This window comes from Arsenophonus nasoniae DSM 15247, from assembly GCF_000429565.1.
Classification (GTDB): Bacteria; Pseudomonadota; Gammaproteobacteria; order Enterobacterales; family Enterobacteriaceae; genus Arsenophonus; species Arsenophonus nasoniae.
Genome location: NZ_AUCC01000006.1, coordinates 1 through 57,671, shown reverse-complemented (window position 1 = coordinate 57,671; position 57,671 = coordinate 1). Strand labels below are relative to the sequence as shown.

Here is a 57,671-nt window from a genome sequence, read left to right as displayed (position 1 = left end):
GGCAGCCTCCACTTATCAAAATCAATATTGAGATTATTATTGCTATGTATTCTTGGCGCTCGACTAACCATTTCATAGCTTTGTGTGGTGCTATCTGGCACTACTTTATATGCAGGCGTTGGCAGTTTGTCATAAATATCCTTTATATTAGCCGAAAGATCAAAGTTATCCGGTAATTGGTAAACCTGAATATTACCTTTATCAAAACGAGTAAATAAATTCTGATGGGACAGTGCAAATAAATTATCTTGTTCTTTATTAACCAAGTAGATTATTGTTCTTATATCAATATGATCAGTACTCATAATAATTTTTTTATTTCCATGATCAATATTTGATTTTTCTTCTATCGAAAATGTGACGATATTATTATGTTGATTCAACTGCAAAAATTTTATTTCTACATCCTCATTAGTTTGAATAATATCACCGTGAGTGATCATTTTATTAATAACCATCGAGCTAATTTGATATTTTGGTGGCGTCAAATCAATTAATTTATCACTAAAATCGCTAGCTTTAGCAAAAAAACCTATATGTATTTCTGGATTATCAATTTTTTCTAAATTCCATTGATATTTTTCGCTAGTATATTTACTAAATTCAATAATAAAATTCTTTGCCTCAGCAAGATCATTAAAAAGATATAACCCTTTATTAGAATCAAAGAATGTTATATTTTTCTCATTATTACTCGGATTTACGGTAACCGTTAATACCACAACATGATTACCAGTATAAATTTCATAAAATGCATTCTGATGTTTGTTTGTCATATGTGAAAATAAATTATCAATATCTATATAATAATTATTATTGATATCAGATACACTTTTTTTTAGATAAAGAACACCTCGATTTTTCAGATAATTAATTTCATCATCTACATAAATCTTATAAATTTTAATCTTAGCGGCTTCAATTGCTGATTGTATTTCCATAATAGATTTTTTATCGAAGGCTGTAAAATTTTTTTCTGCTATTAAGAAAATATCAACAAACCATCTCTCTTTAACTAAATCATGATTTTTAATGAATTCATTTCTATAAATCCGCTTAATTATTTTATGTGCATTGACAGCAGTAGGATCCTCTTTAGTACGTAAGTAGCTTTTTACTTGTGGAATACGATAACTCTGCAATAAATTTATGCTATTTGCATAAGTATGTTCATTAAGTATATCAAAAAGCACTTTATCTAAAATAGTATTTGCATATCGCCTTTCCGCTTCTATTTGATAACGTTCAATAATGCTGGCATTAATAGGAATTTCTCTATTCGCCAATCCAATTAAACGTTTAAATTTAATAAAAAACACCGCTGAATTTTGTTGTCCATTTTGAGCGATATGTGTCATATAGTAACGTGTTAATCCCCAACATAGACCACCGTATATCATTTTTTTCCTTTCATCACTACTGCGAATAAAGAATTTATTACTATTATAATCTAACCATTTTTCCGCAAATTTAAAAATTATTCCTTTTTGGTTGAAATCAATATCCATACGTTTTATTTCATTTACCCGCATAATAAACAACCTGTTATCAATAATTATTTTTAATATAGATTCACACTTGATATTAATAATATATAAATCATATTTTAATTTTTTTAGTAAAAAAAGCTTTATTATTTACAACAATTAATTTATCTTAAATTATATAAAATATTAAAGGGTTCTTTATCTGTATTCAATAAAATTTAAATAATAATTATAAATATTACCCAATTATTTTAATATCAGCGAATATTCATTTTATTAATTAATAGATAAATAAAACTCCATGCCATAACAAACGTATAAATTAAGGGATGGTAAATAAATAAAAGGATAAAAAAGAGTTATATAAATAAATATAAATTATATTATTATTAGCATATTAATGATATAAAAATATAATTACATTAATCTTATACACTACTATATTTGTAATATTTACTTATAATTCTTTAATAATATTATTAATATTTAATCAACACATAATAACTGATTTAGCTTTTGGTTCACATATTGTTTTATAACAATCAGAAAAAAGTATAATCAATATCGATAATGAAACTAATTTCATTAGCAAATAATTTTAAGATCAGAAATATAAGCACTAATTCCTGCTCCTCAATTTTTACAATCCATTTCTCTGCTAGTCGATATCCCTGTCTGCTTGCCATAAAAAATTTAATCCTTATGACAATAAGCTCAGTGTGGCACTCTGAGATGATGAACTCATTATAGTCTGGGTAAATAAAATACGACTATCTTTATCATTCATATTTCAATCGAATGACTGACGCCCTAGTAAAAACCGGACGCCAGATATTAAGACAAGAAAATAATAATGTAGAAAACAAAAATTAACGTTTCAACTCAAAAACAACGTCAATTTGATCGGTAAAATCAATACTCTGTTGTACATAAGTTTGATTGCTATCACTGGCAGCGGCAGCTACCATTTGCGTCATCGCCTTCATTCTTGGCATTGGGTAAGGGGTTGCATCAGGTGCTCGATAATTAACACTATAAACTTTACCTAATTTAACATTAAATCCTGCCGCTAGCGCCTCTGCTTGCGCTTTAGCATTATCAATTGCTCTATTGCGTGCTTCATCACGATAATGTTTAGGATCCTTAACGCCAAATTGCACCGCATTGATTTCATTTAAACCTGCCGCTAACGCACCATCCAATAACGTATTTAGCTGATCCAGTTTATATACTTTAACTTCTACTGAACGTTCTGCGGTATAACCAATTATTTTAGATTTCTCTGCTGCTTTATCATATTCATATTTTGGCTGAGTGGTGATATTTGCTGCATTAATATCGCTACTCGCTATCCCTTTATTATTGAGAAAATCAAAATATTCTTTAACACGTTTATCAACTGCCGCTTTAGCTGATGCAGCATTTTTTTCAGTCACAGCAACATTAATTAATAAAGTTACCATGTCTGGTGTGGCTTTAATGGTTGCATTGCCTGATGTCACAATATGTGGCCCATTAGGTAAGGAGTTAGCTTGAGCAAGTAAAGGGAATGAACTCACTGACATCATCGCTAAAAATATAATCGAACTAAGCTTCACGAGACCTCCTGCACATAATTAATCAACTCTAGATAGACTATTTTCTAGCCAATAATTGTTTATTCTTAACATGATAGAATATTAAAAAACATAATAGGAAAGATTAATCATAATGAATAATTTTAATTAACGCTAACTAATGCAAGTCAATAAATTGAGAAATAGTTTACTAACCAATAAAAATATTGGTGTGAAGCCTAATCCACACCAATGTGATTGGTTAGCCATTTTGGGTTTGATATAAATGAACATCCATTTGTGGGAAAGGTATGCCAATATTATGTGCATCTAGCTGTTTTTTAAAATTTTCCATTAAGTCCCAATAAACATTCCATGCATCAGCGTTAGTCGTCCAAACACGTACGACAAAATTAAGAGAAGAAGGCGCCATTTCATGTAAACGGATAGTAACCCCTTTATCCTGCTGAATACGTTCATCTGCCGCAATAACATCGCCTAACACTTTTTTAACACTGTCAATATCCGCATTATAAGCTACACCAACCATAATTTGCGTACGCCTATTAGGTTCACGAGAGGTGTTAATAATATTGTCATTGATGACTTTACTATTGGGGATGACAACGATGCGATCATCGGCAGTGCGTAATGAGGTTGAGAAAATCTGGACATGCTCAACTGTTCCTTCTACCGAGCCTAAAATAACATATTCCCCTGACCGTAATGGTCTAAAAATAACCAATAACACGCCAGCAGCAAAATTAGATAAAGATCCCTGTAAGGCTAAACCAATCGCCAAACCGGCAGCACCTAAAACGGCGATGACAGAGGCCGTTTGCACGCCTAACTTACTTAATACTGCAATTAAGGTAAATGCAATAATGCCATAACGCACAATTGCCGATAAAAAATCTCTGACCGTCTTGTCAATACCGCGTAATGACATTAATCGATTAGTGATATGACTGATCCATCTGGCAACGATCAAACCAGCAAATAAAATAACTAATGCAGAAACGATATTTACTGCATACTGAATTAATAGATCTTGATGATTAATAAACCAACTCTTTGCCTGATCAATTGTTTCAACTACACCATTTTCATCCATCTCAATCCCTCCTTTAGGAATTAATCAATAACTAATCATAAATCAAAAACTGTCTAATCTTAGATATGAAATTGACAAAATAAAATAGCCATTTTGTCACCCTTTACTTGATGCTATTTGATAAAAAAAGTTACGATAGTTTTCCAGCATGTTAATAAAATCATCTAAACCACAAAATGCAATACTCTCACTATCGTAATAACACATCCCTTCTTCTAAATCTTCCGTCTGAAAATGTAACTGGTTAGCTCGGATCATGATTTCCTCATCATCCATGAACAATGTGTATTCACGCCCAATTTTTTTCCATTGACGACCACTACCTTTAATAGAATGATAACCTGCCTGTATCTGTTCTAACTGACATAAATCTCCTTTAATTTCCTCGTTTAACCAGTAACCAATTGCTTCATGATCCATTGAAAATCGAGCAATGACATGGCCAGTGACATCCTGCTGAAATTCATAATCCATATCGCATCCTCATCCTTTTACTCTTGTGCAACTTTTATTCGTCATTTAACAGCTCAAGATATTAATAATTAAAATAAAATACTTTATTTTTGCAATAATATAAATGCGAAGTTATTTATAGAAGTATTCACTGAAAAGTGAAGATTAGTAAGCAATGACCTGTTACCAATAACTGGGCCCAGCTTAGCTTATTCTATACCACAGTGCCATATTTAAGAGAATTTATAACCATGTTTTGTTGTAGCTATACTTCTTAATGTGTAAGCTTTAATTAAGTGTGTGAAAAACTATTTTTTCGTGAAATGGCTAAATGACTATTATTTACTATATGGAATATATCATTTTATAAAAGGATCTAAATTATGGATACAAAAGAAATTAATAATAGATTATATAAAGTTATAAATGAAGTATATATAAACGAAGCCTATAAGGATGGTAAAATTAATAATGAAGAGATTCAGAATATTCGTGACATAGCCGATCTTATTTTTGAAAAACTCGTCATTGAAGCGGCTAACACTGGTAAAAATAACGCTATAACAGCATTCCAAAAATCATGTGATGTAACAGTTCAATTAATGCAAGATTCTTTTTTTAAATTGAAAAAAGAAAATCTTAATAGCTGTCAAAAAGATCTGGTTAAAACTGCATTTAATGCACAACTTACTTATATAAAAGCAAATTTTGATCGCTTTTTTAATTCACTTTAAGCTATCTAACCTGACATTGCCTGGAAAATTAGCAACTACATAAGTAATAAGTAATAGATATAACTGTTAAAGCGGGCATAAAACTTTAGATAGCAAAATAGAATAATCTAAATCTTATACCTTATTTCTGATTACTTATAGTAAGAAATAGGGTATAAGAAAAGTCATTGTTTTAAACTGCAGACTGAAAAATTATTGTATCTGCTTTATCGGTATATTGAGGTAGTAAGTCAAAATTTAAGTATTGATAAATATTTTGGCTATTATTACCCATGCCATTTATAAATTGCAAATACTCCTCCACTGTTGGTAAATAGCCCAATAATGAAGCTACCGCTGCAAGCTCTGCTGATGCAAGAAAAACTTTGGCGCCTGTTCCTAATCGATTAGGAAAATTACGGGTAGAGGTCGAAACCACGGTTGCGCCATCCATCACACGTGCCTGATTACCCATACAGAGTGAACAACCAGGAATTTCAATTCGTGCACCACTTTTACCAAAAATATTATAATAACCTTCTTCGATTAACTTGGTCGCATCCATTTTCGTCGGCGGAGCAATCCATAAGCGAGTGGGAATTTGCCCTTTATATTGCTCTAAAAGCTCACCTGCTGCACGGAAATGGCCAATATTTGTCATACAAGAGCCAATGAAAACTTCATCAATTTTTTCATGTGCCACTGAAGATAATAAACGCGCATCATCAGGATCATTCGGCGCACATAAAATGGGTTCGATTATTTCATTTAAATTAATTTCAATGATAGCTGCATAATCTGCATCGGTATCTGCCGTTAATAATTGCGGATCAGCCAACCATTTATTCATTGAATTAATGCGACGTTCGAGAGTACGGCGATCACCATATCCCTCAGCAATCATCCATTTCAATAATACAATATTAGATTGTAAATATTCGATAATCGGTTGTTTATCTAACTTGATAGTACAGCCCGCTGCTGATCGTTCCGCCGAGGCATCTGCTAATTCAAACGCTTGTTCAACTTTTAATTGTGGTAAACCTTCAATTTCCAATATTCGACCGGAAAAAATATTTTTTTTACCTTGCTTTTCGACTGTTAATAATCCCTGCTCAATAGCATAGTATGGGATCGCATGAACTAAATCGCGTAATGTGATACCCGGCTGCATCTGACCTTTAAAGCGGACTAATACCGATTCAGGCATATCTAAAGGCATAACTCCCGTCGCCGCAGCAAAAGCAACTAAACCGGAGCCTGCCGGGAATGAAATACCGATAGGAAAACGCGTGTGTGAATCCCCTCCCGTTCCTACTGTATCTGGCAGCAACATGCGATTTAACCAAGAATGAATAATGCCATCACCGGGACGCAAAGAAACTCCGCCTCGATCCATAACAAAATCAGGTAAAGTATCATGAGTTGTCACATCGATAGGCTTTGGATAAGCAGCGGTATGACAAAATGACTGCATAACCAAATCGGCTGAAAAACCTAAACAAGCTAAATCTTTAAGTTCATCTCGTGTCATTGGCCCAGTAGTATCCTGCGAGCCAACCGATGTCATCTTAGGTTCACAATATTCGCCAGGGCGAATTCCAAGCTTATTACAAGCACGACCAACCATTTTTTGTGCTAGGGTAAAACCTCGATCACTTTGTATAACTGATTTTGCCTGACGAAATACTTCGCTGTTAGGCAAGCCCAAAGACTCTCGCGCTTTTGCTGTCAGTCCGCGACCGATAATCAACGCAATCCGCCCGCCTGCTCGAACTTCATCAAGTAAAACTTCAGTTTTTAACGCAAAGGTTGCTAATAAAGCATTAGTGGCATGACTGCGGATTTCTCCTTTATAGGGATAAATATCAATTACATCTCCCATATTAAGTGAAGTCACATCAACTTCAATCGGCAGGGCGCCCGCATCTTGCATGGTATTAAAAAATATTGGCGCAATTTTTCCGCCCAACACAACGCCACCATTACGTTTATTAGGTACAAAAGGAATGTCTTTGCCCATAAACCATATTACTGAATTGGCTGCTGATTTTCGTGAAGAGCCTGTACCGACAACATCACCCACATAAGCTAAGGGAAAACTTTTTTTATTCAATGTTTCAATCTGCTTGATGGGCCCAATAACACCAAGCTCATCGGGTATAATGCCATCACGGGCATTTTTAAGCATTGCTTGTGCATGTAGCGGAATATCGGGTCGTGACCAAGCATCGGGTGCTGGTGATAAATCATCAGTATTCGTTTCCCCTGTTACCTTAAAGACAGTTATAGTTAGTTTTTCTGCTAATGCAGGTCGCTCAAGAAACCATTCGGCATTTGCCCATGAGCATAACACTTGACGCGCATATGGGTTGCCCATGTTTGCTTTTTGTTCTACATCATAGAAGTTATCAAACATTAATAAAGTATGGGATAAGGCTTTGGCTGCTATTGGTGCCAATTGTTCATCATCCAACACATCAATTAATGGATAGATATTATAACCACCCTGCATAGTACCTAATAACTCTATCGCTTTTGTTGGGGTAAGTAAGGGGGAATATGTTTTTCCTTTTGCGATAGCAGCCAAGAAGTCAGCTTTTACATAAGCGGCTTCATCAACACCAGGAGGAATACGATTACTTAACAGATCCAATAGAAAATTTTCTTCAGTTTCAGGCGGGTTTTTTATTAATTCAACTAACTTAGCAACTTGGGTAGCATTCAGTGGCTTAGGTATTATTCCTTGTGCCGCACGTTCAGCTACGTGCTCACGGTACTCTTTTAGCACGACGTTCTCCTCAATTGATTTTAATTTATATACCTGGCTATCAATATCTCAAATAGAAAATAAAGTGCCTGGTCAGAGGAATTGGCTTAACATAATTTTACATTTATCAATTATGCCCAGTATGGAACATCCAGAATAACAGAATTTAATTATACTGTTAATTTATTTACATACCTCCAACATTCATCAAGATCAATATATATTGATACATTCTTTATCCTATCTTATTCCTATTTTACGTAAAAAAATTTATCTATTAATAGCAAAAATAGTTTGTTTTTTATAATAATTTGTAATAACTAGTTAATTTTATTAAATCACAAACTTTTCAATTGAATAAACGATTAATCTTACTTTTCAATCAAAAAAATAGCTCCCTTATTTAAATCAAATAAAGGAGCTAGTAAAAAATCAAATAATCTTCACAACAAATTTATTTTATTGAAATAAAAATAAATTATTTTTTCTTCGCCTTAGGATTAGGTAAATCAGTAATACTTCCTTCAAATACTTCAGCAGCCATACCAATTGACTCGTATAATGTAGGGTGAGCATGAATGGTCAATGCAATATCTTCTGCATCACAGCCCATTTCAATCGCTAAACCAATTTCACCGAGTAATTCACCACCATTAACACCAACGACCGCTCCACCAATAACACGATGAGTTTCTTTATCAAAAATAAGCTTAGTCATACCCTCTGAACAATCAGATGCGATAGCACGACCAGAAGCAGCCCATGGGAAAGTGGCCACTTCATAACTAATACCTTTTTCTTTAGCTTCTTTTTCCGTCAAACCAACCCAGGCAACCTCAGGCTCAGTATAAGCAATTGAAGGGATAACTTTTGGATCAAAATAGTGTTTCAAACCAGAAATCACTTCAGCTGCCACATGACCTTCATGGACACCTTTATGGGCCAACATGGGTTGACCAACAATGTCACCAATCGCATAAATATGGGGCACATTGGTACGCATTTGTTTGTCTGTGTGGATAAAACCGCGCTCATCCACTTCTACTCCCGCTCTACCCGCATCAATCAATTTACCATTGGGTACACGACCAATTGCCACTAAAACTGCATCATAGCGCTGTGGTTTTGCCGGCGCCTTTTTGCCTTCCATTGTGACATAGATGCCATCTTTTTTAGCTTCAACCGCAGTCACTTTAGTCTCAAGCATTAAATTAAACTTCTTACTTATCTGTTTAGTAAAAAGTTTAACAATATCCTTATCGGCTGCCGGGATAACCTGGTCGAACATTTCCACAACATCAATTTCCGATCCTAATGCATGATAAACCGTACCCATTTCTAAACCGATGATACCTCCGCCCATAACTAACATACGTTTGGGAACTTTTTTTAGTTGTAGAGCATCAGTAGAATCCCACACACGCGGATCATCATGTGGAATAAATGGAAGTTGGATCGGACGTGAACCTGCTGCAATAATGGCATTGTCAAAGTTTATCGTCGTTACTTCTTTTTCTCCTTCAACGACCAGTGTATTAGCGCCGGTAAATTTACCTAAGCCATTAACAACTTTAACTTTACGGGCTTTTGCCATTCCTGCTAGACCCGTTGTCAATTGACCAATCACTTTTTCTTTCCACAACCTTACTTTATCGATATCGGTTTTCGGTTCACCAAATACGATCCCATGTGCCGCCAAGGCCTTGGCTTCCTCAATAACTTTTGCAACATGTAATAATGCTTTGGAAGGAATACAACCAACATTGAGACAAACACCGCCTAATGTTGCATAACGCTCGACTAAAACTGTTTCTAAACCCAGATCTGCACAGCGAAAAGCTGCTGAATAACCCGCAGGGCCCGCACCTAGAACCACTACTTGGGTTTTAATTTCAGTACTCATCATGACCTCTTACTTTTGTTGTCCGGCGGGTCAGACGAAAAAATTTATAACCACCGAGACGTGTGTACTACAGGCAGTTTACAGAATTGTTAACATTCTTGAAAGCACTCGAACGTGATAGAACTCTCAACCTATAGGATGAAATAGAAAAAATTCTGTAACTACTAATAATAAAATAGACCGACATTCTGCCGGTCTATAAATCACATAACCAAACGGCGAATATCACTCATTAACTGTGCAATACGAGTGACGAAACGCGCTCCATCTGCTCCATCAATAACACGATGATCAAAGGAAAGTGACATAGGTAACATCAGACGAGAAATAAATTCACTACCATTCCATACTGGTTTTATTGATGAGCGAGATAGCCCCATAATAGCCACTTCTGGCGCATTAATAATGGGTGTAAAACTCGTTGTACCAATACCACCTAAGCTAGAAATGGTAAAGCTGCCACCTTGCATATCAGACGCAGTCAACTTGCCGGCACGCGCTTTTTTCGATACTTCCATCAATTCTTTTGAAAGCTCGATAATGCCTTTCTTATTAACATCACGAATAACAGGCACCACTAAACCATTTGGTGTATCAACGGCGATACCAATATGAACATATTTTTTTAATGTTAAACGCTGAGCATCCTCAGAAATCGAACTATTGAAACGAGGCATTTCCTCTAATGCTCGAGCCACCGCTTTCATGACAAAAACTAACGGTGTAATTTTTATCCCCGTTTGCAACTTTTCCATCTCTTTATTTTGCTGCTTACGGAAAGCTTCTACTTCGGTAATATCAGCATCTTCCATTACGGTCACATGCGGGATCATTACCCAGTTACGACTCAAATTAGCACTAGATATCTTTTGAATGCGACCGAGTTCAACTTCTTCAACTTCACCAAATTTACTAAAATCAACTTTTGGCCATGGTAGCATGCCTGGCAAGCCACCCGCTGTTGCCGCTCCAGCTTCAGAACGTTTTATCGCTTCTTTCACATAAGCCTGAACGTCTTCACGCAGAATGCGACCTTTACGCCCAGTTCCGTTTACCTTAGCCAAATTGATACCAAATTCACGCGCTAAACGGCGAATAAGCGGTGTTGCATGCACATACGCATCATTTTCGATAAATTCATTCTTAGTCTCAGAAATACCACTTACCCTTGCAGTAGATGAGACTTGAGGCGCTTCAGTAGATAGGGTTGCAGATTTCGTTGCTGTTTCAGCACTGCTAACTTCTGCACTGGCAGTTGGCGAAGCTACGGTGGCATCAACTGCAAAAATCATAATAAGAGAACCAGTTTTAACTTTATCACCTTTTGCAATTTTGATCTCTTTGACTTCACCAGCGAACGGTGCAGGCACTTCCATCGATGCCTTTTCGCCTTCTACAGTAATTAGTGATTGCTCAAAGGAAATTTTATCACCAACGTTAACCATTACATCAGTAACTTCAACTTCATCATTACCAATATCCGGTACAATAACTTCCTTTAATTCACTTTTTGTTCGAGCTGCATCTTTGCTATCTGCTTTCTCTGAGTTTGTATCGGAGGCTGTTTTAGCACTAGCTTCCGGTGCTTTTTCCGCTGTATCAAAAACCATGATTAACTTGCCGGTTGCCACTTTATCACCAACAGCGACTTTAATTTCTTTCACAACCCCAGCCTGTGGTGACGGAACTTCCATTGACGCCTTTTCACCTTCTACGGTAATTAACGATTGCTCAACATCAACTTTATCGCCCACTTTTACCATAATTTCGGTAACTTCAACTTCATCTGCACCAATATCAGGAACGTTAATTTCAATAGACATTGATTTTACCTCTTATGCCAGACGCGGGTTAATTTTTTCTGGGTTGATGTTGTATTTTTTGATAGCTTCATCCACCAATTTTACATCCATTTCACCACGTTTTACTAATTCACCCAACGCCGCTACTACTACATAGGAAGTATCAACCTCAAAATGATGACGGAGGTTTTCACGGCTATCTGAACGACCAAAACCATCAGTACCCAAAACACGATAATCACTTGCAGGAATATAGGAGCGGATTTGTTCTGCAAATAATTTCATATAATCTGTTGATGCAACCGCAGGCGCATCATTCATGATTTTAGCAACATAAGGTACACGAGGTGTATCAGATGGATGTAACATATTCCAACGCTCACAATCTTGTCCTTCACGAGCTAATTCGGTAAATGACGTTACACTATAAACATCAGAACCAATACCGTACTCACTAGACAAAATTTTTGCCGCTTCGCGGACGTGACGCATCATTGAACCTGATCCTAATAATTGAACTTTGCCTTTTTTGCCTTTTAGTGATTCAAGTTTATAGATACCTTTACGAATACCTTCCTCGACACCAGCAGGCATCGCTGGCATATGATAATTTTCGTTCAAGGTAGTAATATAATAGTAAACATTTTCTTGTTTCTCACCATACATACGAACTAAACCATCGTGCATAATAACAGCAACTTCATAAGCATAAGCTGGATCATAAGAGATACAGTTAGGTATGGTTAGTGACTGGATATGGCTATGCCCATCCTCATGCTGCAAACCTTCACCATTCAATGTGGTGCGCCCTGAAGTCCCGCCAATCAGGAAGCCACGCGCTTGCTGGTCTCCCGCCGCCCATAGCAGATCACCAATACGCTGAAAGCCAAACATGGAATAATAAATATAAAATGGGATCATTGGCAGGTTATTCGTACTATATGATGTAGCGGCAGCTAACCAAGAGGCACCCGCTCCCAATTCATTGATACCTTCTTGAAGAATTTGACCTTTTTCATCTTCTTTGTAGTAGGCAACTTGTTCCCGATCCTGAGGAGTGTACTGCTGTCCATTTGGACTATAGATCCCAATCTGACGGAATAAACCTTCCATACCAAAAGTACGTGCTTCATCAGCAATAATTGGCACTAGACGATCTTTAATTGAGTTATTTTTTAACATTACGTTCAAAGCACGTACAAATGCGATCGTAGTAGAGATCTCTTTATTTTGCTCAGCTAATAATTGACTAAAATCTTCTAGGCTAGGAATATCTAATTTTTCATCAAAGGTAGGATTTCGTGCCGGTAAATATCCGCCTAATGCCTGACGACGTTCATGCAAATATTTATATTCATCTGAATCTTCTTTAAAAGTAACAAAAGGCAATTTTTCTACTTGATCATCCGCTACCGGCACATTAAAGCGATCACGGAAATAACGAACCCCTTCCAGATTCATTTTTTTCACCTGATGGGCAATATTTTTACCTTCAGCAGTATCGCCCATGCCATAGCCTTTAACAGTTTGCGCTAAAATGACTGTTGGCTTACCTTTGGTGTCTTGCGCTAGCTTAAAAGCGGCATAAACTTTTTTCGGATCATGGCCACCACGGTTTAACGACCAAATTTCATCATCGGTCATATCCTTGACGAGTGAACTTGTCTCAGGATAACGATTGAAGAAGTGTTCACGAACATAAGCGCCATCTTTAGATTTAAATGTTTGATAGTCACCGTCTAAAGTTTCATTCATCAACTGAATGAGTTTACCTGATGTATCCTTGCGCAATAATTCATCCCAGCGGCCACCCCACAGAACTTTAATAACCTGCCATCCTGCACCGCTAAAGATACCTTCTAATTCATTAACAATCTTACCATTACCAGTAACTGGCCCATCAAGGCGTTGTAAGTTACAGTTGATCACAAAAACAAGGTTATCTAACTTTTCACGAGTCGCAATGGTGATGGCACCTTTCGATTCAGGCTCATCCATTTCACCGTCACCAAGGAAAGCATAAACTGTCTGATCTGCGGTATCCTTTAAACCTCGGTGTTGCAAGTATTTTAAGAATTTTGCTTGATAAATAGCACCAATTGGACCTAATCCCATCGACACGGTAGGAAATTGCCAAAACTCAGGCATCAATTTAGGATGAGGGTAAGAGGAAAGACCTTTGCCACCAATTTCTTGCCGGAAATTGTCCATTTGCTCTTCAGTGAGACGGCCTTCCAAAAACGCACGTGCATAGATACCAGGTGAAATATGCCCTTGGAAATAAACTAAATCTCCACCATTTTTATTGTTTTTTGCCCGGAAGAAGTAATTAAAACAGACTTCATATAAAGTCGCAGAAGACTGGAAGGAAGCCATATGACCACCTAACTCCAAATCTTTTTTAGAAGCTCGTAAAACTGCCATTACAGCATTCCAACGAATCGCAGAGCGAATACGACGCTCTAAATCCATGTTGCCTGGATAATCAGGCTCATCCTCTACGGAAATAGTGTTGATATAATCACAGTTTCCAGAACCTGCTGCGATATTAACGCCGCCCTTACGTGCTTGTTGTAATACTTGATCAATAAGATACTGAGCACGATCAACACCTTCTTCACGGATGACCGATTCGATCGCCTGTAACCAGTCGCGAGTTTCGATCGGATCCACGTCATTCTTCGACATATCTGACATGGTCTATTCCTTATCTATTATCTGTTTCTAATATAGTTACTGAGCCATCTTTTGAACATATTTACTAAAACCAGAAAAAAGAACAAAAGATAGTTCCTATTGCCGCAACTTTGTCTCTAATAAATCAGAGTGATAATGCAGACGCAGCAACAAAAATCTGCACTATTAAATTAAATTTTGGTATTGTTGTATTCGACGTAAAGAACGCTCACGACGTGTATGCTCACGGCTGATGTCCAGCAAAATCTCCTCAATAAATGCTAAATGACGATGTGAAGCTTCCTGTGCTTTTTCAGGTTCACGTGCGATAATCGCTTCAAAAATTTGAGTTCTATGTTTACTTACTGCGGTATGCATTTCTTTACGTGTATATAAACACTCAAAATTTTGTCTAATATTCTGCTCTAACATTGGAACCATACAACGAAGTATATGAAGTAATACGATATTATGCGCCGCTTCAGTAACAACCAGCTGATATTGCAAAACAGCCTCAACTTCAGCATTAACATCTCCACGCTTTTGGATATCCTGAATTTGTAGATGACTTATCTTAATTCGAGCCAGATCCTCATCAGTACCTCTTAAAGCAGCATAATAAGCAGCAATACCTTCAAGTGCGTGACGTGTTTCCAAAAGATCAAATTGTGATTCCATATGGCCAGATAATAACTGGGTAAGCGGATCACTAAAGCTTTGCCATAAATTTGTTTGGACAAATGTACCTCCTCCCTGTCGGCGAAGAAGAAAACCTTTTGCTTCTAGCTTCTGAATCGCCTCACGCAAAGAAGGACGAGAAACATCAAATTGCTTAGCCAACTCGCGTTCAGGTAGCAATTTTTCTCCTGGGCGCAATATTCCTTCAAGAATTAAATGCTCAAGGCGCTGTTCAATGACATCAGATAATTTAGGTTGGCGAATTTTGCTATAAACCATATTTACAATTGGCCACTCATATTTTGCGTAAATATTTATTTAACACTACCAAAGTCAATTGGTAATACCAATTTATCCTAGATGTACATAAAGTAACAAAGTATTCACCAGCTGTCCATAAAAGCTTAAATTTAACCTTAAAAAACTTGTACTTTTTGATAAGGATTTTTAAAAATTCAAAAAAATGATAGTTTCAGTTTATTTTTAAGCAGCAATGTTAATTTTTTATATATATAATTAATCAACTGAAACATTAATATTTGCATTTAATCAAAAAAATTAATCAATATTAATGAATGAATATTTAATGTAGCAATTAAAAACACAACAAGTTTTTATAAATTATATTAATGTTTTTCAGTAAAAATGATTGATAGAATTGATGTTAAAAAATACTTAATTCAAAAAATAGATACAGTAATTAAGAAAGTTTAATTAATGTCAGTATATCATCTTGATATTTATATAAGTTAACTTACTAAATACTTAACTACATAATGTTGAATTAAGGTAAATTAATTGCTATCTCATTATTATGCTTGAATAAATAGCTAAGATATTTTAGCAATACCATCCAGCGTCTGATTAAATCTCATAGAAAGATCTATTGCGGTAATATTTTTAGTTAATGCACCAACAGAAATATAATCTACCCCCGTCTTAGCATACTCTTTTAATGTTTTTAGCGTGATATTACCAGATACTTCGAGAGCTACCCTTCCCTTAGCAATCACTACCGCTTCTTTCATCATAGGAATAGTAAAATTATCCAACATAACAATATCTGCTTTTGCTTCTACTGCTTCAATTAATTCATTTATATTTTCAACTTCAACTTCGATAGGAACATTTGTATGCGCTAAACGCGCTTTTTTAATTGCTGAAGTAATATCACCTGCTGCAATAATATGGTTTTCTTTAATTAAATAAGCATCAAATAAGCCTAACCTGTGATTAAAACCACCACCACAAAGCACTGCATATTTGAGCGCGGTTCTTAAACAAGGTATAGTCTTACGCGTATCTAACAACTTTACTTCTGTGCCTTGCAATATATCAACATAACAAGCTGTTTTGGTAGCAACACCAGATAAAGTTTGGAGGAAATTAAGCGTAGTCCTTTCAGCGATTAACAGTACATGGGCATCGCCCTCAATCGTACAAAGCATCTGACCAGATTTTATTTTATCGCCATCCCTAACCTGCCATCTAAGCTGAACAGATTGATCAAGTTGGTTAAATATCTCCTCGACCCAACGCATTCCACAAAAAATACCATCTTCACGGGTAATTATTTTAGCAAAAGCCAACTGATTTTTTGCTAACAATTGCCCACTAATATCACTCTCTATATTTATACTTCCACCTAAATCCTCTTGTAATGCGAAAGTAACATTAGCAGGTATATCTTGGTGTAAACGTTCTAATAATTGTTCCTTACGTCGCTTCACATCATGATTGATAAGTACCATTACAACTCCTCAATATTTATAGTAATAATTTATTACTAAAATTTACCCCACAGTATTGTATAAATATTTCTAGTAAATTTTTTTATTAATTTACGTCAACCTAATACGTTACTACAACATATAAAATCTAAATAGAGATTTTTTCTGCACAATTAATATAAATACTTTGCTAATAAAAACGCTTTATCTTAAAAGTAAATAAATAATACATTTTACAAAATATATGACAAATATATATTCCAGATGAGCTATCATAAATTTTTATTTATTTCTGCCATAAGCAAACTTACAAATGATGGCTAATATTAGGAAATTTATTTCAATAAAAAATAGCCAAACTAATTATTTGTGAGATTGCTCGAATTTATTTTTTTTATTTTCAACATATAAAAATAATATTTAGAACAATATTCTAATATTTTATTTTCTCATTGTTATTTTTTCTTACCCTTGTACATCATCACGTTATCTTCAATCGATAATGGAAAATATGATGAAACAACAAGGATTTTCACTAATGGAAATAATGGTAGCAATTGCAATTATTGCAGTTCTTAGCGCAATTAGTATTCCGAGCTACAAAAGTTATATGCAAAAAGCTTCTCTAACTGACATGTTGCAGTTCATTGTGCCTTATAAAATGCATACCGAACTGTGTGGATTTGAAAATGGGCATTTTACAGGTTGTCACAATGGCGTATCTTCAATTCCAACAAGTAAGACCGGAAAATATGTCAGTGATATTGAAATGAAAGACGGAATAATTAAAGTTGTTGGTACAAAATCACTAAAAGATTTAACTATAACGTTAGAGCCAACGTTATCTACAACCGAAAATCAAGTGAGCTGGAAAGTTTCTTGTGAAAGTATAGATTCCGGATTAAAAAAACATTGTGCAGACACTTTTAGATTCTAAAAAATAGGGCTCAATTATGACTTTTATAACAGCTATTCCTAAGAATTTTAATCTTATCGAAGATGAATTAAAAAAACTTTGTTATCGTCACGATATTGTAATGATAGAATTCAATTCAAAAAAACTTTCCATTGCAAGTTATAAAAAACCTAATGACAAACTGTTAACAGCACTGCGTTTTATTTCTAGTGTGCCTGTTTGTTATGATATCTGGCCAAAAGAAAAAATTGAGCATTATTTTAATCGCTGTAATCATGAAGTTGAAATACAAGAAGAACCTATACGTTATGATCCATCAATCAATAATGAAGACAAACCTAATTCACCAGCAGTAAACTATGTTGATTATCTTATTGCATCTGCCATTGAAAAACGTGCATCAGATATTCATATAGAGCCCTTTAAGAGCGCTACCAAAATCCGTATTAGAGTTGATGGTAAATTATTTTATGTTCCTTCTCCGCCAGTTGAAAATTGTGCAGAAATATTTGCTCGATTAAAAATATTAGCAAAATTGAATATTGCAGAAAAACGCTTGCCTCAAGATGGGCAACTTGAATGGATAAGCTATGATATCCACTATGCTATTCGCATTTCAACATTGCCAACACTCTATGGTGAAAAAATAGTTTTAAGAATATTAAATACTAAAAACCATTATTCTTTAGAACAATTAGGTATAAAAAATAATTTACTCTCAATTTTGAAACAAAAACTTTCTTTGCCGCAAGGAATGATTCTTATTACCGGGCCAACAGGAAGTGGTAAAACCGTAACGCTTTATAGCTGTCTTGAATATCTTAATCAAAGTGAATTAAATATTTCAACAATTGAGGATCCTGTCGAAATCCCGATAAAAGGAGTTAATCAAATACCTGTAAACGAAAAAATAGGTTTAAATTTTTCAACTATTTTAAGAGCATTACTTCGCCAAGATCCTGATATTATTATGGTAGGTGAAATACGCGATCAAAAAACAGCTGAAATTGCTATAAAAGCCGCCCAAACCGGCCATTTAGTATTATCAACACTTCATACAAATTCAACGAAAAACACATTAGAACGACTAGAAAATTTAAATGTATCTCCACATTTAATAAATTCTTGTGTGAAGTTGATTATTGCTCAGAGACTTGTTAGAAAATTATGCCCTAGCTGTAAACGTCATGAAGAAAAGCCTATTACAATTCAAAATGATAACATTGAAACTGAAATTACGTCCTGGCAGGCTATTGGATGTGATCATTGTTTTGGTGGATATTTAGGTCGAACCGCAATTTATGAATTTTTAGAGCTTAAAGAAGAAACTGTAGCTACACAATTTTATCAGCTACCAGTAAAAACAGAGAAAATACCTTTTGTTAGTTTATTTGCTTCTGGATTACTTCTAGTCAAAGCCGGCATAACAACACTAAAAGAAGTATATGAAGTAACCGGACAGGAGATAATTTAGTGAATTTTATCTATAAATATCTAGCAATTAACACGCGGGGAATATTAATAGAAAATTATAAAATATCTCATTCTAAACAGGAGGTTTTTGAATATATTCTCAAAAACAATTTAATACCTATTTCAATTAAAATCAGAGAAATTGCGCTATATACCACAAAAATTCTTAGCTATCGATTGCATTTTATGTATCAACTTAGTGTATTACTTAAATCCAATATTTCTTTAATTCAAAGTCTAAATATTATTCAAAAAGAATGTCATATGTCGGTCTGGAAATGTATATTAGCAGAAATCATTAAACGTATTAATCAAGGGGAAGCATTCTCTGCGACATTAAAATGTTATCCTAAACTTTTTCCAGAAATAATTTATCGCCTAATAGAAATAGGTGAACATACCAATAGCCTCGAAAAAAATTGCCAACTTATTTACCAACAACTTCAACAACAACAAATATTAAAACAAAAAATAACTAAAGCGTTACAGTATCCTTGCATTATTTTAATTATTGCTTCAATCGTGGTTTCACTAATGCTATTTTTCGTTTTACCTGAATTTAAAGCAATATATCAAACGTTTAATGCCCAACTTCCAATAGCAACTAGATTACTTATCATCATTTCTGATAAAATTGCTGATAATGCTTTGTATATTGTTGTTACCTTAGTTTGTATTTTTTGGGGGTATTTTATACATAGGAAATATTCGCCAAATTTAATTAAACGAGAACAAAAATTCATCTTACATTTACCATTACTTAATAAACTCATTTGTTGGCAACAACTTTACTATTTTTTTCAAACTCTCCATATTACACAAAAATCAGGATTAACATTATTAGAAGGATTCGAGTATGTATTAAAAACACTAAAACATCCCGTTTATCATGATGCTATTCATTCTATATATCAAAAAATTCAGCGAGGTATTTCTTTTAGCGAAAGTATAAAAAGAGAAAAACTATTCCCATATTTATGCTTGCAATTTATTACTGCCGGAGAATTATCAGGCAATTTAACATTATTTTTAGAAAAATTGGCTAACTGGTATCAAGAAAATCTGCTTAACTATGTAAATAAAAAGATAAAATTAATTGAACCTATGCTAATACTAATACTCGCAGTTGTAATCACTGGATTATTATTCACTATGTATTTGCCGATTTTTAATTTAGGTAATATTATTTCTTAAGTAATCAATGTAACAATAAAATAAAAAATATTATGATGTTCAAACCCGTTATGATAAACATAAAAAATTAACGGCCTTTGTTTGGAGTCTTTAATTTATATTTATTGAAAGAGAGGATGCATGAGCTATATTGTTGCTCTGACAGGCGGGATCGGAAGTGGAAAAAGCACCGTTTCAGATAAATTTGCATCCTTAGGAGTACCAATTATTGATGCAGATATTATTTCAAGACAAATTGTTATGCCTAATACTTATGCCCTTAATATGATAAAACAACATTTCGGTTCGACTATTCTCAATAACGATGGCTCTTTAAATCGTGCTAAATTAAGAAAAAAAATATTTAGTGATCCAGTAGAAAAAAATTGGTTAAATGATTTGCTTCATCCATTAATACATCAAGAAACACAACGCCAGCTAACTTTACTTGACTCCCCTTATGTAATTTGGGTTGTCCCGTTATTAATTGAAAATAATCTAGCACACCTTGCCAATCGCGTGCTAGTCATTGACGTAACACCTGAAGAACAAATTGCTCGAATAATTAAACGTGACGGTATTAGTCAGCAAGAAGCAAAAAATATTTTATCTAACCAAGTTAGCCGAACAAGGCGCTTACAAAAAGCTGATGATATAATTATCAATTACGATAACAACTTAACACTTGATGAAACTATAGCGAAATTACATCAGAAATATTTGCAATTAGCTATGAATGCTTGTCAGGAAACACATAATGAGTAATACTATTTCTACTATTATTTATGAACATCCATTAAATGAGAAAATGCGCTCTTGGCTACGCATGGAGTGTTTACTTCAGCAACTTATTGACTTAAAGAACATCAACTCATTAGCTACTGGGTTAGCTTTTTTTCGTGCAGTTTCTGAATTAATCGAAGTATTAGATCGCAGCGATATACGTGCAGACATTATCAAAGAATTAGATAAACAAAAAAATAAACTTAATCAATGGTGCAGTGATCCCCACGCAGATAAAACATTGATTAAAAATCTTCTAAAAGAACTCCAAGAAAATCTCACACTATTAAGAGAAGCACCACGCATTGGTCAGCACTTACGGCAAGATAAAGTTATTAGTATTGCTCGCCAGCGTTTAAGTATACCTGGAGGTTGTTGTAGCTTTGATTTACCGGCCTTACATTTATGGTTAAATACTCATAAAAAAGAAATTGAGACTAGAATTAACTTTTGGATTGATGGCATCCTTCCATTACGTTCTGCTTTAAATATGCTATTAAATTTGATCCGCAAGTCTAATACATTTACTAATCAAAAAAGCTATAATGGTTTCTATCAAGGCAGCGTAGAAAATGCGGATCTTATCCGAATAAAATTACCGATAAATCTATCCTTATATCCTCAGATTTCTGGGCATAAAACACGTTTTGCTATCCGCTTCTTACATGAAGACAGCGAAAATGGTATTGTACCTGATGAATTACCATTTAAATTAGCCTGTTGTTAGGAGTCATTATGCCAGATAAGTTCACGGTAAAATGTCCAACTTGCCATAAAATTGTTATTTGGCAAGAGAGTAGCCTTTATCGCCCCTTTTGCAGTAAACGTTGTCGATTAATCGATCTTGGTGAATGGGCTGGTGAAGAAAAAAGGATTTCAAGCCAACAAAATATTTCTGAAATAGATGATTGGAATGAAACCTCCGATGATCCTAACATTAAAAAATAAATTTAAAATCAAAAACACTATGATCTTATCTACATCATTACATAACTCTTAAATACAATAATATAACAAACTTATTTATTTTAACTTATTTGTCGGATAGCAACTCAAATCACATTATTGATTAACATATCAACAATTACTCGGTTCGCAGGTGGAAATTCTTCAGCTACCAGTGATTTTTGTAAAAGCCAACGTGAAGATTGGCCTTCTTTTCCATACGGCTGGCAATCCCATTGTTCCACAAGAAAAAAATGCAACGTTATTCTACGATCTGGCAATTCATGTTCAACAACCTGCAACAATTGACTGTTAATAACATCTATCCCAATTTCTTCTTTAAGCTCACGAAACAATGCTTCTACCGGTGTTTCGCCAACTTCTAATTTACCACCAGGAAATTCCCAAAAACCCCCCATATGGGAATTAGCTGCCCGTTGGGTAATAAAAATTTCTTGTTGTGCATTTCTAATAATACCAACAGCAATGTGTAATTGTTTTTTTTTCATAAAATAATTTAATTATTTTTTAGTTGTACAGTAAAAAAGCGGATATATTCTCCGCTCTTATTTTTAATTGTTTTAGCCAATTCGCTTTAACCTAAGCTACCATGGCAATGCTTATATTTTTTACCTGAGCCACATGGACAAGGTTCATTTCGACCAATTTTATGGCCTTGGGCCGCCATTTGAGCTTCCGTTTTTGACATCAATGATTCATTTTCAATTTCATGGCTAAGCCGCTGCTTTTTCATAAGACGTTCTGCCTCTTCTCGTCTTTGCTGATCAAGTACAGTGACTTCCTCTGGTAATCGAACTTCCACTTTGCTTAATGTACTAATTACTTCATATTTCAAAGTTTCTAACATATTTGCAAACATACCAAAAGATTCGCGCTTATATTCCTGTTTTGGATCTCTTTGGGCGTAGCCTCGTAAATGAATACCCTGGCGCAAATAATCCATTGCAGCCAAATGCTCTTTCCATAATGTATCAAGAGTTTGTAGCATGATGCCCTTCTCAAAATTACGCATCATCTCGCTGCCAACAATGTCTTCTTTTTCTCTATAAGCTGCAATCGTTTTTTCTAGAATACGTTCACGCAAAGTTTCTTCATGTAATTCGGGTTCTTTATCCAACCACTCCTGAATAGGTAATTCTAAACTAAAATCGTTACTTAACCGCTTTTGTAAACCATCAATATCCCACATTTCTTCCAAAGATTGGGGAGGGATATAAGCATCAATAGTTGCGGTTATAACGTCTTCACGAATACTGTCAATTGTTTCACTAACATCACCACCATCTAATAGATCATTGCGCTGTGAATAGATAGCTCGGCGTTGATCGTTAGCGACATCATCATATTCTAAAAGTTGTTTTCGAATATCAAAGTTACGGCTTTCAACCTTACGCTGTGCATTCGCAATAGCTTTTGTTACCCAAGGATGTTCAATTGCTTCACCAGGTTTCATACCCAATTTACGCATCATACCTGCCACTCGATCAGAGGCAAAAATACGCATCAAAGAATCTTCCATTGAAAGATAAAAACGGGATGAACCGGGATCACCCTGGCGTCCAGAACGTCCGCGTAATTGGTTATCAATACGACGAGATTCATGGCGTTCTGTACCAATGATATGCAAACCACCAGCAGCAATTACCGCCTCATGACGCTCTTGCCACGCTGTCTTGATTTTATCAATTTGCTCCTGACTAGCGTCCTCTAGTTTATTGATTTCTGCCTGCCAACTACCTCCTAATACAATATCTGTACCTCGCCCGGCCATATTAGTGGCAATAGTCACTGAACTTGCCTGCCCTGCTTCAGCAATAATATCGGCTTCCATCGCATGGAACTTAGCATTTAAAACATTATGCGCAATTTTAGCTTTAGTAAGTTCCCGAGAAATTAGCTCTGATTTTTCGATTGAAATAGTACCTACTAATACCGGTTGGCCTCTGCTAGTACATTCACGAATATCATCGATAATGGCAGCAAATTTGTCCGCCTCAGTCATATAAACTAAATCAGGTAAATCATTACGGATCATCGGACGATTAGTTGGAATAACAATGGTATCCAATTTATAGATAGATCTAAATTCGAAAGCTTCTGTATCAGCGGTACCGGTCATACCCGCGAGTTTTTCGTATAGCCGAAAATAATTCTGGAAGGTAATTGATGCTAATGTCTGATTCTCATTTTGAATTTCAACCCCTTCTTTTGCCTCAACGGCTTGATGCAATCCATCTGACCAACGACGTCCTTCCATTGTACGTCCGGTATGTTCATCAACAATAATAATCTGACCGTCTTTAACAATATAATCCACGTCTCGACTGAAAAGTGCATGCGCGCGTAGGGCAGCCATAACGTGGTGCATAAGCATAATATTAGCCGGAGAATAAAGTGATTCGCCCTCTTCCATTAAATTGGCTTTTGCTAATAATTGTTCAATTAATTCCAAACCACGTTCTGTCAAGGTAACTTGACGCGATTTTTCATCAACAGAAAAATGTCCTTCACCTTGAAAAGTATCTGAATCTTCTTTCTCTTGCTGCTTAAGATGAGGAATTAATTTATCCACTTTTTTATATAGATCTGAACTATCTTCCGCTGGTCCTGAAATAATCAATGGAGTACGAGCTTCATCAATTAAAATAGAATCAACCTCATCGACTAATGCATAGTGGAGTTTACGCTGCACACGCTCTTCTGGACTAAAAGCCATATTGTCACGCAGATAATCAAAACCATATTCATTGTTAGTCCCATAGGTAATATCCGCAGCATAGGCTTCGCGCTTCATTGTCGCAGGCATACCGGGTAAATTAATACCGACTGTCATACCAAGAAATTCGAACAGTAATCGATTATTTTCTGCGTCACGCTTAGCCAAATAGTCATTTACGGTAACAATATGGACACCCTTACCCGTTAAAGCATTTAAATAAGCAGGTAATGTTGACGTTAATGTTTTGCCCTCACCAGTACGCATCTCTGCAATACAGCGCTCATTAAGTACCATACCACCTAGCAACTGAACATCAAAATGCCGCATATTAAATACACGTTTACTGGCTTCGCGAACGGTTGCAAATGCCTCAGGGATCAAATCATCTAATGTTGCTCCTGATTTTAGGCGCTGCCGAAATTCATCAGTTTTGGCTTTAAGCTCTTGGTCGGAAAATTTTTCAAATTCAGGCTCTAACTTATTAATAATATGAACAAATTTATCTAAACGACGTAAAGTACGATCATTACGACTACCAAAAATTTTTGTTAGTAACTTAGTTAACATAAATATTTTTTCTCAATTCAGGCGGTGCTGTTATTAAAATCCGCCTATATTATCTGGTTTCAACCAATATAATTAATATATTTAGTTGAACAATGGTTGCTATAAGAATCAACGAAAAGTCTATGAAATTTTTGTTACGGTCCGGCTCGAATACCCTGACCCCAAGCAACCCATAGCGCAGTTTGGTAGGCAATGTGATAAGAAGATTGTGTTAATGAATTGGTAAAATTTTGCTCATTAGGATAAAAAACACTCAAATTAACCATAGAGTAAAGAGTGTCAAGCATATTATAAAGCGAAATTGATTTTTTACGCACGCTTAAATTGGCCGCCAATTGCTTTTGTGTCTCATAAGCTGAGAAAACAAAAGTCAGTTGGCGGATCATATTTCGTAAAGCATGCTGATGCCAATAATTTGCGCCACAATTATAAAAAATACGATATTTACTGACTGCTTGTAGATGATCTAATGCTAAATTTTGCTGATAATTTGGTAATAATTGGCTAGTATGTGACATATTTTCAGTCACTTTTGCCAAAGTTGTAGGTATACCAATACTGGCCGTTACAATACCTAATAACAAGTGCGGCCAAAAATATCGTTTACCAAAATGTCGCCAAAGATCTAATATATTCATTGAATATCATATAATATAAGAATTGGAGTAAAAAAATGCGCGATAGTTATCCCCAATCTTTAAATATTTTGTTAAAAGAAAACAACCATGATTCAAATACCTTACAAACCATTCAACAGCGCGCGCAGGCATTAATTAAACTCAATAATACTGTTATCAGCCTACTTCCTATCGAATTAAAGGCTTGGTGTCGAGTCGCTAATTATCGTCAACATATTCTTATTCTAGAAGTTACCAATGCTAGCCGAAAAGCACGATTAAGCTATGAACTTCCTACGCTACTTTCAACATTACGTAACACTATTTTACCATCTTTATCTTCAATCAACATAATGATTAATCCATCATTATCATCTAAAAATTTAAAAAATTGCTTATCAATTCATCAAATAGCTATAAAACCATCAAAACAGATAATAAGCAAACTAAGCAAAGAGAGTGCAAAGACAATACGTAACCTGGCAAAAAGAAGTCCAAAAAAGCTAAAGGAAAAATTAGAGCGACTAGCTGCATTGGCCGGAGAGAGTACCAAAGCAACTAGCAATAAAGATTAATTTTGAGTAAAAAACATCAACGAAAGTAATGTAAGAGCGAGAATAATCCACTGATGTACCATAGATAGAATATCCTGCTTAAAATAATATATCTCAGATTATTATTGTCGAAGGTGTTTTAAATGCGACAGGCATTTCAGATTCATCTTCGAACGTCACCATATCCCAAGCAGATTCAGCTGCTAAAACAGCTTGCAATAATTTATTATTCAATGCATGGCCTGATTTATACGCGGTGAAAGCACCAACAATATTATGTCCACACATAAATAAATCACCAATAGCATCTAGCGTTTTATGACGCACAAATTCATCCTCAAAACGCAAACCATCTTCATTTAGTACGCGATAATCATCAACAACAATCGCACAATCAAAGCTGCCGCCTAAACATAAGCCTTTAGATTGTAAGTATTCAATATCACGCATGAAGCCAAAGGTACGCGCACGGCTAATATCTCTAACAAAAGATTTGGCCGAAAAATCTAGTTTATAACGTTGAGTACTACTATTAATAGCAGGATGATTGAAATCGATAGTGAAATCTAAGCTAAATCCGTTATAAGGCGCTAACTCAGCCCATTTATCACCATCTGTAACTCGGACATTTTCTTTAATACGAAGAAATTTCTTGGCGCTGTTTAACTCTTCAATGCCTGCATCTAACAATAAAAATACAAAAGGTGCAGCACTTCCATCCATTATTGGGATTTCAGGTGCATCTACCTCAATGATAATATTGTCAATTCCTAGCCCTGCTAATGCAGCATTCAGATGTTCTACCGTTGAAATACGTACATCATCTTCATTGACCAAGCAGGTGCATAGCATGGTATCACGTACCGATTTTGCCTCAGCCGGGAAATCAACCGGTGGATTTAAATCTGTACGGCGGTAGATGACCCCGGTATTTGCCGGTGCTGGACGCAATGATAAAGTGACTTTCTTGCCGGTATGTAAACCGACGCCCGTCGCTTGAACAATACGTTTTAGTGTCCTTTGTTTGATCATCGTTTTTTCTCACATCGTTAACTGTCTTGCTAACCCTCATTCCGTTAACTGTCTTGCTAACCCTCATTCCAGGATTAGCAAGATATTTTAGCACAAAAAGCAGAGAAACCAATCAATTGTTAACTAATCAGCCTGTTTTCTTAAAAAAGCTGGAATATCAAGATAGTCCGGCTCCTTATTTGACGGCATATTTTGTTCATTCACCACTTTAGCAGCCGTTTTTTCTTCCGTTAACGGAGTCATGCCAGGCATTGAGCCTTGCATCTGCTGATAACGCTGCTCTAGCGATGATTTTTGGGCTGTTTTGTTAGTAACCAACGTGATTTCTGGCCGCTTATCCATACCAATCCCTGTGGCAACCACGGTCACACGTAACTCATCATTCATTTCAGGATCTAGTGAAGTACCGATAACAACCGTTGCATTATCCGATGCAAATGCACGAATGGTATTACCCACTGTTTCAAATTCATCCAGTCGTAAATCAAAACCTGCGGTAATATTAACCAATACACCACGAGCGCCCGATAAATCAATGTCTTCCAATAAGGGGCTAGAAATTGCCATTTCTGCCGCTTCTTCAGCGCGATCTTCACCTCGTGCCACGCCAGATCCCATCATGGCATAACCCATTTCAGACATGACGGTACGAACATCAGCAAAATCCACATTCATTAAACCTGGACGAGTGATAAGCTCAGCGATGCCTTGAACCGCACCTTTTAGCACATCATTGGCAGCACCGAATGCATCGAGCAAAGAAATACCTCGCCCTAGCACTTTTAATAATTTATCATTCGGAATAGTAATCAACGAATCGACATGCTTAGACAGCTCTGAGATCCCTGTTTCAGCAAATGCCATGCGTTTTTTACCTTCAAAGTTGAAAGGTTTGGTCACAACTGCTACCGTCAGGATACCAAGCTCTTTAGCAACTTCGGCCACAACTGGGGCTGCGCCGGTGCCCGTACCACCACCCATACCAGCAGCAATAAAGACCATGTCTGCCCCATCAAGCGCATTGCGCAAGGCTTCACGATCTTCTTCAGCGGCATTACGACCAACTTCAGGATTTGCTCCTGCTCCCAAGCCTTTTGTAATACCATTGCCGATCTGAATAGTTTGTCCTACTGCTGTTTTACGTAATGCCTGAGCATCCGTATTAACAGCAAAGAATTCAACACCTTCGATGCGTTCACGCACCATGTGTTCAACGGCATTGCCACCGCCACCGCCAACGCCGATGACTTTAATCACCGCGTCATTGGTTAATTCCATTGGTTCAAACATAATCTCTCTCCGTTTTGTGCCTTATATAGAAGCGAAGATTTGCTTCTTACAAAATTAAAATTCTTTTCTCAGCCAACTAGTGATTTTATGAAACCAACTACTCACTGATGTACGCTTATCCATTTCGGCTTCATTCCCAAAATGAGTCTGTTTGCCGTAATGCAGGAGCCCAACAGCTGTGGAGTAATAAGGCTCCTGTGCATTGTCCGTTAAACCAGTTATATTTAATGGCTTACCGATGCGTACCTGAGTATGAAATACTCTTTGGGCACATTCGACTAGACCATCAATCTGAGCACCGCCTCCTGTTAAGACAATACCCGCCGCCAGATGATGTTTAACACCTTGCTGGCGTAATTGTTCTTGCAATTTTAAAATCTCTTCATTTACTAAGTTTAGCAACTCTGTGTAACGTGGCTCGATTACTTCAGCTAATGTTTGACGTTGTAAACTTCTTGGCGGCCGACCACCTACACTGGGTACCTCAACATTTTCGTCTTTACTAACAATAGTACCTAATGCGCAACCATGGCGAACTTTTATTGTTTCCGCATCGCTGGGAGGGGTACCAAATGCATAGGCAATATCACTGGTCACGACATTCCCTGCATAGGGTATAACCTTGGTATGACGCAGTGCACCGCCAGTATAAACCGCTATATCCATGGTTCCACCGCCAATATCGACAACACATACCCCCAATTCACGCTCATCTTCCGTTAAAACGGAATAACTTGACGCTAAACCGGCAAAAATCAATTGATCTACTTTTAAACCACAGCGTTCAACTGCTTTGACAATATTTTTGGCCATATCATTATGGCAAGTAATTAGATGTACCTTAGTTTGCATACGTACACCTGAAAGTCCGACCGGATTTTTAATTCCTTCTTGATAATCAATAGCATACTCTTGTGGAATAACGTGTAAAATTCTATGTTCATCACGAACTCGGACAGATTTAGCTGTATGAACAACGCTATCTACGTCATCTTGAGTAACTTCATCTTCAGAAATAGGTACCATACCTATTTCATTCTGGCAGCTAACATGCTTGCCAGAAAGCGCCAGATAAACCGATGATATTTGGCAATCCGCCATCAATTCAGCTTGATCAATAGCTCGCTGCACACATTTAACGACAGATTCCAAATCATTCACGCCGCCTTTATCCATCCCTCGAGATGGACAATTGCCGACACCAATAATATTTACCATACCATCAGGCAAAATTTCACCAACCAGCGCAGAAACCTTGGAAGTTCCAATTTCAAGACCAACTACTAATTTTCTGTCCGTCGTTTTAATCATCGTTAATTTGCCTGTATCTGATCAATCAGCAGTTCCAAACTCTTTCAACTCAGTGTGTAGTAGATTCGGCTAAAAGTGGTAACCAACCTACCGCTGCACCGCTACCATATCGCAAATCTATATATCCAATACGTTTATCTGTAACTTGTTTTAATAGTGGATAAAGCTCAACAAAACGGTTCAATCGCTCTTTAATATCCTGTTTACCAATATTTAATCGAATATCATTGGCTAAAACTAATTGCCACGCGCGGCGTGCAGTCATCGATACTGATTTAATGCTAAAATTATGTGGCGCCAGTTGCTGTTGCATAACACGATACATTTCTAAAACTTCTTGCTGACTGCCTTGTGGACCATATAACATCAGGAAATTACCTTTAACATTTAGTAACACTGGTAAACTAAAAACTGTTCCTTCAGCATTAATAAAAAAAGTATCATTCCATTTGGCATAAGGTTTATATTCTACTAGATGAATTTTTAGTTCATCAGGCCATTGCTTACGGACCGTAACTTGTCTTATCCACGGCATGGTTTTTATTTGATTCTGGATCGCATTCACATCAATTGTCATAAATGTACCCGGCATACCCAGTGCCAATATTGCTTTTCTAACATTATCGTCACGGGTGTAATGGCGTTCGCCAGTGATCACCAGCTTGGAAATCGGCAATCTATTGGCATCTTTCATCCAATTTAACACCATCCACCCACTCCCTATAATAGTACCCAATACTATTAAGAAGAAAATAATGCCTGCCAAATAAGAACCATTACTTCGGCCACCATCGTTCCGACGCTCTTTAGGCTCTTTATTACGAACGTTCAGTGATGCCTGCGGCATATTAGTCCGCCAATTCCAAAATCTTTTTAACTAACTGTGAAAAAGTCATTCCTGCTTGTTTCGCAGCCATGGGTACCAAACTATGGCCAGTCATTCCCGGTGAGGTATTAATTTCTAATAAATAAAAAACACCATCGTTATCTCTCATGACATCAACACGCCCCCAACCAGCACAACCAACCGCCTTATAAGCCGCTAGCGCTAATTTATTCAATTGCTCTTCTTCTTCAGCTTTCAACCCACTAGGACAGAAATATTGTGTCTCATTAGAGAGATATTTTGCATCATAATCATAAAAAACGCCTACCGGTTGAATACGAATCGAAGGCAATACCTGTTCCCCTACAATTGCCACGGTATATTCCGGCCCATTTAGCCATTTCTCAATCAGCACATCTTTGTCATAACGAAAAGCGAACTCTAGCGCTATTCTTAATTCAGACAAAGTGGTTACTTTGCTCATACCAACGCTTGAACCTTCAAGACTTGGTTTTACAATAAGCGGTAAACCCAAATGACAAACAGACTCAAAAAGCATTTCATCTGACATCATGGCTAACTGTTGCTTGTCCAGTGCTATATAGGGTGCAATCGGCAAACCTATACCCGCCCATAACTGTTTAGTACGTAACTTATCCATTGAAAGTGATGAAGCTAAAACCCCACTCCCGGTATAGGGTAAGCCTAAAAATTCTAAAACCCCTTGTACTGTCCCATCTTCACCACCGCGTCCATGTAAGGCAATAAAAACTTTATTATAACCAGCCTCTTTTAATTTGATGACAGCAAAATCTTTAATATCAACTGGATATGCAGCTATGCCAGCGTCACGTAAGCCATTTACTACCGCATCGCCAGATTGCAGCGACACTTCTCTTTCGGCTGAATTTCCGCCTAAAAGCACGGCAACTTTATCAGCCATGATACTTTTCCTTACTCGTTAGCATTGGCCGTAAATCTGTGTCAGCCAAATTACGTGCTATTTTGCCAATATTTCCAGCTCCCTGTATAAGTATCAGGTCGTTATCTTCTATAATTTTTGCTAAGGTTTCGCCAATTTGGTCATGCTCAGCGATAAAAATAGGATCTAATTTGCCTCGATTGCGAATTGTCCGACATAATGATCGACTATCTGCACCAGGGATAGGTTCCTCTCCTGCCGGATAGACATCTAGCATCAACAACACATCGACCTGCTCTAAAATATTGGCAAAATCATCATACAAATCACGCGTGCGAGTATATCTGTGAGGTTGAAAAACCATCACGATACGTTTATTTGGCCATCCTTCTTTTGCTGCTTTAATAGTAGCATCAACTTCTGTTGGATGGTGACCATAATCATCCACCAGCATAACGCTACCTTTTTTGCCATTAACATCCGCTAAAGGGAAATTACCTAACAAATCAAAACGTCTCCCAGTCCCTTGAAATTTTTTTAACGCCGTCAAGATAGCGCTATCATCAATACCTTCTTCGGTTGCTACCGCAATGGCCGCAGTCGCATTTAATGCATTATGACGCCCTGGTGCATTCAAGATGAAAGCTAAATCGGCTCTGTTTTCGCGCGCTACAGTAAAGAAACCTTGATTACCTCGTTGCTTGTAAGATGTAATCCGGACATCTGCGTCATCGCTAAAGCCATAAGTGGTAATATAACGACCTATTTGCGGTAACAACGAACGCACCACCGGATCATCAATACATAATACCACCCGACCGTAAAATGGTAGATTATGTAAGAAACTGATGAAGGTCTGTTTTAATTTCTCAAAATCACCATCATAAGTTTCCATGTGATCTGCTTCGATATTTGTTATAACAGCAACTAACGGTTGTAAATGTAAGAAAGAAGCATCACTCTCATCAGCTTCGGCAATCAAATAGCGGCTAGTACCTAAACGTGCATGAACACCTGCCGCTTTCACCAGTCCACCATTGATAAACGTCGGGTCTAACCCTGCCTGTGCATAAATACTGGCAATCATCGCAGTGGTAGTCGTTTTGCCATGAGTTCCTGCGATAGCAATCCCATGACGAAAACGCATCAATTCTGCCAACATTTCAGCGCGTCGAATGACTGGAATACGTGCTTCACGTGCTGCAATAATTTCTGGATTATCCGCCGCAATTGCCGTAGAGACGACGACGACACAAGCATTTGCGACATTCTCTGGTCGGTGATTAAAATAAATTTTTGCCCCAAGCTCTATTAATTGCTCAGTAACCGTATTAGGTAACAAATCAGACCCACTAATTTCATAACCTTCGTTAGCCAATACTTCAGCAATACCGCCCATGCCAGCACCGCCAATGCCAACAAAATGGATATGCTTAACCCGACGCATTTCGGGCACTGTTGCTCTTAATTTGGCTAATTGTTGTGTATTCACTATATTCTCTTCACTATTTTTATCGCTGATTTCAACATTATTCAATGCAAAATCGATTTCATTTAGCAACTTCAATTAAGGCTGCCGCCACACGTTTAGTTGCATCAGTAACTGATGCCGCTCTAGCTTTTTTCGCCATGTCTAATAACTGCGGGCGCGACCATTGATTTAAAAGTTTTACCAACACATCGGTTGAAAATTGCCGCTGCTCAACAATTTTCGCTGCGCCTGCCTTTTCTAACGGTAATGCATTCCAATACTGCTGCCGATCTTTATGCTGGAAAGGAATAAAAATTGCCGGTAAGCCGGCAACAGCGACCTCACTAACCGTTAAAGCACCAGCGCGGCAAATGATGATATCAGCCCAGGCATAAGCCTCCGCCATATCATCAATAAATTCAGTTACTTTATAATTATCTGATTTACCGCATAACTTTTTATATAAAGTTTCCGTCATTTGTTGAGCACCTTTACCTGCTTGATGCCAAATGGTCACTTTTCCATCTAATTGAGCAGCGACTTCGGGTAATATTTGGTTTAAAACTCTTGCTCCTTGACTACCACCTATCACTAATATTCGAATAGCGCCATCACGATCAATTAAACGTTCTTCAGGCTCAGGTAATGCTAATACTGCTTCACGAACTGGGTTTCCGACTACCGTAGCATTAGGAAACGCACTTGGAAATGCCTGTAAAACACGCTTGGCAATTTTTGCTAACCAACGATTGGTTAAGCCTGCTACCCCATTTTGCTCATGCAGTACAATTGGAATATTACATAACCATGCAGCCACGCCGCCTGGGCCAGAAACATATCCCCCCATACCTAATACCACATCAGGTTGATAACGCTGCATAATCACTTTTGCCTGCTTTATTGCTTTAATAATTTTAAACGGCGCGATCAGCAATGCTTTAATACCCTTACCACGTAAACCTGAAATGTTTATAAATTCAATTTCAATGCCGTGCTTTGGAACTAAATCTGCCTCCATCCGGTCAGCAGTTCCTAACCAACGTACATCCCAGCCTTGTTGCTTTAGATAATCAGCCACCGCCAGTCCCGGAAAAACATGTCCTCCGGTACCACCTGCCATCACCATGAGGCGTTTTGGTTGGCTCATTTCGTTCTCCTTACAAATGCTTGCGCTCTCTTAAGGCGTGTTTCAAAATCGATACGTAACAAGATAGCAATGGCAATAAACATAATTAATAGGCTAGAGCCACCATAGCTAATTAACGGTAATGTCAATCCTTTAGTTGGTAACATGCCTGCTGCTGCGCCAACATTAACCAATGCTTGGAAAGTGAACCAGATACCAATTGAACAAGCTAAATAACCCGAAAAATGTTGCGTTGCATCTAACGCCCGTTTGCCAATCATCATGCTGCGAAAAGCAACGAAAAATAACATTAAAAGTACTAACACAACACCGATATAACCGAGTTCTTCGGCTAAAACCGAGAAAATAAAATCAGTATGTGCTTCAGGCAAATATTCTAATTTTTGAATAGAATTACCTAAACCTTGGCCCCATAATTCACCACGCCCAAAAGCCATCAAAGATTGTGTTAATTGATAGCCGCTGCCAAAAGGATCTGCCCATGGATTGAGAAAAGAGGTTATTCGACGTAAACGATAAGGTTCAAAATAAATCAAGCCAATAACACCTACCGCACAAATAACAATACCAATAATAAACGGCGCTAATCTAGCGCCCGCAAGGAATAGCAATGCTAAAGTGGTCACAACCAATACAATTACTGTACCTAAATCAGGTTGCAATAGCAGCAAAATAGCCATCAATATTAGAATGCACATCGGCTTAATAAAGCCCAAAAATCGTGTTCGTACTTCATCAGTTTTTCTAACTAAATAACTGGAGACATAGCAAAACAGGGCTAATTTTGCGACCTCAGCCGGCTGTATACGAACAATCCCGGTATTAATCCAACGAGAAGCACCATTAACTGAGCTTCCGGCAACCAGTACCACTAATAACAGTATTAAGGCGGTGATTAATAATAAAAAGTTATATTTTTCCCACCATATCATTGGCATATTTAAGACTAATAAAGCTAAAGCAAATGATAAAATAAGATAGATAACATCTCGTTTTGCAAAGAAAAAAGGATCTTGAGTTAAACGCTGCCCAACCGGCATCGAAGCTGATGTCACCATAATAAAACCGATTATAGCTAGACCTAATGTTAGCCAAACTAAAGTACGATCATAAAGGATCGTATCCAGCACATCGTTATCAGGCTCACCGTTGGCCCAATTTTTCAGCTGTTTGAAGTTGAATATCATCATTGACCTAATTCCTTCGCTAATTGGCTAAACCGTTCACCCCGTTGCTCAAAATTACGAAATTGGTCGAAGCTGGCACAAGCCGGTGAAAGAAGTACCATATCACCGGCTTTCAATTCAGGTACGATGACCCGTAGACATTGCTCCATTGTATCTAGTAGCAAACTATTTGCTTTTAACTGTGCCAATTGATAACCATCACGGCCAAAACAGCATAATTTAATATTTTTTGCTGAGATATAAGGTTTTAATGGTGAAAAATCTGCCGATTTCCCCTCCCCACCCAATAATAAATAAAGCGTACCAGCGACTTGTAAACCTTTTAAAGCTGCTTCCGTACTGCCAACATTGGTTGCTTTAGAATCATTTACCCATTGAATACCTAGATGCTGATGAACTAATTGGCAACGATGGGGCAAGCCTGCATATTGAGTTAATGCCGCTAAACTGGCTTTACGCGGAATATTCACTGCATCAGCTAAAGCCAGGGCAGCCACTCCATTAAGATAGTTATGCTGCCCAACTAACCGTATTTCAGCGGTATTAATAATAGGCTGCCCTTTTATTTGTAATTCTTGGCAACGGGTATTCAATTGATAATCGCCGCTATTAATGCCAAAACTGATACAACGAGCATCACGACCGCGCAATGGCCAGGTTTGTGGATCTTGTTGATTAATAATACAAATTTTAGCGCCAGCATAAATTCGTAACTTAGCTACACGATATTGTTGAATGCCAGACGGATATCGATCCATATGATCTTCTGTCACATTCAATATGGTTGCTACCGCTGCCTTTAAACTGGATGTTGTTTCAAGTTGAAAACTGGAAAGCTCTAATACATATAAATCATAATCTTTGGCTAATAATGTCAGAGCCGGCGTCCCAATGTTACCACCAATTGCCACTCGCCAATTAGCTGCTTTTGCCATTTCGCCAACTAGTGCTGTAACCGTACTTTTACCATTAGAGCCAGTAATAGCCACGATAGGTTTGTGCGTTTCGCGACAAAAAAGCTCAATATCACCAATAATTTCAATCCCTTTATCTGCTGCTATTTTTAATTCTGGGGTAGCAAGGGAAATACCTGGGCTAACGACGATCAAATCAGCTGCCATCAGCCATTCATTATTCCAACTGCCACAGTGACAGTCGACTTCGGCAGGCAATTTGTCTTTACCTGGTGGTGTTATTCGGGTATCAATCACGCGTGGTACAACCTGGCGAGAGAGAAAAAAGTCGACACAAGATAGACCTGTCTGGCCTAACCCGATTATGACAACTTTTTTGCCCTGATAATTAACCATTATTAACGTACCTTTAATGTCACTAATCCAATCAATACCAACATTAATGAAATGATCCAAAAACGCACAATAACTCGAGGTTCAGGCCAGCCTTTTAATTCGTAATGATGATGGATCGGTGCCATGCGAAAAATGCGTTGGCCACGCAGTTTAAATGATCCCACTTGTAAAATGACCGATAAGGTTTCAACGACAAACACCCCACCCATAATCAATAATAAAAATTCTTGCCGTAGTAAAACTGCAATCGTTCCTAATGCACCGCCTAATGCTAAAGAGCCAACATCACCCATAAAAACTTGCGCAGGATAGGTGTTAAACCATAAAAATCCCAAACCGGCACCAACAATTGCCGTACAAACCACGACTAATTCACCTGCATGATTGATATAAGGAATTTTTAAATAGTTAGCAAAATTGAAATTACCCGTTGCCCAAGCCACTAGTGCAAAGCCGGCGGAAATAAAAACCGTTGGCATAATCGCTAAACCGTCTAATCCATCAGTTAAATTAACTGCATTACTTGTGCCGACAATGACAAAATAAGTCAGTAAAATATAAAACAGACCCAGTTGTGGCATGACATCTTTAAAAAAGGGTACAACCAATTGCGTGACTGCCGTATCCTTACCTGTGCTATATAAAACAAATGCGACACCCAGAGCTAATAAGGATTGCCAGAAATATTTCCAACGAGCTATCAACCCTTTAGCGTTTTTACGCACCACTTTACGATAATCATCAATAAAACCAATAACGCCATATCCCAATAAAACAACTAGTACGCACCAAACATAGGGATTATTTAACCGCGCCCATAGCATGACTGAAATTACAATAGAAGATAAAATCAATACGCCTCCCATGGTAGGCGTACCACGCTTACTAAAATGCGATTCGGGACCTTCATCACGCACAACCTGACCTATTTGTAATTTTTGCAAATAGAAAATCAAATGGGGTCCCATCCATAGCGCAATCACCAAAGCCGTTAACAAACTGGTAATAGCCCGAAATGTCAAATAGGAGAAAAGATTAAAGCCAGAAAAATATTTAACTAAATATTCGGCTAACCAGACTAACATAAAAAGCACTCCTGTAAGGCGTGTACAACTTCTTCCATTGCTGTACTGCGCGAACCTTTAACTAAAACTGATACGGTTTCGTGTTCTTTTATTAATGGGATCAGTTTCGCAATTAACTCTTTTTTAGAAGCAAAATGCTCACCACAACCACTCTGTTGGCTAATAATGACACTTTGTTGACCGACACTTAACACTCGGTCAAGCTTCATTTGGCGAGTCGCCACGCCGACCTCCTGATGACATTTTTCAGTCTTATCGCCTAATTCCCCCATATCACCAACAACCAAGATACGGTAGCCTGGCATTTGGGACAAAACATCGGCGGCGGCAATCATAGAGCCGGTATTAGCATTGTAAGTGTCATCTAAAATAAGCTTACCGGGCGCTAAATAAATCGGGTATAAACGACCTGATACTGGCTGAACATGTGCCAATCCAAGACTAACTTGCTCAAGGGTTGCCCCCACTGACATTGCTAACGCGCTAGCCGCTAATGCATTGGCAATATTATGTTTACCTGGCAAGGCTAAAAATATTGAGGCCACACCGATCGGTGTATGCAACTCAAATTCGCTACCTGTTGATTTAATTGCAATATTTTCCGCATAAAAATCAGCCTGTTGCTGTTTTGTTAGCGAAAAACGCCATAGGGTTTGCTGTTGTTTAAAATACGATTGCCAATTTTTCCAATCATGGCTAGCCAAATTAATAACCGCCGTTCCTTGTTCCGCTAATCCTTGAAAAATCTCGCCTTTTGCTTTAGCAACACCCGTTAATGAACCAAAACCTTCAAGATGGGCAGCAAATAAATTATTGACTAATACGCTATCCGGTCTAACCATATTAGTTGTATAGGCAATTTCACCAATATGATTAGCTCCCATTTCAATCACTGCATACTCGTGCTCTGCCGTCAAACGAAATAACGTTAATGGTACACCAATATCATTATTGAAATTACCTTCAGTAAAAAGTGTCATGCCGGATTGAGTTAGAATGGCGGCCACCATCTCTTTAACCGAGGTTTTGCCAGAAGAACCCGTTAGTCCAATAACTTTAGCCTTGCTTTGCGATCGAACCCAAGCGGCTAATTTTCCCATTGCTAAGCGCGTATCTTCAACTATAACTTGTGGGCAGTGAATGGTTAGCGGTCGCTCAACTAACAATGCGCTAGCACCCGCTATAGTAGCCTGTTCAGCAAAATGATGACCATCAAAATGTTTACCCTTTAAAGCAATAAACAAACCCTTAATGGGCCGCTGGCGACTATTCGTTGTTACCGCATTAAGCCATAAGCTGCCAGCCTGCTGTTCATCTATTTGCTGCAGAGTGCCTTGTGTCACAGTAGCCAATTGCTTTAATGAAATAGGGATCATGCCATCACCCCCAATAATCGTGCTACCGTCAAGCGATCGGAATAATCAAGCCGCCGATCACCAATAATTTGATAATCTTCATGCCCTTTACCGGCAATTAATATGACATCATCAGCATTTGCCTGCATAATCGCACTGGTAACCGCTTCCACGCGCCCGACAATCGGCATTGCCCGACCCGCGTCAAGAAAACCGCTTAAAATATCATTAATGATGGCTTTTGGCTCTTCACTACGTGGATTATCATCGGTTACTACCACAATATCAGCATACTGTTCAGCCACACTCCCCATCAATGCACGTTTACCCTTGTCGCGATCACCGCCACAACCAAATACACACCAAAGTCTGCCACGACAATGCAGACGTAGCGCACTTAATGCTTTTTCGAGCGCATCAGGAGTGTGAGCATAATCGACCACAACAGTTGGCCGTCCAGGTGAAGTGAAGACTTCCATTCGTCCACAAACTGGTTGTATGGCATGCGATGATTTTATTACCGCTTCAAATGGGTAACCCATCATTAACAGTGTTGCCATAGCCAACATAACATTATTGACATTAAAAGCCCCCATCAAGGGACTTTTAAGCGAGCCTTTTCCCCAAGTTGAATTAAAATGAATAGTCGCTCCACGATCATGATAATCAACTTGCTCTACTAACATCCAAGCACCTTGCCAATCAGTAGGTATACGATTTTCCATCGAAACGGCACATGCCTGTGGTAATTTTTCAAGCCACTGCAAACCCGTCTCATCATCCACATTAATAATCTGTTTATCAGATTTATGGGTTGAAAATAATAACCATTTTGCCGCTGCATAATTTTGCATATCACCATGATAATCAAGGTGATCACGACTTAAATTAGTAAATACAGCCGCGGTAAAAGGAATAGCCGCAACACGGCTTTGCACTAAACCATGGGAGGAAACTTCCATCGCAACTAAAGTAGCCTGTTTATCCAGCAACAACTGCAATTCAGCCTGAACATCAACCGCTGAGCTGGTGGTATTTTCACTAAGTACAATCTGTCCTAATATTCCGTTACCCACTGTGCCCATTACGGCACTAACTTCGCCCAATCCCTTTGCCCACTGAGCAATTAGCTGAGTAGTTGTTGTTTTACCATTAGTTCCTGTTACACCAATCAATCGCAACTTTGCCGCTGGATGTTGATAAAATTCGCCTGCTAACAGTGATAATTGATTATTTAGATCATTAATATAAATGACAGGAACGCCATGCATATATCGAATCGTCCCAGCTTCTGTCTCTCCTTTTGCTTCAGCAATAATGGCGGCAACACCTTGCGCTATCGCTTGAGAAATATATTGCCGTCCATCTTTTTGATGGCCCTTAACTGCTAAAAATAGGTCTCCTGCCGCTACCTTACGGCTATCAAGCGTCATTTCTCGTAACACCTTATCTGGCGCGTTAACACCCAGTGGTGCAAGTAAATCGCGTAGATTACGATCTGCCACCTGTATCCTCTTTTATCTTGTTAATTACTAATTCATTATCATCTGAGGTCAATGCATCAGGCTCTACATTCATTAAACGTAAAACGCCACCCATAATGGTTCCAAATACGGGTGCAGAAACAGCACCACCGTAATATTTCCCCGCAGTGGGTTCATTGATAATCACAACCAGGGCATAGCGAGGGTTACTTGCCGGTGCAACTCCAGCCGTATAAGCAATATATTGATTAATATAATGACCATCATTGCCGACTTTTTTTACTGTACCTGTCTTAATCGCTATTCGATAACCCTTCACTGCGGCTCGGACGCCCCCACCACCAGGCAATGCGACGCTTTCCATCATGCGAACCACTGTCCGCATAATTCCCTCAGGGAAAATACGCGCACCTGATACCGGCGGATCAACTTTTGTTATTGATAGCGGACGATAAATACCAAAACTACCAATTGTTGCATAAACTCGCGCTAACTGTAATGGTGTAACCATTAACCCATAACCAAAAGAAAAGGTGGCCCTTTCAAATTCAGACCACCGCGTTTTTTTATTAGGAAAGATGCCACTACTTTCCCCAATTAATCCTAAATTTGTTGGTTTACCTAAACCAAAACGAGCATAAACATCCACCACCTCATCCGCAGGCATCGCTAATGCTAATTTTGAAACACCAACATTACTTGATTTTTGTAAAATACCGGTAACAGATAACTCACTATACCTTGCTACATCTTTAATTTCATGACCACTAATCATATAGGGCTGAGTATTTAACACACTATTGGCTTTAATAATTCCATTATTCAATGCACTGACAATCACCATCGGTTTAACCGTTGAGCCGGGCTCAAATACATCGGTGATCGCACGGTTACGCATGACTTCAGTTGGGGTACCCGCAAGATTATTCGGGTTATAGGATGGGCTATTGGCCATTGCCAATACCTCACCCGTGTGAACATCTACCAAAATAGCGGTACCCGATTCGGCTTTATTTTCCATTACACTGCGGGTTAATTCACGATAAACCAACGACTGTATGCGTTCATCAATACTTAATACCAAGTCGTGGGCAACCTGACTATCAATGGAAGAAATATCTTCGATAACTTTCCCATAACGATCTTTACGCACTATCCTTTCACCTGGCGCTCCAGTTAACAGATAGTTAAAGCTTTTTTCAATTCCTTCAATTCCCTGCCCATCAATATCAGTCACTCCAATCAAATGTGCGGCAACTGGACCAGATGGGTAATAACGACGCGACTCTTTACGTAAATAAATACCCGCTATTTTTAATTTACCAACATATTCACCAACCGATGGATTGACTTGACGAGCTAAATAGACAAACCGACTGTTAGAATTAAGACTAATTTTATGGTTGACTTGTTCAAGTGGTATCCTTAACTCATCCGCTAAAGCTTGCCAACGTTCATCATTGGTTAATCCACCATTTTCATAAATTATTTTCGGATCAGCCCAAATAGCATAAACCGGAACACTTACTGCCAACTGTCGCCCCTCACGATCACTTATCATGCCGCGTGCAGCCGTCACTTTCTGAACGCGAAGCGAGCGCATGTCACCTTCCCTAACAAGCTCTTCCGGATTAATAACTTGCAGGTAAGTAACACGAACAATCAGACCAATTAATGCCAATCCTATGCCCGCGCACAATAGCAAGAAACGCCAGCTAACATAGCTAACTTTTTCTTCGTACCGTCTTCTATACTTCACTGAGCGCGCAGGCTTCATGTTGTTTACCTATTTACTAAACTATTTTGCAATCACAATATGTTCTTGCGTCGGATCTACATGGATCATTTGTAGCTTTTCTACCGAAAGGCGCTCAACTCGACTATGATTTCCTAAGGAGTTCTCTTCCAAAATCAAATTGCGCCATTCTATATCTAATGATTCTTTTTCTTCTGTCATCAAATCCTTTTGCGCCGTTAATAACCGTGTTTGGTGACTGACTGTAACAATTGAAATCGCTGATATAATAATCACTATCAACAGAATCAATGGGACAGCTCCGTGGCGAAAAATATCATAAGCAATGATCCTAATTAAGCTATATTTTTCCGCTGTCATTATCATTCCAACATTTCAGCAAAACGCACAACGGAGCTTCTTGCTCGTGGGTTTTCAATAATTTCTCTTTCGGTCGGTTTCATTTTGCCTAACACTTTCAATATAGGGCTACCAATTGCTTTTAATTGCACATCGGTTAATGGTAATCCGACTGGGACTTTTGGTCCCCGGCTATGCTCTCGGATAAAACGCTTAACCAATCTATCTTCCAATGAGTGAAAACTAATAATCGATAGCCGTCCCTGTGGTGCCAATATATTTAATGAACCCTCTAGCGCTTTTGCAATTTCCTCCAATTCACTATTGATATATATGCGGATTGCCTGGAACGATCGCGTTGCTGGATGCTTATGTTTTTCCTTAAACGGGCTGACTTGTGCTATCAATTCTGCGAGTTGCTTTGTCCGTGTTAATGGTTCCTCCGCTGAATGATGGTTACGAGCCACAATCGCTTTTGCAATTCTTTTGGCAAATCGTTCTTCACCATAAGTTTTCAATACCCAGGCTATATCTGCTTCATCCGCCTTCATCAACCATTGTGCAGCAGATTGACCTGTTGTCGGATCCATCCTCATATCTAATGGTCCATCACGCATAAAAGAAAAACCTCGCTCTGGATCATCTAGTTGCGGTGATGAAACACCTAAATCAAGCAGTACGCCATCAATCTTGCCAACTAATCCCTCTTGTGCAATAAATGTTTGTAACTGAGAAAAAGAACCATGTTTAATTGAAAATCTGTTATCAGTAATCATTTCTTCAGCGGCTGCCACTGCATGTGGATCACGATCTATCGCTATCAAACGCCCTTTACTGCCTAACCGAGAGAGAATTAATTGCGAGTGCCCTCCCCGGCCAAATGTACCATCAACATAAATACCATTTGCTTTTATATTCAATCCATTGACTGCTTCATCAAGAAGCACACTGATATGTTTAAATCGACTGTCTGCCATATTAAAGAGATAGATCCTGTAACCGCGTTGATAATGGTTCATTTGCGCTCTGCTCAGCCTCAATATCTGCTTGTACTTGCTGATACCAAGTCTGCTCATCCCATAACTCAAATTTATTAATTTGACCAACCAGCATGACTGCCTTCTTGAGCCCTGCATGTTGTCGCAAGGTATTAGCGAGCAAAAGACGACCTGCACTATCCATCTGACATTCACTGGCATGTCCAAGTAATAAACGCTGAACACGACGTTCAGCCGGATTCATAGTAGAAAGTTGTGATAGTTTTTTTTCAATAATTTCCCATTCAGGTAATGTATAAAGTAATAGGCATGGCTGATGAAGGTCGATAGTAAAAACCATCTGCCCTTCCGACTCCTCGCTCAGCATACCGCGATAACGCGTAGGCACAGTTAATCGCCCTTTGCTGTCGAGATTGACGAGTGTTGCGCCACGAAACATATCTCTTCAACCCTTATATTACAAAAATCACCACATTACACCACAATTTCCCACTTACTATAGAGTTTACGAAGGGTATGAAAATCTTGTCAAGCAAGAGCAACAGAGCTTTAGTTTTATTTACAGAATAATGTTGGAAGATGATTAGGTGGGTTTTCTGACGAGTAAAAAATTAAAAACAATTAACATTATGATAAAATTGAATAAATTAATTTTTATACTTATATTCACTGCCGAAACTTATTTATTTCGCAAAAAATGAATTAAAAACTAAGATATACAACCAATGCTTCATTTTAAATCAACTTTCAGATAACACTTTATCCATATAAATAACAATTAATCAAACTTCCCCAAAATTATTTTCAGCGCAATTTTAAAATTTGTATTATTTATCAGTATATTACACATACTGATAAATACACAGTAATTTTTTATTTTGCTAATCGTATAAATTCCATACGTTGAATAGAAAAATATTCTATATCTGTCCGTGACTATTTTATGTCTAAATCTTAATATTCGAAACAATTTTATTAAGAATTATCTGAATTATTGCCATTTATTGTTATTAGTTTATTAATTTTTTAAAAATACGCCATTTTAATAGCGCATTTTTAAAATTTGATTAGATATTTTCAACTTAAGTTAAATTTTACGACTTAAGCTACCTCTTCGACATAAGTCACGTTGAATACGTGTTATACCAATACTTGGCTTGTTATTTTCACTTAAACTCGCTAATACCAATTCTATTACTTTATCAGCAATAGCTTGGTGACGTTGCACAACAGATAATACTGGGCAGGTTAAAAAATCTAACAATTCATTATCACCAAAAGTTGCAATCACAATATCACTAGCTAATCGTCCATCACGCTTTAACATCACGTCCATTACGCCCTGTAACAGAGAAAATGATGTGGTAAAAAATGCTTTCGGCATTTCATTATAATGTAGCCACTGCGCAAATATTTCTTCAGCAGCATGGCGTTCGTAACTACTAGCATATAAATAAGTGACTGAATTTGAATTTTCTTGCCAAGATTCTCTAAATCCCTGTTCACGTAATAGACTAACTGAAAGCTCAGGTAACGCGCCTAAATAGAGAACTTTTTCAACTGAAAATTTATGTAATTCAGTTGCTAACATTTTGGCATCTTGTAAATCATCGCCTACAACACTAATAAAATGCTGCGGTTCTAATGCGCGATCTAAAGCAATAATGGGTAATGAACGATTAGCCCAGCGCTGATAAAAAGGATGTTCAGGTGCTAAAGCGGTAGAAACAATGATTGCATCCACCTGACGCTTTAATAAGTGCTCTATACACCGTGTTTCGTTATCAGGTTGATCTTCAGAGCAGGCAATAAGTAACTGATAACCACATTGACGCGCATTGCGCTCAAGATAATTGGCAATCCGAGTATAACTGCTATTTTCTAAGTCCGGGATCACTAAGCCAATTGAATTGGTACGGCCAGCTCGCAACCCAGCAGCGACCGCATTTGGATAATAGTTATGTTCCTTAACAACAGACATCACTCTTTCAACAGTTTTATCGCTGACTCGATACTGTTTAGCTTTACCATTGATAACGTAACTGGCGGTTGTACGGGAAACTCCAGCTAGACGGGCAATTTCATCCAATTTCACGTTGATGACCCCTTTTGCTAACAGGAAAAGTCCCAAAAGCTTGAGACAATAAATGTTGCTCTATTTTAACTTGCTGAAGAGATATTTTCACCGCAAAATTTGTTTTTTCCACCATGAAAAAATTAGCAGAATTTAGTCTTGATACATGGATTCAATTTCACGCTGATATCGTTGGGCGATGATTTTACGCCTTAATTTTAAGGTAGGGGTTAACTCACCATTTTCCATAGAAAAACCAATGGGTAATAGAGTAAAACGTTTTACCTGATGAAAGTTAGCGAAATTCTTTTGCATTTCTTTAAGGCGTAAATCAAAAAGTTCAACAATACGGCTATTACGTAATAGTTCTAATCGACAGTGATATTTCAAATTAATTGAATGGGCATACTCTTCCAGCGAATCAAAACAAGGAACAATAAGTGCAGAAACAAATTTACGGGCATCAGCAATTACTGCAATGTGTTCAATAAAACGATCTTGACCTAATGCACCTTCAATCAGCTGAGGAGCAATATATTTACCATTAGAGGTTTTCATTAAATCCTTTAACCGTTCGGTAATGAACAAGTTGCCGACTGCATCAAGCCTACCCGCATCTCCTGTTTTGAACCAACCATCTTGGGTGAATGCCTGTGCTGTTTCTATTGGTTTATTAAAATAACCTCTCATCACAATAGGCCCTTTAACCTGGATCTCATTTTCCTGACCAATACGCACCTGAATATCAGATAATGGCGTACCAATCGAACCTAAGCAATAACTATTCTCTTCCCAGCAAGAAATCGTTGCACAAGTTTCAGTCATACCATAACCATATTTGATATTAATCCCGACCGCTAAAAAGAAACGAATAACCTCATCATCAAGATGAGCACCAGCGGCAGGTAAAAAACGCAATTTGCCACCTAAAATCATTTTTAATTTAGTTAATACCCATTTATCTGCATTACGATAAAAAAAACGATGTAACAAGTTGCCTTTTTTTCCTTGTTGAACTAAGGCTACTTGACGCTTACCTTGACGAAGCGCCCAATTGAAAAGTGCTCTTCTTAGCCAAGATGCTTTGGAAACTTTCTGATTTATAGCGGCATAAACTTTTTCATAAAAACGGGGCACCGCGCACATCACCGTAGGTTTTACCGCAACCATCGCTTCTCGAACACTGTGGGCATCTGTTAAATAGATGTTTTGTGCGCCAATATGCATAACATAAAAACTCCAGGCTCGCTCAAAAACATGAGAAAGTGGTAAAAAGCAGAGTGAAATATCCGACTCAGTTAAGGTCAAACGTTCATCATGTAAATAAAGCTGTGCCGCCATATTAGCATAATCAAGCATCACTCCTTTTGGCTCACCTGTTGTGCCCGAAGTATAAATTAATGTAAATAAATCACTTAATTGATATTGTGCAATCCGTTGTTTCAATTCGGTTAAAAATTGGGGGGAAGATTTCTGCATTAATGTCGATAGAGAGTAAGCTTTTGGGCAGTCAGAAATATCAATATATTCATTAAAAACAATGATATCGGTCAATTTAGGGCATAATTTAAATAACAATTTAGCAACATCATATTGAACTTGATCGCCAACAAATAGAATACGAATATTAGCATTATTTAAGATATAGGAAGCTTGAGTGACATTACTGGTTGAATAGAGAGGCACCGTCACTGCCCGGATTTGTAAAATAGCCAGATCGGTTAAAGACCAATTCATACTATTATCCGCGAAAATAGCAACATTTTCTTGTACATTCACCCCTAATTCAAGTAATGCTAAAGAAATAGATTCTGTTTTTTGGCCAATTTCTTGCCAAGTTAATTGACTTTGATGAGTTGCTGACCATTGCCTAAAAGCAACTCTATTAGACAAAATTGGCGAATTAATCTTTTGCTGAAACTGGTTAACTAAATGATAAGAATGCAAATTCTCAATAGTCAAAATAACTTCCCTTAGTGAACTTTATTTACCAAATATGATTATTTAATGACAACAGGTCATATTAGCTAAAGTTATAAAAAATAATTTCAGCGTACAGCTGTTAGCTAATAGCGGCATTATACATAATTGTTAGATAAAAAAAGAGGTTTTAATGAAATTAAAAAACACATTCACACCAAATCCATACTAACGTAACAATGACTTGGCATAAAAGTGCTTTTATAAAAGAAAAATATTTTATATATCAATTTGATAATTGTAATAGGATAATTTACAAGCTATCTTTAATTCAAACGTTATTATCTGTTCCTGTCGACTTATTTACTGATTATACGAAAAAATATTCTATTTATTAGTTACTCAGTTGTCCTAATTGCGTTTTCATCCACTTATGTCCTTTGTCTCGCGTTGTTGATTCATGCCAGATCAAATAACAAGGACGTGTTGTTCTTTCCCAGGGTAATTCAACCGATCTTAAATTTAACTGACTCTAATAATATTCAACAAGCCATTTTGGTGCAATAGCGACAAAATGAGTCTGAGAAACAATATTTAATACGCTATTTAAATCTGTTCCTTGGTAAATAATAGAATGAAAAAGATCGCTATTATGATAATAGGGTTTACTAAAAGAACCCATATTATCCATGGAGACAACAGCATGTTTTTCATGCTGTAATATATCATTAGAAATTGTATTTTTAATATTGGGGTGATTATTAGACACAGCTAGAACTAATTCATCATTAAATAATGGATGGTGATGATATTCAGGTTTATCAAATTCGTTATAGCTAATAACAAATTCTGTTTCTTGGTATTTTAATTGATGGGCAATATTATCATCAAGATAAGATTGGATAATTACGTCAATATTTGGTGCATTCTGCTTAACTCGAGCAACAATACTAGCTGCCAAACGAATATCTAGTGGGCTACATATTGATAATTTAAATACTCGTTCACTCTGCTCTGGTTCGAATCCTGCGCCAGGTAATTCATTATGTACTAATTGTAATGCCTGTCTAACTGGACCAAATAATTGCTTAGCACGTGAAGTTGGCTGAATACCTCGGCCATAACGAACAAAAAGCTCATCATTGAACATCACTTTCAGACGCGATACAGCATTACTGACAGCAGGCTGTGACATCCCTAAAATTTGTGCTGCACGGGTCACATTCTGCATCTGCATCTGCATAACTACATCAAAAACCGTTAATAAATTTAAATCAACATTTCGCAAATGAATATCGCTTGGCTCTTTTTTCGTTGCTGAAACTGTGTTGTAGTCAGTCATTATTTTACCCCTCTTGATATATATGTATATTTAATGAATAAAAATAAAAAATTAACCTAATTAATTATTAACTTAGGTATCTTGTTTTATTCTTAAATTCATTAAAATAAATTAAGCGAACCATTTAACTTTTTAAATGATTTTAGCTTCCATGCCTTAACATTAACTGATCAGTTTAAAAATCATTTCTACCAAAGCCCTAATTATAAAATTATTATCCTTCAACATTCACATAATCAATAAATAATAAAATTAAATATCCATCTATTAATCCTTCAATTAGATGATAAAACAAAGCGTGGTAGAATTCATAATAAAATTATTCAATTCTTATTATTCACAACAAATTATCAGATTCATCACAGAATAAATTATTGCTTATTCAATATTTCCTTTACTCATTTTTATAACAAACACTTCCTAATATATTTTTATTAAACTAATTTTACACTTCATAATTAAGAAACATTACTGAAATAAATTAAAACAACAAAATTAATCTTTTACGAAATCTTATCAGTTTTTTGAATCAAAAGAATAGATAAAAACCGTATTAAAAATATAAAAATTAGCCATATATCCTAGTAAAAAATTTACCATGTAACAAAATTAATTTTTATTTAATATTGACATAATGGTTAAGATAAGTTAGTTATAAAAAATATGATAATATTTTTGATATTAATAAGGTCAATGTTTTATGTCACGTTTTATTCACCTACTAAGCCTACTACTTCTCGCATTTTCAGTGCGCGGTATGCTTATGGGTGAACGAAGTTATTAATATCTACCCACATAAAAGAACCCGCGCACAAGCGCGGGTTTTTTTATGCGCCCAATCTTACTAAATAGCACTTTCTATAAACTTACTAACCCAAAAACCGATAACAACCAAGAAGTCGATAAAGGAACCAACAGTATGAGCAATAATATCATTATCTTTGATACAACATTACGTGATGGCGAACAAGCTTTACAAGCCAGTTTAAGCATCAAAGAAAAACTACAAATTGCTTATGCTTTGGAACGTCTAGGCGTTGATGTCATTGAAGCTGGCTTTCCTGTCTCTTCACCAGGAGATTTTAAATCGGTTCAAGCCATCGCCAAAGAAATTAAAAATAGCCGTATATGTGGTTTGGCACGCTGTGTTGATAACGACATTAATATTGCCGCTGAAGCACTTAACGTTGCCAATAGTTTCCGGTTACATCTTTTTTTAGCAACGTCATCATTACATATTGAACATAAATTAAAGCGTTCATTTAATGATATTTTAGCCCTCACTAGCCACTCAATTAAGCATGCCAGAAACTATACAGACGACATAGAGTTTTCCTGTGAAGATGCCGGCCGCACTGAGCCTGATAATTTATGTCGGATAGTGGAAATGGCGATCAATGCCGGTGCAACAACGATTAATATTCCTGATACCGTTGGTTATACTATCCCTTCCCAGTTTGGCAATATTATTAAAGATCTTTTTAATCGGGTACCAAACATCGATAAAGCCATTATTTCTGTCCACTGTCATGATGATTTAGGTATGTCGGTAGCCAATTCTATTGCTGCAATTCAAGCCGGTGCTCGACAAGTAGAAGGAACAATTAATGGGTTAGGAGAACGCGCTGGCAACTGTGCCTTAGAAGAAATTATTATGGCAATTAAAGTGCGCCAAAAAATGTTAGCCGTCACGACAAATATTAATCATCAAGAAATTTATCGTACCAGCCAATTAGTCAGCAAGTTATGTAATGCCCCTATACCTGCCAATAAAGCGATCGTTGGAAGTAATGCTTTCTCACATTCTTCAGGTATCCATCAAGATGGTGTACTTAAGAATCGAGAAACTTATGAAATTATGGCACCAGCATCAATTGGTATAAAAGAGACGCAATTAAATCTGACTTCCCGTTCTGGTCGCGCTGCAGTAATGCATCGAATGACAGAGATGGGATATCAAGCTACAGATTACAATTTAGAACAGTTATATGCAGCATTTTTGCGCTTAGCAGATAAAAAAGGCCAGATCTTTGACTATGACTTAGAAGCTTTAGCTTTTATCAATCAACAACAACAAGAGCCTGAATTTTTCCGTTTAACCTATTTCAGTGTCCAATCCGGCTCAAATGTGGTTGCCACTGCCACGATAAAAATAATCTGTGGCGGTCAGGAAAAATCTGACGTAGCAACAGGCAATGGGCCAGTTGATGCGATTTATCAGGCAATTAATAAAATAGCAAATTATCCTATTAAACTGATCTCTTACCAGTTATCCGCTAATGGTCAAGGTAATGAAGCTTTAGGTCAAGTTGATATTGTCGCTGAATGTTTCGACCGTCGTTTTCATGGTATCGGATTGGAAACCGATATTATCGGCTCATCTACCATGGCAATGATCCATGTGTTAAATAATATTTGGCGTGCCGAATTGGTCAAAAAACAAAAAAATCACTGCAATACAGAGGTAGCTCAATAATATGGCTAATAATTATAATATCGCTGTTTTACCGGGTGATGGTATTGGCCCGGAAGTTATGGCCCAAGCCTATAAGGTGTTAGCTGCTATTGGCCAACAGTTTAATTTGACTATCATAACGCATGAATATGATGTCGGCGGAATTGCTATTGATCGCCATGGTCAGCCATTGCCCGTTGAAACACTTTCAGGTTGCCAACAAGCAGATGCGATACTCTTTGGTTCAGTCGGTGGCCCACAATGGGAACACCTGCCACCAGATAGTCAACCAGAGCGCGGTGCATTGTTACCTTTACGCAAGCATTTTCAATTATTTAGCAACCTACGACCTGCCCGTCTTTATCCTAGTTTAAATAACTTTTGTCCATTACGGGCAGATACGGCAGCAAAAGGTTTTGATATTCTTTGTGTGCGTGAATTAACAGGTGGGATCTATTTTGGTCAACCTAAAGGACGTGTCGGGGCAGGCATTGATGAAAAAGCCTTTGATACTGAAATTTATCATCGCTTTGAAATTGAACGCATTGCGCATACCGCTTTTCAAGCAGCACGTAAACGAAGCTATAAAGTAACATCAATAGACAAAGCTAATGTATTGCAGAGTTCGATTTTATGGCGAGAGGTTGTTAATGATACTGCCAAAATTTACCCTGATGTCGAAATCAACCATATGTATATTGATAATGCCACTATGCAGTTGATTAAAAATCCTGCGCAATTTGATGTTTTGCTCTGCTCTAATATTTTTGGTGATATTATTTCCGATGAATGTGCAATGATTACCGGTTCAATGGGGATGTTACCTTCCGCCAGTTTAAATCAGCAAAATTTTGGCTTATACGAACCAGCTGGCGGCTCAGCACCGGATATCGCCGGTAAAAATATTGCTAATCCAATTGCGCAAATTTTATCAGTAGCGCTAATGATGCGTTATAGCCTGCATCAACCACATATTGCCGATGCGATAGAAAATGCCGTCAATAAAACCTTATTACAAGGTTATCGAACGCAGGATTTGGCATTAGATAAGCAATTTGTCAGTACTGATCAAATGGGCAGTATTATTGCCCGTTATATTATGCAAGAGGCTTAGATTATGGCGAAAACTTTATATCAAAAATTGTACGATGCACACATTGTCCATGAAACGGCAAATGAAACACCATTAATTTATGTCGATCGCCACCTATTGCATGAAGTTACTTCACCCCAAGCATTTGATGGTTTGCGAGCTCATAACCGTTTGGTCAGACAACCTAATAAAACCTTTGCCACCATGGATCACAATGTCTCTACTCAAACTAAAGATATTAATGCTAGTGGTGAAATGGCCCGCATTCAAATGCAAACCTTAATAAAAAATTGTCAGCAATTTGCTATCACACTTTACGATTTAAAACATCCTTTCCAAGGTATTGTCCATGTTATGGGACCAGAACAAGGCATCACTTTACCCGGCATGACTATCGTTTGTGGTGATTCTCATACCGCAACCCATGGTGCCTTCGGCGCATTAGCTTTTGGTATTGGCACATCGGAAGTTGAGCATGTTTTGGCCAGCCAAACCTTAAAACAAGCTCGAGCTAAAACGATGAAAATTGAAGTTATCGGTGAACTGGCTAATGGCATCACAGCAAAAGATCTGGTGCTGGCGATGATTGGCAAAATAGGTAGTGCCGGTGGGACGGGTTATGTTATTGAATTTTGTGGTAAGGCAATTGAAAACTTAACCATGGAAGGCCGAATGACTATCTGTAACATGGCGATTGAAATGGGTGCTAAAGCGGGAATTATTGCACCCGATGAAACCACATTTAATTATATTAAAGGCCGTCGATTTGCACCAACCGGAGAACATTGGCAACAAGCTGTTAACTATTGGAAAACGTTAAAGTCTGATCCGAATGCCAATTATGATGCCATTAAAACGATTGATGCAGCGGAAATTGCGCCTCAGGTTACTTGGGGGACCAATCCAGCGCAAGTAATTGCCATTGATCATCCTATACCGTCACCTAGCTCATTGCCTGATCCAATTGAGCGCGCATCCGCTGAGAAAGCATTAAATTATATGGGATTACAAGCTGGCAGCAAATTGACTGACATAAAAATTGATAAAGTATTTATCGGTTCTTGCACTAATTCCCGTATTGAAGATTTGCGTTCTGCTGCCGCTATTGCAAAAGGCAATAAAGTGGCCATTAATGTACAAGCTATTGTTGTTCCCGGTTCAGAGCCAGTAAAAGCACAAGCAGAGCACGAAGGTTTAGACAAAATATTTATCGATGCCGGTTTTGAATGGCGTTTACCCGGTTGTTCAATGTGTTTGGCAATGAATAGTGATCGCCTCGCTGCTGGTGAACGTTGTGCCTCTACCAGTAACCGTAACTTTGAAGGGCGTCAAGGGCGAGGTGGTCGAACTCACTTAGTCAGTCCCGCTATGGCGGCCGCTGCAGCTATCTACGGCCATTTTATCGATATACGTAAGATCAACAATGATCAAACAAAATAGGAATTGGTAAATGAAAAAATTTATCCAACATACTGGCTTAGTGGCTGCTTTAGATATGGCCAATATTGATACTGATGTGATCATTCCAAAACAATTTTTACAAAAAGTCACTCGAGTCGGTTTTGGTCAACACCTTTTTCACGATTGGCGTTTCCTGGATGATCTTGGTCTACAACCTGATCCGGATTTTGTCCTTAATAAACTACGTTATCAAGGTGCTACTATTTTATTAACTCGTGAAAATTTCGGTTGTGGATCATCGCGCGAACATGCGCCGTGGGCATTAACAGATTATGGTTTTTGCACCATTATTGCGCCGAGTTTTGCCGACATTTTCTATAACAATGCCTTTAACAACCAATTATTACCGATTAAATTAAAGGAAACAGAAATTAATCAACTAGTTAACTTTGTTGAACAGCATGAGGGTTGTCAATTCACTATTGATTTGATGAGCCAAACTGTCATAGCTAAGGATAAAACTTATTTTTTTACCATTGATAATTTTCATCGTTATTGTTTGATGAATGGTTTAGATAATATTGGACTGACTTTACAATATGAAGCAGAAATTAGCCGCTATGAAGAGCAGCAACCACTATTTTTACGATAACAGTTCAAACAACAGGCTCTACGTCTCTATGATGGTAGGGTCTGCTATTTTTTCTTTTTAATTAATTATAAGCTTAGAAAATGTCGTGATATTCACTTTCATTGCATGACTAAATCTTATATTCCATCTTATTTAGTAAAAAACCATTTAATTCATCTATTAAATAATGAAAAATTATCCACATAGAAAGCTATATTTAATAATTTATTCACTTTTTCTGTGGATATCCATGTGAAGAAAGCAAGAGTAAACAGGGTATAATTTCATGAATTATTCAATCGATAGATTGCCAAATATAAAATTAATAGTTTTTTTTCATAGAGATAAATGAATTTAATTGATCAGATAGAGATTAAATTAGTTCAAATAGCTATCAATCAAAACAGGATGAACAAAGATTCAGCAATATCTATTTTATCCACAGGATACGTTGTTTTGTTAAGCAAGCTAACCGAGTTTTTTAGTAAAAACCGACCTGTCAAGACTGTAAATTAAACCAGTAAAGGTCTTTTGTTAGAGTTATCCAGTGAAATTGTGGATAACTATAGCTAAGATCCTGTTTATTACCTATGCGATTAAACGGATAACAGAAAAAAAATTCGCCCACCTTAGATAAAATGATTTGATTATCAATGAATTGTTCTTATTTATGCGATCTATGTTAAGATTTTTACTGTGTGTACAAATTTAATTGTCTATTTTTTATACAGGTATAATTTATGCAATTTTCTCCCCAGATCCCAGGTGATGAACAAAGTTTACTCAATAAAGCCAAAAGTCTGGCGGGCTATACAATGGCTGAACTGGCTTATCATGCAAGTATCGCTATGCCAAACGATCTTAGGCGCGCAAAGGGTTGGGTAGGTCAGTTATTAGAATATTGTTTAGGTGCTAATGCCGGCAGCAAAGCAGAACAAGATTTTGCTCATCTTGGTATTGAGCTTAAAACCATTCCTATTAACCGCTATGGTGAACCATTAGAAACAACCTTCGTTTGTGTGGCGCCTTTAACTGGTAATACTGGAGTAACCTGGCTTTCTAGCCATGTACGTCATAAGCTATCACGGGTTTTATGGATACCAATTGAAGGTGAGCGCCAAATTCCATTAGCAAAGAGAAGAGTCGCTTCACCACTACTGTGGAGTCCAAATCCAATAGAAGAGCAATTGCTTAAAAGAGATTGGGAAGAATTGATGGATATGATCGTGTTAGGCCAGGTGGAAAACATTACCGCCCGCCATGGCCAAGTTTTACAAATTCGTCCTAAAGCCGCTAACAATAAAGCACTAACAGAAGGGATAGGTAAACACGGGCAACCAATAATGACCATGCCGCGTGGATTTTACCTTAAGAAAGATTTTACCGCTCCAATACTGGCTCGTCATTTTGATTTACCCACTCATAAGTAATAACTTAAGACTGCTAGTTGCCAACTGTTGTCTTATAATGACAATTTACGATAATACTGCTCAATCTTATAACGAGTCTCTTCATAAGAAGCACGGCGAATATTTTGCATTCCTTGCCAACGTTCATTGATCGGTACTTGATAACCTTCATTTTTAGCGGCTTGAACAAACTCAGCAAATGCCTCTTCTGAATCCAGCACCGTTATTTTATAGCGCTACCCATTAACAAATGGTCAAAATTATTGTTAAAATAAAATACTTTAATAAGTATAAAACAATGTCATATAGCGTAGATCTAAGAGAACGTGCAGTGAAAGCGGTTCATGAAGGAATGAACAAAATAAAAGTATGCAAAATTTTTAATATAGCAAGACAAACGCTGTATAACTGGCTTTATTTAGAAAAAATTCAAGGTCATTTAAACCCACAAACAGGTTTTCAAAAAGGACATAGCCATGGAATAAAAGATTTAAATGAATTTCGTGAATTTGTTGCCCACCATGGAGATTATACGCAAGTAGAAATGGCCGAAATTTATCGTGTAGGCTCATCAACGATAGGAAGAGCGATGAAAAAAATAGGTTATTCTAGAAAAAAAAGAGCCAAACTTATGCCGAAAGAAGCGAAGAAAAACGCGCGGCCTATTTAGCTGAAATAAAAGCTGTTTGCCTTGAGCAAAGGGTCTTTGTCGATGAATCAGGGATGAATGATAATGATTTTTATCCCTATGGTTACAGCGCTATTGGTAAAAGATATTATGAAGCACAGCCAGGCCATTATAAAAAAAGAATTAGCATGATAGGCGCGTTATGCAATCAAGATTTTATGGCGCCCTTCATGTTTCAAGGTCACTGTAATACACAGGTATTTGAACTATATATTGAAAATATTTTGATCCCTAAATTAACGAAAGGAAAAACGGTTATCATTGATAATGCCTCTTTCCATAAATCAGAAAAAATTAAAAACTTAATGCAAGCAGCTGGAATAAAGCTTATTTACTTGCCTCCCTATTCTCCCGATTTAAATCCTATAGAACATTATTGGCATAAAATTAAAAATTCAATTAGAAAATTAATGCGTAATTCTAAATTATTATTAGAAAATGCTATGGAGCAGACTCTTAAAGAAACGTCTATTTTTTAGTGGTCATAGCTATACT

General features: G+C 37.2%; 48 protein-coding genes and 1 pseudogene (1 of these 49 running past the window's edge). 15 read left to right on the top strand and 34 right to left on the bottom strand.

Features of this window, described 5'->3' with window-relative positions; all coding sequences use genetic code 11:
* From G468_RS0102690 to G468_RS0102670, 5 genes are all read right to left on the bottom strand, one after another.
* Positions 1-1,532, bottom strand: partial view of a C80 family cysteine peptidase gene (locus G468_RS0102690; RefSeq protein WP_026821795.1) — the beginning only. Its footprint begins 2,722 nt before the window's first position; 1,532 of the gene's 4,254 nt are visible here — the first part of the coding sequence; its start codon is at positions 1,530-1,532; its stop codon lies off the left edge, out of view.
* A gap of 497 nt (positions 1,533-2,029) precedes the next feature.
* The gene (locus G468_RS23630) at positions 2,030-2,173 is read right to left on the bottom strand and encodes a hypothetical protein (RefSeq protein WP_155846968.1); all 144 of its coding nucleotides are present in this window, start codon (positions 2,171-2,173) and stop codon (positions 2,030-2,032) included.
* Between the two features lie 183 nt (positions 2,174-2,356).
* On the bottom strand, positions 2,357-3,085 hold the full coding sequence (locus G468_RS0102680; protein ID WP_026821794.1) for an oxidative stress defense protein: 729 nt from the start codon (positions 3,083-3,085) through the stop codon (positions 2,357-2,359).
* Positions 3,086-3,305: 220 nt separating this feature from the next.
* On the bottom strand, positions 3,306-4,157 hold the full coding sequence (gene mscS, locus G468_RS0102675; RefSeq protein ID WP_026821793.1) for a small-conductance mechanosensitive channel MscS: 852 nt from the start codon (positions 4,155-4,157) through the stop codon (positions 3,306-3,308).
* 96 nt (positions 4,158-4,253) lie between these two features.
* Positions 4,254-4,631, bottom strand: a complete 378-nt coding sequence (locus G468_RS0102670; protein WP_026821792.1) for a YacL family protein — start codon at positions 4,629-4,631, stop codon at positions 4,254-4,256.
* A 362-nt stretch (positions 4,632-4,993) separates the two neighbouring features.
* Between G468_RS0102670 and G468_RS0102665 the strand changes: the two genes are divergently transcribed.
* The gene (locus G468_RS0102665) at positions 4,994-5,344 is read left to right on the top strand and encodes a hypothetical protein (protein WP_026821791.1); all 351 of its coding nucleotides are present in this window, start codon (positions 4,994-4,996) and stop codon (positions 5,342-5,344) included.
* Positions 5,345-5,516: 172 nt separating this feature from the next.
* Here the strand turns inward: G468_RS0102665 and acnB are convergent, their stop codons facing one another.
* From acnB to nadC, 6 genes are all read right to left on the bottom strand, one after another.
* Complete coding sequence (acnB, locus tag G468_RS0102660; RefSeq protein ID WP_026821790.1) at positions 5,517-8,114, bottom strand: bifunctional aconitate hydratase 2/2-methylisocitrate dehydratase; 2,598 nt, start codon at positions 8,112-8,114, stop codon at positions 5,517-5,519.
* Positions 8,115-8,571: 457 nt separating this feature from the next.
* Positions 8,572-9,996 (bottom strand): dihydrolipoyl dehydrogenase, encoded by a 1,425-nt coding sequence (gene lpdA / locus G468_RS0102655; protein WP_026821789.1) that lies wholly within the window; start codon positions 9,994-9,996, stop codon positions 8,572-8,574.
* A 203-nt stretch (positions 9,997-10,199) separates the two neighbouring features.
* Positions 10,200-11,819: a pyruvate dehydrogenase complex dihydrolipoyllysine-residue acetyltransferase gene (gene aceF / locus G468_RS0102650; protein ID WP_026821788.1), complete on the bottom strand. Its 1,620-nt coding sequence runs from the start codon at positions 11,817-11,819 to the stop codon at positions 10,200-10,202.
* Positions 11,820-11,831: 12 nt separating this feature from the next.
* Entirely contained in the window at positions 11,832-14,495 is a 2,664-nt protein-coding gene (gene aceE / locus G468_RS0102645) for a pyruvate dehydrogenase (acetyl-transferring), homodimeric type (protein ID WP_026821787.1), read from the bottom strand.
* A gap of 165 nt (positions 14,496-14,660) precedes the next feature.
* On the bottom strand, positions 14,661-15,431 hold the full coding sequence (gene pdhR / locus G468_RS0102640; RefSeq protein WP_026821786.1) for a pyruvate dehydrogenase complex transcriptional repressor PdhR: 771 nt from the start codon (positions 15,429-15,431) through the stop codon (positions 14,661-14,663).
* Positions 15,432-15,982: 551 nt separating this feature from the next.
* Positions 15,983-16,903 (bottom strand): carboxylating nicotinate-nucleotide diphosphorylase, encoded by a 921-nt coding sequence (gene nadC / locus G468_RS0102635; RefSeq protein WP_026821785.1) that lies wholly within the window; start codon positions 16,901-16,903, stop codon positions 15,983-15,985.
* Positions 16,904-17,396: 493 nt separating this feature from the next.
* Between nadC and ppdD the strand changes: the two genes are divergently transcribed.
* From ppdD to yacG, 6 genes are all read left to right on the top strand, one after another.
* Positions 17,397-17,819: a prepilin peptidase-dependent pilin gene (gene ppdD / locus G468_RS0102630; protein WP_051296924.1), complete on the top strand. Its 423-nt coding sequence runs from the start codon at positions 17,397-17,399 to the stop codon at positions 17,817-17,819.
* A 16-nt stretch (positions 17,820-17,835) separates the two neighbouring features.
* The gene (locus G468_RS0102625) at positions 17,836-19,272 is read left to right on the top strand and encodes an ATPase, T2SS/T4P/T4SS family (RefSeq protein ID WP_034249220.1); all 1,437 of its coding nucleotides are present in this window, start codon (positions 17,836-17,838) and stop codon (positions 19,270-19,272) included.
* Positions 19,272-20,465, top strand: a complete 1,194-nt coding sequence (locus G468_RS0102620; protein ID WP_026821782.1) for a type II secretion system F family protein — start codon at positions 19,272-19,274, stop codon at positions 20,463-20,465. Before G468_RS0102625 ends, G468_RS0102620 begins: the two co-directional genes overlap by 1 nt.
* A 120-nt stretch (positions 20,466-20,585) precedes the next feature.
* A complete protein-coding gene (coaE, locus tag G468_RS0102615; protein WP_026821781.1) occupies positions 20,586-21,209 on the top strand; it encodes a dephospho-CoA kinase in 624 nt (207 codons plus the stop codon).
* Entirely contained in the window at positions 21,202-21,954 is a 753-nt protein-coding gene (zapD, locus tag G468_RS0102610) for a cell division protein ZapD (RefSeq protein ID WP_026821780.1), read from the top strand. The genes coaE and zapD overlap by 8 nt, the downstream gene beginning before the upstream one ends.
* Before the next feature lie 8 nt (positions 21,955-21,962).
* The gene (gene yacG, locus G468_RS0102605) at positions 21,963-22,175 is read left to right on the top strand and encodes a DNA gyrase inhibitor YacG (protein ID WP_026821779.1); all 213 of its coding nucleotides are present in this window, start codon (positions 21,963-21,965) and stop codon (positions 22,173-22,175) included.
* Between the two features lie 104 nt (positions 22,176-22,279).
* Here the strand turns inward: yacG and mutT are convergent, their stop codons facing one another.
* From mutT to secM, 3 genes are all read right to left on the bottom strand, one after another.
* Positions 22,280-22,681, bottom strand: a complete 402-nt coding sequence (gene mutT / locus G468_RS0102600; protein WP_026821778.1) for an 8-oxo-dGTP diphosphatase MutT — start codon at positions 22,679-22,681, stop codon at positions 22,280-22,282.
* 86 nt (positions 22,682-22,767) lie between these two features.
* A complete protein-coding gene (gene secA / locus G468_RS0102595) occupies positions 22,768-25,479 on the bottom strand; it encodes a preprotein translocase subunit SecA (protein ID WP_026821777.1) in 2,712 nt (903 codons plus the stop codon).
* A 134-nt stretch (positions 25,480-25,613) separates the two neighbouring features.
* Positions 25,614-26,117: a secA translation cis-regulator SecM gene (secM, locus tag G468_RS0102590; protein ID WP_026821776.1), complete on the bottom strand. Its 504-nt coding sequence runs from the start codon at positions 26,115-26,117 to the stop codon at positions 25,614-25,616.
* Positions 26,118-26,152: 35 nt separating this feature from the next.
* Here secM and G468_RS0102585 point away from each other — a divergent pair, with 35 nt between their 5' ends.
* A complete protein-coding gene (locus G468_RS0102585; protein WP_026821775.1) occupies positions 26,153-26,671 on the top strand; it encodes a DUF721 domain-containing protein in 519 nt (172 codons plus the stop codon).
* A gap of 93 nt (positions 26,672-26,764) precedes the next feature.
* Here the strand turns inward: G468_RS0102585 and lpxC are convergent, their stop codons facing one another.
* From lpxC to leuO, 19 genes and pseudogenes are all read right to left on the bottom strand, one after another.
* Positions 26,765-27,682, bottom strand: coding sequence for a UDP-3-O-acyl-N-acetylglucosamine deacetylase (gene lpxC / locus G468_RS0102580; protein ID WP_026821774.1), 918 nt, complete (start codon positions 27,680-27,682; stop codon positions 26,765-26,767).
* Positions 27,683-27,805: 123 nt separating this feature from the next.
* The gene (ftsZ, locus tag G468_RS0102575) at positions 27,806-28,972 is read right to left on the bottom strand and encodes a cell division protein FtsZ (RefSeq protein ID WP_026821773.1); all 1,167 of its coding nucleotides are present in this window, start codon (positions 28,970-28,972) and stop codon (positions 27,806-27,808) included.
* 54 nt (positions 28,973-29,026) lie between these two features.
* Positions 29,027-30,283 carry a cell division protein FtsA gene (ftsA, locus tag G468_RS0102570; protein WP_026821772.1) on the bottom strand — a complete coding sequence of 419 codons (1,257 nt, stop codon included), beginning with the start codon at positions 30,281-30,283 and terminating at the stop codon, positions 29,027-29,029.
* Positions 30,284-30,332: 49 nt separating this feature from the next.
* Entirely contained in the window at positions 30,333-31,130 is a 798-nt protein-coding gene (gene ftsQ / locus G468_RS0102565; RefSeq protein ID WP_026821771.1) for a cell division protein FtsQ, read from the bottom strand.
* 1 nt (position 31,131) lies between these two features.
* Positions 31,132-32,052, bottom strand: a complete 921-nt coding sequence (locus G468_RS0102560; RefSeq protein ID WP_026821770.1) for a D-alanine--D-alanine ligase — start codon at positions 32,050-32,052, stop codon at positions 31,132-31,134.
* Positions 32,045-33,553: a UDP-N-acetylmuramate--L-alanine ligase gene (gene murC, locus G468_RS0102555; protein WP_026821769.1), complete on the bottom strand. Its 1,509-nt coding sequence runs from the start codon at positions 33,551-33,553 to the stop codon at positions 32,045-32,047. The genes G468_RS0102560 and murC overlap by 8 nt, the downstream gene beginning before the upstream one ends.
* A 28-nt stretch (positions 33,554-33,581) precedes the next feature.
* A complete protein-coding gene (gene murG, locus G468_RS0102550) occupies positions 33,582-34,649 on the bottom strand; it encodes an undecaprenyldiphospho-muramoylpentapeptide beta-N-acetylglucosaminyltransferase (protein WP_026821768.1) in 1,068 nt (355 codons plus the stop codon).
* Entirely contained in the window at positions 34,646-35,839 is a 1,194-nt protein-coding gene (ftsW, locus tag G468_RS0102545; protein WP_026821767.1) for a cell division protein FtsW, read from the bottom strand. The genes murG and ftsW overlap by 4 nt, the downstream gene beginning before the upstream one ends.
* The gene (murD, locus tag G468_RS0102540; protein WP_026821766.1) at positions 35,836-37,146 is read right to left on the bottom strand and encodes a UDP-N-acetylmuramoyl-L-alanine--D-glutamate ligase; all 1,311 of its coding nucleotides are present in this window, start codon (positions 37,144-37,146) and stop codon (positions 35,836-35,838) included. Before murD ends, ftsW begins: the two co-directional genes overlap by 4 nt.
* 2 nt (positions 37,147-37,148) lie before the next feature.
* Positions 37,149-38,231 (bottom strand): phospho-N-acetylmuramoyl-pentapeptide-transferase, encoded by a 1,083-nt coding sequence (gene mraY / locus G468_RS0102535; RefSeq protein ID WP_026821765.1) that lies wholly within the window; start codon positions 38,229-38,231, stop codon positions 37,149-37,151.
* The gene (murF, locus tag G468_RS0102530; RefSeq protein WP_026821764.1) at positions 38,225-39,607 is read right to left on the bottom strand and encodes a UDP-N-acetylmuramoyl-tripeptide--D-alanyl-D-alanine ligase; all 1,383 of its coding nucleotides are present in this window, start codon (positions 39,605-39,607) and stop codon (positions 38,225-38,227) included. Before murF ends, mraY begins: the two co-directional genes overlap by 7 nt.
* Complete coding sequence (gene murE / locus G468_RS0102525) at positions 39,604-41,091, bottom strand: UDP-N-acetylmuramoyl-L-alanyl-D-glutamate--2,6-diaminopimelate ligase (protein WP_026821763.1); 1,488 nt, start codon at positions 41,089-41,091, stop codon at positions 39,604-39,606. Before murE ends, murF begins: the two co-directional genes overlap by 4 nt.
* Positions 41,078-42,847 (bottom strand): peptidoglycan glycosyltransferase FtsI, encoded by a 1,770-nt coding sequence (ftsI, locus tag G468_RS0102520; RefSeq protein WP_026821762.1) that lies wholly within the window; start codon positions 42,845-42,847, stop codon positions 41,078-41,080. Before ftsI ends, murE begins: the two co-directional genes overlap by 14 nt.
* Before the next feature lie 21 nt (positions 42,848-42,868).
* The gene (ftsL, locus tag G468_RS0102515; RefSeq protein ID WP_081700608.1) at positions 42,869-43,186 is read right to left on the bottom strand and encodes a cell division protein FtsL; all 318 of its coding nucleotides are present in this window, start codon (positions 43,184-43,186) and stop codon (positions 42,869-42,871) included.
* Positions 43,187-43,188: 2 nt separating this feature from the next.
* Positions 43,189-44,142 carry a 16S rRNA (cytosine(1402)-N(4))-methyltransferase RsmH gene (gene rsmH / locus G468_RS0102510; protein ID WP_026821760.1) on the bottom strand — a complete coding sequence of 318 codons (954 nt, stop codon included), beginning with the start codon at positions 44,140-44,142 and terminating at the stop codon, positions 43,189-43,191.
* A gap of 1 nt (position 44,143) precedes the next feature.
* The gene (gene mraZ / locus G468_RS0102505) at positions 44,144-44,602 is read right to left on the bottom strand and encodes a division/cell wall cluster transcriptional repressor MraZ (protein WP_026821759.1); all 459 of its coding nucleotides are present in this window, start codon (positions 44,600-44,602) and stop codon (positions 44,144-44,146) included.
* A gap of 648 nt (positions 44,603-45,250) precedes the next feature.
* The gene (cra, locus tag G468_RS0102500) at positions 45,251-46,258 is read right to left on the bottom strand and encodes a catabolite repressor/activator (protein ID WP_026821758.1); all 1,008 of its coding nucleotides are present in this window, start codon (positions 46,256-46,258) and stop codon (positions 45,251-45,253) included.
* Between the two features lie 132 nt (positions 46,259-46,390).
* The gene (locus G468_RS0102495) at positions 46,391-48,202 is read right to left on the bottom strand and encodes an AMP-dependent synthetase/ligase (protein ID WP_026821757.1); all 1,812 of its coding nucleotides are present in this window, start codon (positions 48,200-48,202) and stop codon (positions 46,391-46,393) included.
* A 349-nt stretch (positions 48,203-48,551) separates the two neighbouring features.
* Positions 48,552-49,499, bottom strand: a pseudogene (gene leuO, locus G468_RS19530) (transcriptional regulator LeuO).
* Between the two features lie 919 nt (positions 49,500-50,418).
* Here leuO and leuA point away from each other — a divergent pair.
* The 5 genes from leuA to mutH all read left to right on the top strand — a co-directional run bounded on the left by leuA (position 50,419) and on the right by mutH (position 56,509).
* A complete protein-coding gene (gene leuA / locus G468_RS0102485; protein ID WP_026821756.1) occupies positions 50,419-51,975 on the top strand; it encodes a 2-isopropylmalate synthase in 1,557 nt (518 codons plus the stop codon).
* Between the two features lies 1 nt (position 51,976).
* Positions 51,977-53,068: a 3-isopropylmalate dehydrogenase gene (gene leuB / locus G468_RS0102480; protein WP_026821755.1), complete on the top strand. Its 1,092-nt coding sequence runs from the start codon at positions 51,977-51,979 to the stop codon at positions 53,066-53,068.
* A gap of 3 nt (positions 53,069-53,071) precedes the next feature.
* Positions 53,072-54,487 (top strand): 3-isopropylmalate dehydratase large subunit, encoded by a 1,416-nt coding sequence (gene leuC / locus G468_RS0102475; protein WP_026821754.1) that lies wholly within the window; start codon positions 53,072-53,074, stop codon positions 54,485-54,487.
* 10 nt (positions 54,488-54,497) lie between these two features.
* Positions 54,498-55,100, top strand: a complete 603-nt coding sequence (leuD, locus tag G468_RS0102470; RefSeq protein WP_026821753.1) for a 3-isopropylmalate dehydratase small subunit — start codon at positions 54,498-54,500, stop codon at positions 55,098-55,100.
* Between the two features lie 719 nt (positions 55,101-55,819).
* Entirely contained in the window at positions 55,820-56,509 is a 690-nt protein-coding gene (gene mutH, locus G468_RS0102465; RefSeq protein ID WP_026821752.1) for a DNA mismatch repair endonuclease MutH, read from the top strand.
* Positions 56,510-56,541: 32 nt separating this feature from the next.
* On the opposite strand, the gene G468_RS23620 is transcribed toward mutH, so the two are convergent.
* Entirely contained in the window at positions 56,542-56,709 is a 168-nt protein-coding gene (locus G468_RS23620; protein ID WP_155846967.1) for a hypothetical protein, read from the bottom strand.
* A 77-nt stretch (positions 56,710-56,786) separates the two neighbouring features.
* Between G468_RS23620 and G468_RS23370 the strand changes: the two genes are divergently transcribed.
* A complete protein-coding gene (locus G468_RS23370) occupies positions 56,787-57,158 on the top strand; it encodes an IS630 transposase-related protein (protein WP_034249224.1) in 372 nt (123 codons plus the stop codon).
* Positions 57,159-57,163: 5 nt separating this feature from the next.
* Complete coding sequence (locus G468_RS0102450) at positions 57,164-57,655, top strand: IS630 family transposase (RefSeq protein ID WP_026821750.1); 492 nt, start codon at positions 57,164-57,166, stop codon at positions 57,653-57,655.
* The last annotated feature ends 16 nt before the right edge of the window (positions 57,656-57,671 follow it).

What these genes read in the sequence shown, in the direction of transcription:
- G468_RS23630 (WP_155846968.1), bottom strand. Translation starts at nt 2,173, where the DNA reads ATGGCAAGCAGACAGGGATATCGACTAGCAGAGAAATGGATTGTAAAA.
- murG (WP_026821768.1), bottom strand. Translation starts at nt 34,649, where the DNA reads ATGAGCCAACCAAAACGCCTCATGGTGATGGCAGGTGGTACCGGAGGA.
- zapD (WP_026821780.1), top strand. Translation starts at nt 21,202, where the DNA reads ATGAGTAATACTATTTCTACTATTATTTATGAACATCCATTAAATGAG.
- rsmH (WP_026821760.1), bottom strand. Translation starts at nt 44,142, where the DNA reads ATGGCAGACAGTCGATTTAAACATATCAGTGTGCTTCTTGATGAAGCA.
- secM (WP_026821776.1), bottom strand. Translation starts at nt 26,117, where the DNA reads ATGAATATATTAGATCTTTGGCGACATTTTGGTAAACGATATTTTTGG.
- ftsQ (WP_026821771.1), bottom strand. Translation starts at nt 31,130, where the DNA reads ATGCCGCAGGCATCACTGAACGTTCGTAATAAAGAGCCTAAAGAGCGT.
- aceE (WP_026821787.1), bottom strand. Translation starts at nt 14,495, where the DNA reads ATGTCAGATATGTCGAAGAATGACGTGGATCCGATCGAAACTCGCGAC.
- murF (WP_026821764.1), bottom strand. Translation starts at nt 39,607, where the DNA reads ATGATCCCTATTTCATTAAAGCAATTGGCTACTGTGACACAAGGCACT.
- leuD (WP_026821753.1), top strand. Translation starts at nt 54,498, where the DNA reads ATGAAAAAATTTATCCAACATACTGGCTTAGTGGCTGCTTTAGATATG.
- secA (WP_026821777.1), bottom strand. Translation starts at nt 25,479, where the DNA reads ATGTTAACTAAGTTACTAACAAAAATTTTTGGTAGTCGTAATGATCGT.
- murD (WP_026821766.1), bottom strand. Translation starts at nt 37,146, where the DNA reads ATGGTTAATTATCAGGGCAAAAAAGTTGTCATAATCGGGTTAGGCCAG.
- mutT (WP_026821778.1), bottom strand. Translation starts at nt 22,681, where the DNA reads ATGAAAAAAAAACAATTACACATTGCTGTTGGTATTATTAGAAATGCA.
- G468_RS0102560 (WP_026821770.1), bottom strand. Translation starts at nt 32,052, where the DNA reads ATGGCTGATAAAGTTGCCGTGCTTTTAGGCGGAAATTCAGCCGAAAGA.
- leuC (WP_026821754.1), top strand. Translation starts at nt 53,072, where the DNA reads ATGGCGAAAACTTTATATCAAAAATTGTACGATGCACACATTGTCCAT.
- G468_RS23370 (WP_034249224.1), top strand. Translation starts at nt 56,787, where the DNA reads ATGTCATATAGCGTAGATCTAAGAGAACGTGCAGTGAAAGCGGTTCAT.
- ftsA (WP_026821772.1), bottom strand. Translation starts at nt 30,283, where the DNA reads ATGATTAAAACGACGGACAGAAAATTAGTAGTTGGTCTTGAAATTGGA.
- nadC (WP_026821785.1), bottom strand. Translation starts at nt 16,903, where the DNA reads ATGGTACTTATCAATCATGATGTGAAGCGACGTAAGGAACAATTATTA.
- ftsI (WP_026821762.1), bottom strand. Translation starts at nt 42,847, where the DNA reads ATGAAGCCTGCGCGCTCAGTGAAGTATAGAAGACGGTACGAAGAAAAA.
- G468_RS0102665 (WP_026821791.1), top strand. Translation starts at nt 4,994, where the DNA reads ATGGATACAAAAGAAATTAATAATAGATTATATAAAGTTATAAATGAA.
- leuA (WP_026821756.1), top strand. Translation starts at nt 50,419, where the DNA reads ATGAGCAATAATATCATTATCTTTGATACAACATTACGTGATGGCGAA.
- G468_RS0102585 (WP_026821775.1), top strand. Translation starts at nt 26,153, where the DNA reads ATGCGCGATAGTTATCCCCAATCTTTAAATATTTTGTTAAAAGAAAAC.
- mutH (WP_026821752.1), top strand. Translation starts at nt 55,820, where the DNA reads ATGCAATTTTCTCCCCAGATCCCAGGTGATGAACAAAGTTTACTCAAT.
- mraY (WP_026821765.1), bottom strand. Translation starts at nt 38,231, where the DNA reads ATGTTAGTCTGGTTAGCCGAATATTTAGTTAAATATTTTTCTGGCTTT.
- G468_RS0102625 (WP_034249220.1), top strand. Translation starts at nt 17,836, where the DNA reads ATGACTTTTATAACAGCTATTCCTAAGAATTTTAATCTTATCGAAGAT.
- ppdD (WP_051296924.1), top strand. Translation starts at nt 17,397, where the DNA reads ATGAAACAACAAGGATTTTCACTAATGGAAATAATGGTAGCAATTGCA.
- ftsZ (WP_026821773.1), bottom strand. Translation starts at nt 28,972, where the DNA reads ATGTTTGAACCAATGGAATTAACCAATGACGCGGTGATTAAAGTCATC.
- ftsL (WP_081700608.1), bottom strand. Translation starts at nt 43,186, where the DNA reads ATGACAGCGGAAAAATATAGCTTAATTAGGATCATTGCTTATGATATT.
- yacG (WP_026821779.1), top strand. Translation starts at nt 21,963, where the DNA reads ATGCCAGATAAGTTCACGGTAAAATGTCCAACTTGCCATAAAATTGTT.
- G468_RS0102670 (WP_026821792.1), bottom strand. Translation starts at nt 4,631, where the DNA reads ATGGATTATGAATTTCAGCAGGATGTCACTGGCCATGTCATTGCTCGA.
- mraZ (WP_026821759.1), bottom strand. Translation starts at nt 44,602, where the DNA reads ATGTTTCGTGGCGCAACACTCGTCAATCTCGACAGCAAAGGGCGATTA.
- leuB (WP_026821755.1), top strand. Translation starts at nt 51,977, where the DNA reads ATGGCTAATAATTATAATATCGCTGTTTTACCGGGTGATGGTATTGGC.
- mscS (WP_026821793.1), bottom strand. Translation starts at nt 4,157, where the DNA reads ATGGATGAAAATGGTGTAGTTGAAACAATTGATCAGGCAAAGAGTTGG.
- pdhR (WP_026821786.1), bottom strand. Translation starts at nt 15,431, where the DNA reads ATGGTTTATAGCAAAATTCGCCAACCTAAATTATCTGATGTCATTGAA.
- coaE (WP_026821781.1), top strand. Translation starts at nt 20,586, where the DNA reads ATGAGCTATATTGTTGCTCTGACAGGCGGGATCGGAAGTGGAAAAAGC.
- lpdA (WP_026821789.1), bottom strand. Translation starts at nt 9,996, where the DNA reads ATGAGTACTGAAATTAAAACCCAAGTAGTGGTTCTAGGTGCGGGCCCT.
- aceF (WP_026821788.1), bottom strand. Translation starts at nt 11,819, where the DNA reads ATGTCTATTGAAATTAACGTTCCTGATATTGGTGCAGATGAAGTTGAA.
- lpxC (WP_026821774.1), bottom strand. Translation starts at nt 27,682, where the DNA reads ATGATCAAACAAAGGACACTAAAACGTATTGTTCAAGCGACGGGCGTC.
- ftsW (WP_026821767.1), bottom strand. Translation starts at nt 35,839, where the DNA reads ATGATGATATTCAACTTCAAACAGCTGAAAAATTGGGCCAACGGTGAG.